Origin of the sequence: Neisseria sp. HMSC078H04, from assembly GCF_001838135.1 — a bacterium.
In the GTDB taxonomy this organism is placed as follows: domain Bacteria; phylum Pseudomonadota; class Gammaproteobacteria; order Burkholderiales; family Neisseriaceae; genus Neisseria.
In genome coordinates, this window is record NZ_KV835849.1 from 348339 (window position 1) to 397650 (window position 49312).

The 49312-nt window shown below is 47.9% G+C and carries 40 protein-coding genes and 1 other RNA gene; 14 read left to right on the forward strand and 27 right to left on the reverse strand.

The window, feature by feature from the left end; all coding sequences use genetic code 11:
* Nucleotides 1-48: 48 nt before the first annotated feature.
* The 3 genes from tpx to trpS all read right to left on the reverse strand — a co-directional run bounded on the left by tpx (nt 49) and on the right by trpS (nt 2219).
* Complete coding sequence (gene tpx / locus HMPREF2560_RS07410; protein WP_070608316.1) at nt 49-543, reverse strand: thiol peroxidase; 495 nt, start codon at nt 541-543, stop codon at nt 49-51.
* A 42-nt stretch (nt 544-585) separates the two neighbouring features.
* Entirely contained in the window at nt 586-1125 is a 540-nt protein-coding gene (locus tag HMPREF2560_RS07415) for a hypothetical protein (RefSeq protein WP_070608317.1), read from the reverse strand.
* A gap of 83 nt (nt 1126-1208) precedes the next feature.
* A complete protein-coding gene (trpS, locus tag HMPREF2560_RS07420) occupies nt 1209-2219 on the reverse strand; it encodes a tryptophan--tRNA ligase (RefSeq protein WP_070608318.1) in 1011 nt (336 codons plus the stop codon).
* A 257-nt stretch (nt 2220-2476) separates the two neighbouring features.
* On the opposite strand from trpS, the gene clpB reads away from it, so the two are divergent.
* Nucleotides 2477-5050, forward strand: a complete 2574-nt coding sequence (gene clpB, locus HMPREF2560_RS07425; protein WP_070608319.1) for an ATP-dependent chaperone ClpB — start codon at nt 2477-2479, stop codon at nt 5048-5050.
* A gap of 229 nt (nt 5051-5279) precedes the next feature.
* Nucleotides 5280-7268: a site-specific recombinase gene (locus tag HMPREF2560_RS07430; protein WP_070608320.1), complete on the forward strand. Its 1989-nt coding sequence runs from the start codon at nt 5280-5282 to the stop codon at nt 7266-7268.
* A gap of 65 nt (nt 7269-7333) precedes the next feature.
* On the opposite strand, the gene clpP is transcribed toward HMPREF2560_RS07430, so the two are convergent.
* The 10 genes from clpP to HMPREF2560_RS07480 all read right to left on the reverse strand — a co-directional run bounded on the left by clpP (nt 7334) and on the right by HMPREF2560_RS07480 (nt 19627).
* On the reverse strand, nt 7334-7954 hold the full coding sequence (clpP, locus tag HMPREF2560_RS07435) for an ATP-dependent Clp endopeptidase proteolytic subunit ClpP (RefSeq protein WP_003683589.1): 621 nt from the start codon (nt 7952-7954) through the stop codon (nt 7334-7336).
* 90 nt (nt 7955-8044) lie between these two features.
* Complete coding sequence (gene tig, locus HMPREF2560_RS07440; RefSeq protein ID WP_070608321.1) at nt 8045-9355, reverse strand: trigger factor; 1311 nt, start codon at nt 9353-9355, stop codon at nt 8045-8047.
* 191 nt (nt 9356-9546) lie between these two features.
* Complete coding sequence (locus HMPREF2560_RS07445) at nt 9547-11991, reverse strand: DNA translocase FtsK (RefSeq protein WP_070608322.1); 2445 nt, start codon at nt 11989-11991, stop codon at nt 9547-9549.
* Between the two features lie 188 nt (nt 11992-12179).
* Nucleotides 12180-12728 (reverse strand): hypothetical protein, encoded by a 549-nt coding sequence (locus HMPREF2560_RS07450; protein WP_070608323.1) that lies wholly within the window; start codon nt 12726-12728, stop codon nt 12180-12182.
* Between the two features lie 36 nt (nt 12729-12764).
* Nucleotides 12765-13118 carry a nucleolar protein gene (locus HMPREF2560_RS07455; protein ID WP_070608324.1) on the reverse strand — a complete coding sequence of 118 codons (354 nt, stop codon included), beginning with the start codon at nt 13116-13118 and terminating at the stop codon, nt 12765-12767.
* 47 nt (nt 13119-13165) lie between these two features.
* Nucleotides 13166-15085: an ATP-binding cassette domain-containing protein gene (locus tag HMPREF2560_RS07460; protein ID WP_070608325.1), complete on the reverse strand. Its 1920-nt coding sequence runs from the start codon at nt 15083-15085 to the stop codon at nt 13166-13168.
* Nucleotides 15086-15254: 169 nt separating this feature from the next.
* On the reverse strand, nt 15255-16022 hold the full coding sequence (locus HMPREF2560_RS07465; RefSeq protein ID WP_004520600.1) for an amino acid ABC transporter ATP-binding protein: 768 nt from the start codon (nt 16020-16022) through the stop codon (nt 15255-15257).
* Between the two features lie 9 nt (nt 16023-16031).
* The gene (locus tag HMPREF2560_RS07470) at nt 16032-16748 is read right to left on the reverse strand and encodes an amino acid ABC transporter permease (protein WP_083306189.1); all 717 of its coding nucleotides are present in this window, start codon (nt 16746-16748) and stop codon (nt 16032-16034) included.
* Nucleotides 16738-17562, reverse strand: a complete 825-nt coding sequence (locus HMPREF2560_RS07475; RefSeq protein WP_036490794.1) for an amino acid ABC transporter substrate-binding protein — start codon at nt 17560-17562, stop codon at nt 16738-16740. Before HMPREF2560_RS07475 ends, HMPREF2560_RS07470 begins: the two co-directional genes overlap by 11 nt.
* Before the next feature lie 154 nt (nt 17563-17716).
* Entirely contained in the window at nt 17717-19627 is a 1911-nt protein-coding gene (locus HMPREF2560_RS07480) for an alpha-amylase family protein (RefSeq protein ID WP_070734817.1), read from the reverse strand.
* A gap of 667 nt (nt 19628-20294) precedes the next feature.
* Here HMPREF2560_RS07480 and HMPREF2560_RS07485 point away from each other — a divergent pair.
* Genes HMPREF2560_RS07485 through HMPREF2560_RS07495 form a run of 3 tightly spaced genes read left to right on the forward strand, consistent with a single transcriptional unit; the run spans nt 20295 to nt 23220 of the window.
* Nucleotides 20295-21074: a (Fe-S)-binding protein gene (locus HMPREF2560_RS07485; protein ID WP_049323225.1), complete on the forward strand. Its 780-nt coding sequence runs from the start codon at nt 20295-20297 to the stop codon at nt 21072-21074.
* Nucleotides 21071-21772, forward strand: a complete 702-nt coding sequence (locus HMPREF2560_RS07490) for a LutC/YkgG family protein (protein ID WP_003679224.1) — start codon at nt 21071-21073, stop codon at nt 21770-21772. Before HMPREF2560_RS07485 ends, HMPREF2560_RS07490 begins: the two co-directional genes overlap by 4 nt.
* Nucleotides 21769-23220, forward strand: a complete 1452-nt coding sequence (locus HMPREF2560_RS07495) for a LutB/LldF family L-lactate oxidation iron-sulfur protein (RefSeq protein WP_070608326.1) — start codon at nt 21769-21771, stop codon at nt 23218-23220. Before HMPREF2560_RS07490 ends, HMPREF2560_RS07495 begins: the two co-directional genes overlap by 4 nt.
* A gap of 188 nt (nt 23221-23408) precedes the next feature.
* On the opposite strand, the gene HMPREF2560_RS07500 is transcribed toward HMPREF2560_RS07495, so the two are convergent.
* Nucleotides 23409-27242 (reverse strand): DUF3683 domain-containing protein, encoded by a 3834-nt coding sequence (locus HMPREF2560_RS07500; RefSeq protein WP_070608327.1) that lies wholly within the window; start codon nt 27240-27242, stop codon nt 23409-23411.
* Between the two features lie 260 nt (nt 27243-27502).
* Here HMPREF2560_RS07500 and ffs point away from each other — a divergent pair.
* Nucleotides 27503-27599, forward strand: an RNA gene (gene ffs / locus HMPREF2560_RS07505) — signal recognition particle sRNA small type.
* A 117-nt stretch (nt 27600-27716) separates the two neighbouring features.
* Here ffs and HMPREF2560_RS07510 read toward each other — a convergent pair.
* From HMPREF2560_RS07510 to HMPREF2560_RS07525, 4 genes are all read right to left on the reverse strand, one after another.
* The gene (locus HMPREF2560_RS07510) at nt 27717-28934 is read right to left on the reverse strand and encodes a uracil-xanthine permease family protein (RefSeq protein ID WP_070608328.1); all 1218 of its coding nucleotides are present in this window, start codon (nt 28932-28934) and stop codon (nt 27717-27719) included.
* A gap of 167 nt (nt 28935-29101) precedes the next feature.
* The gene (locus HMPREF2560_RS07515) at nt 29102-29413 is read right to left on the reverse strand and encodes a hypothetical protein (RefSeq protein WP_070608329.1); all 312 of its coding nucleotides are present in this window, start codon (nt 29411-29413) and stop codon (nt 29102-29104) included.
* A 63-nt stretch (nt 29414-29476) separates the two neighbouring features.
* Nucleotides 29477-30088, reverse strand: a complete 612-nt coding sequence (locus tag HMPREF2560_RS07520; RefSeq protein ID WP_070608330.1) for a hypothetical protein — start codon at nt 30086-30088, stop codon at nt 29477-29479.
* A complete protein-coding gene (locus HMPREF2560_RS07525; protein WP_070608331.1) occupies nt 30088-31350 on the reverse strand; it encodes a multifunctional CCA addition/repair protein in 1263 nt (420 codons plus the stop codon). The genes HMPREF2560_RS07520 and HMPREF2560_RS07525 overlap by 1 nt, the downstream gene beginning before the upstream one ends.
* Nucleotides 31351-31542: 192 nt before the next feature.
* On the opposite strand from HMPREF2560_RS07525, the gene ung reads away from it, so the two are divergent.
* Nucleotides 31543-32202, forward strand: a complete 660-nt coding sequence (gene ung, locus HMPREF2560_RS07530; protein WP_070608332.1) for a uracil-DNA glycosylase — start codon at nt 31543-31545, stop codon at nt 32200-32202.
* A gap of 54 nt (nt 32203-32256) precedes the next feature.
* Here the strand turns inward: ung and HMPREF2560_RS07535 are convergent, their stop codons facing one another.
* The 5 genes from HMPREF2560_RS07535 to HMPREF2560_RS07555 form a co-directional block, all read right to left on the reverse strand.
* A complete protein-coding gene (locus tag HMPREF2560_RS07535; RefSeq protein WP_049336114.1) occupies nt 32257-33330 on the reverse strand; it encodes a sulfate/molybdate ABC transporter ATP-binding protein in 1074 nt (357 codons plus the stop codon).
* On the reverse strand, nt 33327-34187 hold the full coding sequence (gene cysW / locus HMPREF2560_RS07540) for a sulfate ABC transporter permease subunit CysW (RefSeq protein ID WP_049336112.1): 861 nt from the start codon (nt 34185-34187) through the stop codon (nt 33327-33329). The genes HMPREF2560_RS07535 and cysW overlap by 4 nt, the downstream gene beginning before the upstream one ends.
* An 84-nt stretch (nt 34188-34271) precedes the next feature.
* Complete coding sequence (cysT, locus tag HMPREF2560_RS07545) at nt 34272-35108, reverse strand: sulfate ABC transporter permease subunit CysT (RefSeq protein ID WP_070608333.1); 837 nt, start codon at nt 35106-35108, stop codon at nt 34272-34274.
* A gap of 160 nt (nt 35109-35268) precedes the next feature.
* Nucleotides 35269-35718: a DUF4124 domain-containing protein gene (locus HMPREF2560_RS07550; protein WP_070608334.1), complete on the reverse strand. Its 450-nt coding sequence runs from the start codon at nt 35716-35718 to the stop codon at nt 35269-35271.
* A 12-nt stretch (nt 35719-35730) separates the two neighbouring features.
* Nucleotides 35731-35925: a hypothetical protein gene (locus tag HMPREF2560_RS07555; protein WP_070608365.1), complete on the reverse strand. Its 195-nt coding sequence runs from the start codon at nt 35923-35925 to the stop codon at nt 35731-35733.
* 185 nt (nt 35926-36110) lie between these two features.
* Between HMPREF2560_RS07555 and HMPREF2560_RS07560 the strand changes: the two genes are divergently transcribed.
* From HMPREF2560_RS07560 to HMPREF2560_RS11190, 4 genes are all read left to right on the forward strand, one after another.
* Nucleotides 36111-37751 carry an ABC-F family ATPase gene (locus HMPREF2560_RS07560; protein ID WP_070608335.1) on the forward strand — a complete coding sequence of 547 codons (1641 nt, stop codon included), beginning with the start codon at nt 36111-36113 and terminating at the stop codon, nt 37749-37751.
* A complete protein-coding gene (locus tag HMPREF2560_RS07565) occupies nt 37748-38008 on the forward strand; it encodes a hypothetical protein (protein ID WP_070591312.1) in 261 nt (86 codons plus the stop codon). The genes HMPREF2560_RS07560 and HMPREF2560_RS07565 overlap by 4 nt, the downstream gene beginning before the upstream one ends.
* A 304-nt stretch (nt 38009-38312) precedes the next feature.
* Nucleotides 38313-39893, forward strand: coding sequence for a glycosyl hydrolase family 28-related protein (locus HMPREF2560_RS11185; protein WP_210400419.1), 1581 nt, complete (start codon nt 38313-38315; stop codon nt 39891-39893).
* Nucleotides 39862-40977 carry a calcium-binding protein gene (locus HMPREF2560_RS11190; protein ID WP_210400420.1) on the forward strand — a complete coding sequence of 372 codons (1116 nt, stop codon included), beginning with the start codon at nt 39862-39864 and terminating at the stop codon, nt 40975-40977. Before HMPREF2560_RS11185 ends, HMPREF2560_RS11190 begins: the two co-directional genes overlap by 32 nt.
* Nucleotides 40978-41084: 107 nt before the next feature.
* Here HMPREF2560_RS11190 and HMPREF2560_RS07575 read toward each other — a convergent pair whose 3' ends face one another.
* The gene (locus tag HMPREF2560_RS07575) at nt 41085-42302 is read right to left on the reverse strand and encodes a D-alanyl-D-alanine carboxypeptidase family protein (RefSeq protein ID WP_070608337.1); all 1218 of its coding nucleotides are present in this window, start codon (nt 42300-42302) and stop codon (nt 41085-41087) included.
* A gap of 205 nt (nt 42303-42507) precedes the next feature.
* On the opposite strand from HMPREF2560_RS07575, the gene ilvA reads away from it, so the two are divergent.
* The gene (gene ilvA / locus HMPREF2560_RS07580; protein ID WP_070608338.1) at nt 42508-44031 is read left to right on the forward strand and encodes a threonine ammonia-lyase, biosynthetic; all 1524 of its coding nucleotides are present in this window, start codon (nt 42508-42510) and stop codon (nt 44029-44031) included.
* 59 nt (nt 44032-44090) lie between these two features.
* Here the strand turns inward: ilvA and trmB are convergent, their stop codons facing one another.
* The 3 genes from trmB to HMPREF2560_RS07595 all read right to left on the reverse strand — a co-directional run bounded on the left by trmB (nt 44091) and on the right by HMPREF2560_RS07595 (nt 47358).
* Nucleotides 44091-44807, reverse strand: a complete 717-nt coding sequence (gene trmB, locus HMPREF2560_RS07585; RefSeq protein WP_070608339.1) for a tRNA (guanosine(46)-N7)-methyltransferase TrmB — start codon at nt 44805-44807, stop codon at nt 44091-44093.
* A gap of 137 nt (nt 44808-44944) precedes the next feature.
* Nucleotides 44945-45601 (reverse strand): response regulator, encoded by a 657-nt coding sequence (locus HMPREF2560_RS07590; RefSeq protein WP_003680203.1) that lies wholly within the window; start codon nt 45599-45601, stop codon nt 44945-44947.
* Nucleotides 45598-47358 carry a histidine kinase gene (locus HMPREF2560_RS07595; RefSeq protein ID WP_070873801.1) on the reverse strand — a complete coding sequence of 587 codons (1761 nt, stop codon included), beginning with the start codon at nt 47356-47358 and terminating at the stop codon, nt 45598-45600. Before HMPREF2560_RS07595 ends, HMPREF2560_RS07590 begins: the two co-directional genes overlap by 4 nt.
* 259 nt (nt 47359-47617) lie before the next feature.
* On the opposite strand from HMPREF2560_RS07595, the gene mobA reads away from it, so the two are divergent.
* The gene (mobA, locus tag HMPREF2560_RS07600; RefSeq protein WP_063068994.1) at nt 47618-48199 is read left to right on the forward strand and encodes a molybdenum cofactor guanylyltransferase MobA; all 582 of its coding nucleotides are present in this window, start codon (nt 47618-47620) and stop codon (nt 48197-48199) included.
* Between the two features lie 382 nt (nt 48200-48581).
* The gene (locus tag HMPREF2560_RS07605) at nt 48582-49160 is read left to right on the forward strand and encodes an NAD(P)H-dependent oxidoreductase (protein WP_070734819.1); all 579 of its coding nucleotides are present in this window, start codon (nt 48582-48584) and stop codon (nt 49158-49160) included.
* Nucleotides 49161-49312 lie beyond the last annotated feature (152 nt).

Sequence of the window (49312 nt, forward strand, 5' to 3'; positions counted from 1 at the left end):
CTAAAGGCCGTCTGAAAAGTTTCAGACGGCCTGATTTTATTGAGTCAATTACAAAACAGCCAAAGCAGCTTCGTAGTCAGGCTCGTTTGCAATTTCAGATACCAGCTCAGCGTGGAGAACTTGGTTTTGCTCATTCAAAACCACCACTGCACGGGCAGTTAGGCCGCGTAATGGGCTTTCTGTCAGTGTAACACCGTAATCGTTAGAAAAGCTGCTGCGGAATGTAGAAAGTGTCACTACATTTTCCAAACCTTCTGCACCGCAGAAACGGGCTTGTGCAAACGGTAAATCGGCAGAAATGCACAAAACAACGGTATTATTCAAAGAAGAGGCACGTTTGTTGAAAGTGCGGACGGACTGGGCGCATATGTCGGTGTCGATGCTGGGGAAAATATTCAGCACTTTGCGTTTGCCTGCAAAGTCAGCCAATGATTTCTCAGATAGGTCTGCTGCTACCAATGTGAAATCAGGTGCAACTTGGCCGATGGCAGGCAAATTGCCGTTTGTAGAAATAGGGGAGCCTTGGAAAGTAACTTGAGCCATGATTCAGTCCTTGTGTCAGGGGGAAATAGGATGGTCTGGGGTTTAGTAATGACGGCGACGGAAATAGAACATGCCTTCGCTATCAATTTCTAAAATATAGCGGCCGTTTTGTACAGCGGCATAACCGCTTTTTCCTTCAGTATAAGGTTGCAAAGCAGCGTGTGAAATCAGATAGTCGGTCAGTTTGCCGCCATCTTGGGCAATATTGTCCACCATTTTTGCAAAGGCAGTGTGGCAAACTCCGTTGGCTGACCAGCCGGCTGAAACGCCTTTTTCATTTTTTTCCATGCATTGGCCGCTGATGACTTCTAAGTCGGTAGGGTGCTTACCAATCAGATTGATAACACCGCCCTCTATGCCGTTAATCGGATAGGTGCGTTGCTTCTTACCTTCTTTCGTTTCGCCGTCTTGAGCTGTACCTAAATCCAAACCGGCTATGGCTTGTTCATCGATATATTTAACTTTGAAGGTAGGCTTGGGCGCTTTGCCTGAAGCAGCATCATTGGCGGCAGTATCTTCAGATTTACCGCCGCAGGCAGCCAATGAAAGGCTGAGCAAGATAAGGGGGAAGGTTTTTTTCATATGAGAAACCCTAGAAAACGATTATATTTCAAATGATAAACGATATTATGGCCGTCTGAAATATTCAGACGGCCTTACTATTATTATTTCAACGGACGAATACCTACTGCATCGCGTACTTTATCCAACAATTCGCGTGCTTCTTTACGCGCTTTTTGTGCACCGGCCTGCAAAATGTCTTCAATTTGAGATGGTTTGGCTGTCAATTCATTGTAACGCTCGCGGGGTTCTGCGAGTTCGGCATTGATTTTTGCACCCAAGAGTTTCTTAGCCTCACCCCAAGCAAGGCCTTCGGCCAGCATTTGCGTGAACTCAGCAGTTTCAGACGGCGTGGAGAAGGCTTTGTAGATTTCAAACAGAGGGCTTTCATCAGGCTGTTTCGGCTCGCCGGGTTCTTTCATATTGGTGATGATTTTGTTAACCGATTTTTGGGTTTTCTTGTCGTTTTCCCAAAGCGGAATGGTGTTGCCGTAGGACTTGGACATTTTGCGTCCGTCCAAGCCGACCAAGAGTTCGACGTTTTCGTCGATTTTCACTTCTGGCAGGATGAAGAGCTCTTGGAAGCGGTGGTTGAAGCGGCCGGCAATATCGCGTGCCATTTCAACGTGTTGGATTTGGTCGCGACCGACTGGTACTTCATGGGCATTGAACATAAGAATGTCGGCAGTCATGAGGATAGGGTAGCTGTACAGGCCCATTTCCACGCCATGATCCAGATCTTCCTGACCGTTTTCGGTATTTGCCTGTACTGCGGCTTTATAAGCGTGGGCGCGGTTCATCAGGCCTTTTGCGGTGATACAGGTCAGAATCCAGTTCAACTCCATTACTTCGGGAATATCGCTTTGACGGTAGAAAGTGGTCTGTTCAGGGTTGAGTCCGCAGGCGAGCCATGTGGCGGCAACAGCTTGAGTGGATTGATGAATCATTTCTGGCTCATGACATTTGATGATGCCGTGATAGTCGGCCAAAAAGAGGAATGATTCGGTATTGGAATCTTGTGCTGCGCGGATAGCCGGGCGGATGGCACCGACATAGTTGCCCAAGTGTGGAATACCTGTTGTGGTAACGCCTGTTAAAACTCGTTTTTTGCTCATGAAAGTATCCTTCGGCACAAAGGCCGTCTGAAAATAAATATGGTGCCGATTATACCTGATTATTCTTGATTTTTCAGACGGCCTTTTGAGTAAAGGGTAACTGGATAATAAAGTTATACACATAAAATTATAAAAATAAAACTTTATAAAACAATAAGGTAATAAAAATTTTTGGTTAATGGAGTAAATAGCTATTGAGTTATCCACATTTGCGCTTATATAGGCTCTAACAGAATATATTTGAAGAGGAACTTAAAATGAGATTTGATAAATTGACTGCCAAATTTCAGCAAGCTCTGCAAGAAGGTCAAAGTTTGGCTTTGGCTGCGGACAGCAGCTACCTTGAGGCCGGCTTTATCTTAAAAGCGTTGCTTGACGATCAAAATAGTGGTGCTGCTGCGTTACTGGCTCATGCAGGTGTGAATGTGCCTCAAGTAAAACAACGTTTGCAGCAACATTTGAGCAGCTTGCCAAAAGTATCCGGACAAGGTGGTGATATTATGCCTAGCCGTGAGCTGCAAGCTGTATTGAACTTGATGGACAAGGCTGCAACCAAACGCGGCGATGCCTATATCGCCAGCGAACTTTTCTTGCTGGCTTTGGTTCAGCAGAATGATGCGACCGGTAAAATTTTGAAAGAGGCCGGTGCGACCGAACAAAATATCAATGCCGCGATCGATGCGGTACGAGGAGGACAAAACGTGAACGATGCGAATGCCGAAGACCAACGCGATGCTTTGAAAAAATACACACTCGACCTGACTCAACGCGCCCGTGACGGTAAGCTCGACCCTGTTATCGGTCGTGATGATGAAATTCGTCGTGCGATTCAAGTATTGCAACGCCGTACTAAAAACAACCCTGTGCTGATTGGTGAGCCGGGTGTGGGTAAAACCGCTATTGTTGAAGGCTTGGCGCAACGTATTGTCAACGGCGAAGTACCTGAATCCCTGCGTAACAAACGCCTTTTGGTTCTGGACTTGGCGGCTTTGATTGCCGGCGCGAAATACCGCGGCGAATTTGAAGAACGCTTGAAAGGCGTTTTGAACGACTTGGCTAAAGATGATGGCAACACTTTGATTTTCATCGATGAAATCCATACTTTGGTTGGTGCAGGCAAAACCGACGGCGCAATGGATGCGGGTAATATGTTGAAACCGGCTTTGGCACGCGGCGAACTGCACTGCATCGGCGCGACCACCTTGGACGAATACCGCCAGTACATCGAAAAAGACGCAGCACTCGAACGCCGCTTCCAAAAAGTATTGGTTGGAGAGCCAAGTGTAGAAGACACCATCGCCATTTTACGCGGTTTGCAGGAGCGTTATGAAATTCACCACGGCATCGACATCACCGACCCCGCCATCGTTGCTGCCGCAGAATTGAGCGATCGCTACATTACCGACCGCTTCCTGCCCGACAAAGCGATTGATTTGATTGACGAAGCCGCCAGTCGTATCAAAATGGAGCTGGACAGCAAACCCGAGCAGATGGATAAACTCGACCGCCGCATCATTCAGCTCAAAATGGAAAAAATGCACGTTGCCAAAGAGAGCGACGATGCCAGCAAAAAACGTTTGGAACTGATAGATGAGGAAATCGACGGCCTGCAAAAAGAATACGCCGATTTGGACGAAATCTGGAAAGCAGAAAAAGCCGCCTCTTCCAGCACCGCCGACATCAAAAAACAGATGGACGACATCAAGGTCAAAATCGAGCAGGCCAAACGTCAAGGCGATTTTGCCCGTGCGTCCGAACTCGAATACGGTGAGTTGCCGAAATTGGGCGCACAGTTGCAAGCTGCGGAAAGTAATCCCGACGGCAAAAAACAAAACAAACTCTTCCGTACCGAAGTTGGTGCGGACGAAGTGGCCGAAATCGTATCGCGTATGACCGGCATCCCTGTGTCCAAAATGATGGAAGGCGAACGCGACAAGCTGTTGAAGATGGAAGAAGTATTGCACCGCCGTGTGGTCGGCCAAGATGAAGCCGTGCGTGCCGTGTCTGACGCTATCCGCCGCAGCCGTTCCGGTTTGGCCGATCCGAATAAACCTTATGGCAGCTTCTTGTTCTTAGGCCCGACCGGTGTGGGTAAAACCGAGTTGTGCAAAGCTTTGGCAGGCTTCCTGTTTGACAGCGAAGATCATCTGATTCGTATCGATATGTCCGAATACATGGAAAAACATGCTGTTGCCCGCTTAATCGGTGCGCCTCCCGGCTATGTTGGCTACGAAGAGGGCGGTTACCTGACTGAACAAGTCCGCCGCAAACCGTACAGCGTGATTCTTTTGGATGAAGTGGAAAAAGCCCATCCTGACGTATTCAACATCTTGCTGCAAGTATTGGATGACGGTCGCTTGACCGACGGACAAGGCCGTACCGTAGACTTTAAAAATACTGTTATCGTCATGACTTCCAACATCGGTAGCCAACATATCCAACAAATGGGTACTCAAGACTATGAAGCGGTGAAAGAAGTTGTGATGGAGGATGTGAAAGAACATTTCCGTCCTGAAATGATTAACCGTATTGACGAAGTCGTCGTGTTCCACGGTTTGGATCAGGCCAATATCCGCAGCATTGCGAAAATCCAGCTTAAAGGTTTGGAAAAACGTTTGGAAGCGCAACATCTGCATCTGAAAGTCGATGATGCTGCCTTGGATCTGATTGCTGAAGCCGGTTTTGATCCTGTGTATGGTGCCCGTCCGCTCAAACGCGCCATCCAGTCAGAAATCGAAAATACGCTGGCAAAAGCATTACTTGAAGGAAAATATGCACCTGATAGCACAATCCATGTTAAAGAAGAGGGTGGTAAGCTCTTGTTTGCATAAGTTTAAAACAATGTAGTATGTTGTTGTAAAAGGCCGTCTGAAAGAATTCAGACGGCCTTTCTTAGTTATTGATTCACATCATATATTTGTTATGTAATTTGATTATTCATTGAATTTTAGAGAATATTAATTGAAAATCTTGTGCCGTGGATTGATAAAGAATGCGATATAATCCGACCTGTTTGCTGAAGTTCTTGCTAAATATCTCATCTTATGTAATAATACTACAATGCAAAAACTGACTAATCAAAATCTTCACATTATTTTGTCGGAGCGCTTAAATGATACCGACTTTGTTCTTATTCTCAATGCATTAATCAAATTTTTGCGCCGAGGAGGCAAAAAACAGGCTTCCGAACGTTTTGATTTGATTTTATCTACTTTAAAACAAGACGATGCTCTATGTCGTCAATTCAGCCTGCGCTTCTATGCCTGGCTGTCCAAAGTTCACATCTATCCTGCGCTGATTAAGCTGGGTATTTTCTCGCGCCATAGTTTTACTCGGGAGATGGGCATACGGATTTATGAACGTTTCAGCCCGTCTTATAAAGATTTTTCCAATCTGCGCGAAGTATTTTTATATCTTTTTCATTCGAAAAACGATGATAAATGGTTGCAAACCCTGAGTTTGCGCCAATGGTTGAGCATGTATGAATTGTTGCAGAGCAAAGCTGATCCTGCTTTGCTTCAGACGGCCAGCCGACAGTTGGCAGATGCCCGTTTGCGAGCGGTGGAAATGCTGTCTATTTGGATTGCTTCCGAAGCGATTGAGCCGGATTTAATACGGATTGCTCCCCGTTTGTTGGAAGCGGATTCGGCATTTGTCGCTTTGCAACGTGAAATTGCAAAATTGGTAGAACACTATCGCCATAGCGAAGAAACTTATGACACGGCGCATTTGGAGGTTATGTTTGACCAGTGTGAAAATCAAATTGACTATTTGCGCCGTCGTGGTACCGGAGCAGGGTCTGGTTCGTCAGTAAAAGTTGCCCATTTGCTCGAACGCTTGCAACAAACCATAGACCGCCTGAAACTGTTGACCAATATTCAAATCGAAACCGGCAGCCGTACCCGCTTAACCATCAACCTGATGAATGCGATGATTTACGCGGCGGTAGAGCAATACAGCACCAGCCACTTGCGTAAAAGCAGTATCCGAATGCTGGCGCGCAGTATTACGGAAAACAAAAGCCATCATGGTGAGCATTACATTACGCGCAACCGTAGCGAATATTTCAAAATGTTTTATTCCGCAGCGGGCGGTGGCGTAATTATTGCTTTGATGGCATTGAATAAAATCCATATTGCGTCTTTGGGGTTCGGCGAATTTACTACTTCATTTTTGGCCGGGCTCAATTATGGTTTGGGCTTTATGCTGATTCATATGCTGCATTGCACTGTTGCAACCAAACAGCCTGCTATGACGGCGGCGAGCTTTGCCGAACAGGTGGACTCGAATGAAGGCAGCAAAGCGGTGGACAATAAATTGGCTAAACTGCTGATTGACGTATGCCGTTCGCAAAGTGTTGCCGTGTTTGGCAATGTATCGATTGCGGTATTGTTGGCGGCAGGGATTGCTTTTGACTATGCCCATACGCATGGTCAGCCCTTGCTAAATGAGGCCGTTACAGCCTACCAGCTTAAATCTATTGAGATTTTTACCCAGCCGACCTTATGGTATGCCGCTATTGCCGGTGTATGGCTGTTTTGCTCGGGGATTATTGCCGGCTTCTTTGACAACCGTTCTGATTATCTGAACCTGCGTCAGCGCCTGCCGTTTAATCCGTTGTTACGAAAAATCATGCGTCCACAGCCGCGCCGCCGGTTGGCTGCTTATATTCATAAGCATTATGGTTCGCTTATGGGTAATTTTATTTTCGGTATGCTTTTAGGCATGACAGGCTATTTCGGCCATCTTTTCGGCTTGCCGCTGGATATTCGCCATGTGGCGTTCTCTTCGGCAAATTTGGGTTATGCTGCGATTAGTGGCTATACAGATATATTCACTTTTATGCTTGGCTTGGCAAGTGTATTGGCAATCGGCATGGTAAATTTAGTGGTCAGCTTTTCTTTGGCTTTGGCTGTTGCACTCCGTTCTCGCGGTACGCGTTTGGGCAGTATGCGTAATCTGCTGAAGAGCTTCTGGAGTCAAGTGAAAGCTAATCCTTTGATTTTGTTGTATCCGGTTCAAGTGAATAACAAAGAAAACACGAAGTAAGATTGAAGAAAGGCCGTCTGAATATATACTTTTCAGACGGCCTTTTAATTTAAAAACTATAAAGATTAGGCTTGCAGAGAGGCACGGTTTTCCAAAACTTGGTCAATCAAACCATATTCTTTAGCTTCATCGGCAGACATATAATTATCGCGGTCGGTATCGCGTTCCAAGTCGGCCAAATCGCGATCACAATGTTTGGCGAGTAAGCGGTTCAGTTTCTCTTTGATTTTCAGCAGCTCTTTAGCGTGAATTTCAATATCGGAAGCTTGGCCCGCCAAGCCGCCGCTGATAAGCGGTTGGTGAATCATGATACGGCTGTTTGGCAGGGCAAAGCGTTTGCCTTTTTCGCCTGCGGACAACAGGAATGCGCCCATACTTGCCGCTTGACCCAAGCATAAGGTAGAAACATGAGGCTTGATGAAGTTCATGGTGTCGTAAATCGACATACCGGCAGTAACCGAACCGCCCGGAGAGTTGATATAGAAGAAGATATCTTTATCAGGGTTTTCGCTTTCCAAGAACAGTAATTGCGCAACAACCAGATTGGCAGATTCGTCTGTCACCGGGCCGATCAAGAAAACGATGCGCTCTTTCAAAAGGCGTGAGTAGATGTCGAATGCGCGCTCGCCGCGACCGCTTTGTTCGATAACGGTAGGGACAAGGTAATTATTGAAATCGAAGGACATTTTTGTCTCCTATTAATGATGGAAAAGCACCAAAGCCATTTAAAGCGCTTCGGTGCTTTTGATCGTCTGTTTCAGACGGCCTTGGAGCAATTAAGCTTGTGCGCCCATTACTTCGTCAAAAGACAGCGCTTTTTCAGTTACTTTAGCTTTGCTCAGAACGAAATCAACAACGTTGCTTTCTACTGCCAATGAAGTCGGGCCTTGCAGGCGGGAAGGCTCTGCGTAGTACCAGTCGATAACTTCTTGAGGATCTTCGTAGCTTTCAGCGAAGTTGGCAACAACGGCTTTGATTTGGTCTTCAGTTGGCTCAAGTTTGTTTTCTTCAACCAATTTAGCCAGAATCAGACCCAAAGAAACGCGGCGTTCTGCTTGTTCTTTGAACATATCCAAAGGCAGATCCAAGTTTGCAGCGTCAGCCATACCTTGGTTAACGAAGTTTTGTTTCATTTCGTTTGCCAAGCGGGCGGCTTCTTCGTTGACCAAAGCAACAGGAACTTGCAAATCGGCTGCTTTGAGCAGGGCGTTCATTACAGATTCTTTGGTTTGTTCACCGATGCGGCGCTCAACTTCGCGACCAACGTTTTTCTTCACTTCTTCGCGCATTTTGGCAACGTCGCCGTCTTCAATACCCAGAGCTTTAGCGAAGTCAGCGTCAACTTCAGGCAAAGTAGCTTCAGAAACGTTGTTCAGAGTGATGGTGAATACGGCAGATTTACCGGCAACATCTTTACCGTGGTAGTCTTCAGGGAAGTTTACGGTAACATCTTTGCTTTCACCGGCTTTCATGCCGACAACACCAGCTTCGAATTCAGGCAGCATTTGACCTGCGCCCAATACGAAAGCGTAGTTTTTAGATGCGCCACCAGCAAAAGGCTGGCCGTCGATTTTGCCTTCAAAGTCAATGATGACGCGATCGCCGTTTTGGGCTTCGCGGTCAACATGGTTGAAGCGGGTGCGTTGTTTACGCAGGATTTCTACAGTTTGGTCAACTTCGGCATCGCCAACAGTCGCAGTAACTTTTTCTACTTCTTGGGCAGACAGGTCACCAATAGTTACTTCAGGGAAAACTTCAAAAATAGCGGCAACTTTGAAAGACTCTTGATCGTCTTGTTCTTCAACGCCTTCAAAGCGTGGGTAACCGGCAACTTTCAATTCTTGGGCAACGGCAACATCGTAGAATTCGCGTTGTACCAATTCGTTGATAACGTCGTTTTGTGCGCTTGCACCGTACATTTGGGCAATCATTTTGAACGGTGCTTTACCCGGACGGAAGCCGTCAATTTTGGCGCGGCGTTGGGTTTGTTTCAGTTTTTTCTCAGTTTCTGCGTTGATTTTGGACCAAGGCAGAGACAATACTACTTTGCGTTCCAGATTTTCTAAAGTTTCAACAGTTACGCTCATCGTAAGCCCTTAAATTTGTTGTGTTAAACGGTTATCCTTCTGCTTAATCCCCCGAAGGATTTCGGGAATATGCATAAGGTCAAAATTTAGCTGCTTAGTATAACACAATGTTTCACGAATAACATAAAAAGGCCGTCTGAAAAGTAGGAAATTCTTTTCAGATGGCCTTTGCGTTTCGATATTGTTGTTTTTTACAGCTGGTCTTTTTGAGCCAGAATCCGTCGGCTGCCGTTGATGTCTGCCGGAGAGAGAACACCGGCATTTTCAAGCGCATCTATTAAATTGGCGGCACGGTTGTAGCCGATGCGCAGTTGGCGTTGGAGGGCGGAAATGGAAGTCTTGCGACTCTCCAATACGAAGGCAACGGCTTGATCAAATAACTCATCGCTGTTTGCGTTCGGATTGACAATATTGGTGGTCTCGATGGCCGCTTCGCCACTGAGCAGACCTTCAACATAATTGGTCGGAGCCTGTTCTTTGACGAAATTGACGACCTGATGCACTTCATCATCGGAAACAAACGCACCTTGCAGGCGTGTCGGTTCTGCGCTGCCCGGTTGCAGGAATAATGAGTCGCCATATTTGAGCAATTCGTCTGCACCCATTTGGTCAAGAATAGTGCGGCTGTCGATTTTGCTTTGTACGGTAAAGGCCATACGTGTCGGAATGTTAGCTTTAATCAGGCCGGTAACCACATCAACGCTTGGGCGTTGGGTGGCGACAATCATGTGAATGCCTGCCGCACGCGCTTTTTGGGCAAGGCGTGCGATTTGCTGCTCAACGGATTTACGTTCGGTCATCATCAAGTCTGCTAATTCGTCAATGACGACCACAATCAACGGCAGTTTTTCCAGAGGCTCAGGATCGTCAGGATTTAAGCTGAACGGATTGAGTAATGGCTTACCTGCTGCTTTGGCTTGTTCGACTTTTTGGTTGAAGCCGTCCAAATTACGCACGCCGGCATGGGAAAGCAGACGATAACGTTTTTCCATTTCGGCAACACACCAGTTCAACGCTTGTCCGGCCTCGCGCATATCGGTCACAACCGGGCAGAGCAGGTGCGGAATGCCGTCGTAAATACTCAATTCCAGCATTTTCGGGTCAATCATAATGAAGCGGACTTCGTCAGGAGTGGCTTTGAAGAGCATGGACATAATCATGCCGTTCACACCGACGGATTTACCTGAGCCGGTCATACCTGCGACTAAAAGATGCGGCATTTTTGCCAAGTCGCCGACAACGGGCGTACCTGCAATATCTTTACCCAAAGCAACAGTCAGTTTGGACTTGGCATCGGTAAATACGGATGAAGAGAGGATTTCGCTCAACATCACGTCTTGGCGTTTCTCATTGGGCAATTCAATGCCCATAGTGTTTTTACCGGCAATGGTTTCGACGATGCGTACCGCTTGCAGAGACATCGAGCGCGCCAAATCTTTGGACAAGGCGACAATTTGGCTGCCTTTGACACCTTGTGCCGGTTCGATTTCGTAGCGGGTAATCACGGGACCGGAAGTGGCGGAAACAACTTGTACGCCGATGCCAAATTCAGCCAGCTTGGCTTCGATCAATTCTGCGGTCTGTTGCAATTCATCCGGATTGACGGCAACCGGTTCTTCAGACGGCATACGCAACAGGTTCATGTTGGGTTTGTGATATTCGCCGTTGTTTTTAGGTTCTGTATCGTCAAACAGGGAAGTTTGGATTTTAGGGGGTGGCGCAACGGACACGGCAACAGTTTTACGGTTGCTGCTGCTGCCTGCCAACGGAGCAACCGGAGTAGCGGTAATGGTTTTGGCTTCTTTAACCATGCGGCGCGTATTTTGGGTTTCCAAAGCTTCGGTGCAGACATCTTCTTTTTTATTTTGGAATTGAGACAGTTTTTTCATCAGGCTGCCAAACAGGCCGCCCATATGGCTGCCGGATTTGGCCATGACTTCCAACCATGACACCTGAGCCAACAGGGAAATGGACAACAGCAACATCACGAGCATAATCAACAGACTGCCCGACTTACCCAACAGCCAAGCCAAGCCTGAACCGGCCAACAAGCCGACCAAGCCGCCGGCGCCAACGGGAAGGGATTCGCTCAATGCGTTGTCAAACAGGAAATGTTCGATAATCGGGCTGCACACCAGCAGGAGAAACAATGCCAAAGCAGCTACGCCGTGATTGTAGGGCTTATGGTTTTCCTGCTTTTTCATGGGGCGGAAATTTTTGTAGAGGAAAACGCAAGAGGCAGCTATCCACCACCAAAACGATAAGCCGAACAGATAATATCCGACATCGGAAAGATAGGAGCCAAAGAGGCCGCCGAGGTTGGCAACATCATTGCTTTTGGGAACGCTGCGCGACCATGCAGGGTCGTCCATGCTGAAGCTGGCCAGGGAAATGGCCAGATAAATGGTGATAACCAAGCCAAACAGCCATAAAGCATCATTAATCAAGTTGACGACATGCTCGGGACGCGCTTTTTTTTCTTCGTTTTTTTGCAGCTCTTTGGCGGCTTTCAGGCGTTGGGAGACTTTATTGTCGGCTTGAGTTTGTGCTTTGGTGGATTTGCGTGTGGTCGGTTTGGCTGCCGGTTTGGTTGAGACGCGTTTTTTTGTTTGGGTTTTAGAAGATTTTGCAGTCATGAGATAAAGGCCGTCTGAAAAGACTGGAGGTAATGTGCGTAAAGGGCAAATTATACCGTATTTACTAGACGCGAGAAATTGAAACGGGCGTAATCATTATAGGATTCAGGCCGTCTGCTTGGCGTAACGAAAATTTTGGATTTCGTTTCCACCTGTTCAGACGGCCTGATGTTTTGATTGATTTGGACTTACATTCTGCCCAGTTCGCGCTGGAGAGCTTGAATGTTTTTCTCCCTATCCAAAACCGCGCCTTGCAACGTACTGATGGCCTGTTGATTGACGCTGCCGCCTTTGGCTGTCCGCGCTTGGCTTAGTTGCTTTTTGGCATCGGCCAAAGCCGCGCGTTCATTGGATAACTCGGTTTCCAAAATAGAACGGCGGCTGTTGACACCGGAGGATTTGGGAACCGGAGGAGGAGCTGTTTCAGAAGCGGTGCGGACAGGGGCAGGTTTGGGCGTTACTTTGTGGTTGGATTTTGCCGCTGTGTTTTTGCTTTTTGCCGGAGCTGTTTGTGATGTCGGCGCGTTGAGTGTAGGCGCATCGCTGACCGGGGCGTCGTATCGGCTGCTGCTGTATTTGCCGACAATCGGCAAATCGTTGACGGCTTGGCAGTTGCCGCTTGGGCGCGAGGTATAGACAATTGAGCCGTTGACTTCACAGGTATAGATTTTTGCGGCGTCGGCTTGGCTGTTGAAAACAGCAAGCAGCAGGGATAGGGTAAGCAGATATTTTTTCATGATTCAGGTAGGGCTGATTCGTTGCAGTTGAGCATTTTATTCTTGTTCAGACGGCATAGGCTGCTGTTTTTTAGCTTTTGCACCGTTTTTGTTTTTACTCGGTTTGTCGGCTTTTTTCTCTTGTTTATCGGATTTTCCCGCGCGTGCCTTTTTCTTAGACTTTGCACTTGAGCGTTCATCAGAGGCATTGAGGCTGCGGATGTTGAGGTGGTAACCACTGCCTTGATGGCCGCTGATTTTAGGCAATTCGGCCTGTGCGCAGGAGGATTTGGGTTCGGAAGTATAGCTGCCGTTGCCGCAGGAATAAACTGCGGCGGCTGCATGAAGAGAAATGCCCAAGACAAAAGAGGATACGAGGAAGTATCCGGCTTGTTTGATAGTTGAGGTCATGTTTTTCCGTATTGTGTTTTATTTCAGACGGCCTGATGGCTCTATTTTTATTGGGAAAACTCGGCTTCGACATCAACTTGGATTTGCTCAAGCTCTTCCTGCCATTGCAGCCAGTTTTCTTCCAGTTGCGTTAATTTTACTTTAGTTTCTGTTAATTGTGCGAGTGTCTCTTGCAATTTGGGTTTATTTTCTTCTGAATAAGCAGATTCTTGTGCCAAAAATGCTTCACAGGCCGTCTGAATATCAGTCAATCGTGCGATTTCTTTTTCGGCTTTGTCGATTTTCTGCTGAATCGGTTTGCTGCGTTTGGCTTTTTCCTGACGGATTTGTGCTTCTATGCGCTTTGTATCCTTACGGCTTTGGCTTTGTGCAGAAGCGGCGGGGGCTGCTGCGGCGTTTTCTTGTGCCAATCGCCATTGACGGTAGTCGTTCAAATCGCCGTCGAAGTTATTCAGACGGCCTTTATCAATCAATAGGAAGCTATCGGTAGTCGCTTCAAGCAGGCTGCGGTCATGCGAAACGACAATCAATGCGCCTTGGAAACTTTGCAGGGCAAGTGTCAGGGCGTGGCGCATATCCAAGTCTAGGTGGTTGGTCGGTTCGTCAAGCAGCAGCAGATTAGGCTTTTGCCAGATAATCATGGCAAGGGCAAGCCGCGCTTTTTCTCCGCCGGAGAACGGCTCGGTCTTTTGAACCGCCATATCGCCGACAAAGTTGAAACCACCTAAAAAGTTGCGGATTTCCTGTTCGCGGACTTCGGGCGAAAGCTGCTGGATATGCCAAACCGGACTTTGGTCGGCGCGTAAGGTATCCAGTTGGTGCTGGGCAAAATAGCCGATATTGAGCTTTTCAGAGCGGACGATGCTGCCGGAAAGTAAATCGATTTTTCCTGCCAAGGCTTTGATAAATGTGGATTTACCGCTACCGTTAACGCCCAACAGGCCGTAGCGTGCGCCGCTTTCCAAAGACAGGGTAATGTCGTGCAAAACGGTATTGTCGCCATAACCTAAGTCGGCATGGTCGAGTTTCAATAATGGATTGGGCAGGTGGGTCGGATTGGCAAACTCAAAGGAAAACTCGCTATCCAAATGCGCAGGAGCGATGCGTTCGAGCTTGGCTAATGCCTTCATGCGGCTCTGAGCTTGTACGGCCTTTGTGGCTTTGGCTTTGAAACGGTCGATAAAGGATTGCAGATGTTTGATTTGTGCCTGCTGTTTGACGTAAGCGGCTTGTTGTTGCGCCAGACGTTGGGCGCGTTCGGCTTGATAGAAATCGTAATTGCCGCCGTATTGGGTCAGTTTTTGTTGCGACAGCTCGATGGTTTGCGTTGTAGTGGCATTCAAGAAGTCGCGGTCATGGGATATGATGATTTGCGTACAGGGCAGGGAGGCGAGATGGTTTTCCAGCCACAACACGGTTTCTAAATCCAAGTGGTTGGTCGGTTCATCCAAGAGCAGCAAATCGGCACGACAAATCAAAGCTTGGGCAAGGTTGAGGCGCATACGCCAGCCGCCGGAAAAAGATTTGACGGGATGGGTATGTTCTTCTTGTGCAAAACCCAAGCCGCTCAACAATTTCGCCGCGCGTGCCGGAGCGGTATAGGCATCGATTTCTTCGAGTTTGGCGTGATATTCGGCCTGCTTCATGCCATCGTTTTGCGCTTCTGCTTGGGCCAAGGCCGTCTGAAAAGCCTGCAATTCGGCATCGCCTTGCAAAACGTAGTCTAAAGCGGAAATATCTAAATCGGGCGTTTCTTGAGAGACGGAAGCCAGGCGCCATGTTTTGGGAATCAGGATTTCGCCGCCATCTTGTGTGATTTCACCTTTTATCAGCGCAAACAGGCTGGATTTTCCCGTACCGTTTTTACCGATTAAACCAACGCGTTGGCCGGGGTTGATTACGGCATCGGCTTTATCGAGCAGGACTTTCAAACCGCGTTGCAGGGTGAGTTTTTTGATTTCTATCATGATGGCAGGCAAGGGGGTGTAAAACGAAAGGCGTTATTTTACCTGAAAAGATATATAAAAGGCCGTCTGAACAAGTATGAAAACGAAATCAACGATTTCTATTTCACTTATTCAGACGGCCTTTATGAAATGACAGTCGGAAATGCTTTCAAATTGTCTGCTGTTTCAATTAAATTTGAAGATCGGCATTGTCCGCACGGATTTGGCGCAGGAATTTTTGTGTCCGCTCATGTTTGGGATGATTGAACAAATCTTGCGGGCTGCCTTGTTCGACAATAACGCCGCCGTCCATCACGACAACGGTAGTTGCCACTTCTAAGGCGAATTTGATTTCATGCGTAACGACAACCATGGTCCAGCCTTCTTGTGCCAATTCCTTCATGGTATCCAAAACATCTTGCACTAATTCAGGGTCAAGCGCGGAAGTCGGTTCGTCAAACAGCATCAGTTCAGGCTGAATCGCCAATGCTCGGGCAATGCCGACGCGTTGCTGTTGACCGCCGGAAAGCTGGTAGGGGTAGAGGTCAATCTTATCGCCCAAACCGACTTTTTTAAGCAATTTGACAGCCTCTTCACGCGCTTTGGCGACAGGCTTGCCTTGTACGGCAACCGGCCCTTCCATAACGTTTTCCAACGCAGTTTTATGCGGAAAAAGGTTGTATTGTTGGAACACCATGCCGGACTTGCGGCGCAGTGCCAAAATATCGTGTTTGCTTGGTTTTTTGGAAAAATCGATGCTTAACGGCTGCGCATTGTCAAACTCGATTTGACCTTGTTCTGGCATTTCCAAAGCGTTTAAACAGCGTAAAAACGTGGTTTTGCCTGAGCCGGAAGGTCCTAGGATAACGACCACTTGTCCTTTGCCGACATCCAAATCGATGCCGCGCAAAATGGTATTTTCGCCAAAGGTCTTATGGATATTGCGGATTTTAATCATGACAACTCCTTATTTGGCGACATAACGGTCAAAACGTTTTTCCAAACGCGTCTGAATCAAAAACAGCACTTTGCAGAAACACCAATAAACTAATGCGGCTTCGATATAAACGGGCAAAAAGTCATAAGTACGGTTTGCTGTCTCTTGGGCAACACGGAAAAGCTCGGTTACCGTTACCACTGCGGCAAGCGAGGTGTTTTTGAACAGGCCGATAAACTCGTTGCTCAAAGGCGGTACGGCAACGCGGAATGCCTGCGGTGCGACAATGCGACGGAAAGTCTGCATATAGGTCATACCGATGGAGAAACCTGCTTCCCATTGGCCTTTAGGTACGGACAAAATTGCCGCGCGTATGGTTTCGGAAGCGTATGCACCGACATTGAGCGAAAAGCCGATGATGGCGGCAGGAATCGGGTCGATATAGATGCCGACGGAAGGCAAACCATAGAATACGATGACCAACTGCACCAAAAGCGGCGTACCGCGAATGACGGAAATATAAAATTCCACCAGCTTCAGCAAGCATTTTTGGAAAATGCCGCCGGAAGGCATGATTCTCACCAAAGCAACGGCTACGGCAATAATCATGCCGATAACGAAAGAAGCGATCGCCAAAGGCAAAGACACTGCGAAGCCGGCTTTAACCATGGGCCAAAACGCGCTGATGAGCATATCAGCGCGTGTTTCCGTCATAAACGGCAGAGAGGCAAGGAAATTATTTAACACTGATGTCTTTTCCGAAGAATTGTTCGCCCAGTTTTTTCAGCGTGCCGTCGGCTTTCAGTTCAGTCATGGCTGTGCTGAATTTAGCCAATGCTTCATCATTGCCTTTATTGACAATCAAGCCGGAGCCGACTTTTTCGTCAGCCGGGGCAGACCAAACGATTTTTACACCGGCATTCGGATTTTTCTTCAGATAGTCCAATACCGCCAATTCGTCGTTCAGGGTTGCATCGGCACGTTTTTGTTCAATCAGGGTCAGAGATTGTGCCAAACCATCTACCGGTACGAGTTCAGCTCCTGCTGCTTTGGCTTTTTCGCCATAGTTACTGGTCAGGGATTGTGCGGTTTTGACGCCTTTGATGTCGTCGATGGATTTGATGTTGCTGTCTTTACGGGCAACCAATACGGCACCGCTCCAGCTGTAAGGTTCGGATTTGTCAAAAGTTGCTTGACGCTCAGGGCTGGTCAGGCCGACTTGGTTGGCAACCACGTCGAAACGGCCGGCTTTCAAACCTGCCATCATAGAGTCCCATTGTGTTTCTTTAAATTCGACTTTTACGCCTAGTTTGTCGGCGACTGCACGGGTTACTTCGACATCGTAGCCGGTCAATTTGCCGTCTTTATCGTGGTAGGTGAAGGGTGCATAAGTACCTTCCGTACCGACAGTGATGGTACCTTTGTTGTTGATACGCTCAATCAGTGAGCCGGAGGCCGCGCCGGATTGGGCCGGTGCGGAAGAAGCTGAGTTGCTGCCTTCGCCGCCGCAAGCAGCCAAAACTACTGCAGCGATGGTGCCGAGTACGAATTTTTTCAACATGGATTTTTACTCCTGATTTTCAGTGTGTCATCTGGTATTAAAGCATGCATTCTAAGCGAAACTGCCCAAAATACAAAATACATCTTATTTCTTAAAAGGCCGTCTGAACGCTGATTTGTTCAGGCGGCCTTCAATGATGTATAAAAAATTCAGCTTATGCAATTTCAAGCCACATGACTTGATAGGGTTGCAGTACCAAATCCTGATTCAGAGAAACGGTTTGGCCGCTGATTAAATCATGTGCTTTAAACGGCATGGCCTGCAGCGTATGCGCACTGATGGTTTGCGGATGTTCGCTGAAGTTGCCGAATGCCAAAAGCGCGTTGTTGCGCATATAGCCGATGATGTGTTTGTTGTTGGTGTTGAAGGTGACCAATCTGCCGCCATTAAAGCGCGGATTGCTTTGGCGGATGGCAATCATATGGCGCAAACCTTGGAAGATTTGACCGGCAGTGGTCGAGCTGTCATGGCGTTGCTTGTACAACTCCTCATTATAACGAGGACGGTGTGCCCAGCGGCTGTCGTCGCTCTTATTGCTGTCTTGCGACCAGTCGTCATCATTGAGCGTACCCACTTCATCGCCCAAGTAAATCAGCGGCAGACCGCCGGTACTCAGAGCGATGCTGTACAAAAGTTTGATGCGGTCAACGGCGTACGGGTCATTTTGAGCCAAACCAACCAATGCTGCGGCTGTACCGCTGACACGGCAGTCGCCAGTGCTTGGGTTGTATTGGAAGGGGACGCCGCGCGCGAAGCTGCCGTCAAAATGGTTGACGAAGAAGCGGTTGAGGAATTGTCGGTGGTCGTAGCCGTGGATGCCGAACTGCCATGCGTCCTCATCGGCAAATGTCCAGCCGATGTCGTCATGGCTGCGGACGTAGTTAACCCATGCAGTGTGGTCGGGCAGGTTGTGGCGGTAGGTCAGTGCTTGATGGAGCAGGTTGACTTCGCGCGTGGCAAGCGTGTTCCACAACAATGCCATTTGCAATGGGTTGTAGCCGATTTGGCATTCATCTTGGCTGATGTATTGGACAACTTGGTCGGGGTGGACAATGGCTTCGGATTTGAAGAACACGGCCGGGGCGGCAATACGCATGACGGAGTTAAGCGCACGAATCAGAGCGTGTGCCTGAGGCAGGTTTTCGCAGCTTGTGCCCATTTGTTTCCAAATAAAGGCAACGGCGTCCATGCGCAGAATATCAACGCCCAAGTTGGCAAGGAACATCATTTCTCCTGCCATAGCGCGGAACACCCAAGGATTGCTGTAATTTAAGTCCCATTGGAAGGAATTGAACGTCGTCCATACCCAGCGTCCGTCTTCCAGTTGGGAAAAGCCGCCCGGGTGTTGGTCGGGGAAGATTTCGCGCAGGGTGCGGTCGTATTGGTCGGGCGTCCAACGGTCAGGAAAAATGTAGTAGAAATTGTCGTAGAGCGGATCACCGGCGGCGCAGCGTTTTGCCCATTCGTGTTCATTGGAAGTGTGGTTGAAGATGAAATCGACAACGGCGGAAATGCCTGCTTCGTGCAGTGCGGCAATGACATCGCGCAAGTCGTCTATTGTGCCCAAAGCTGGATTGACATCGCGGTAGCTGCTGACTGCATAGCCGCCGTCGCTTTTGCCTTCGGGACATTTAAACAGGGGCATCAGGTGCAGATAGGTCAGACCCAATTCTTGGAAATAAGGGATTTGGGCTTTCAAACCTTGCAGATCGCCTGCGAACAAATCGACGTAGCACACGCCGCCAACCTGTTTGTTGGACAAAATCCAGTCAGGATCGTTTTCGCGCGTGATATCAATATCTTTTAAAGATGCGTTGCGTTGGGAATAGCTTTGCCATGCTTGGGCAATCAGTTGTTCCAGCATGGGGAGGACGGCTTCGTTGTTGTTGTAAACGTTGTCCAGCTCGTGCATCAGTTTGGGAAAGTGTTCTTCAAGCCGTCTGTCAAACTGTTTCCAGTCTTCAGATGCCTCAATGCTTGCACGCTGTTCGGGGGTATAAATCGATAGGGTGCGTTCTTTAAGGTGATGCAAGGTCAAATCAACCTGTTGAGTCTGGGTCAACATAATGCCTACTCCGAAGTTAAGGTGAAATTGTTTTGAAGCTTGGTTTCACTTCTTTTGCAAATCCATGCCGATTGTGGGCGGCTAAGACTGTAATTTTGCGTCAAGAAACTGTCTCAATGATACTGGAAGTGCTTGAGTGTGCATAGGGTTTTCAAGGTTAAGGAAGAGGTTTTTTCAAGTGTTTGATTTTGATTAAAAGTAGGGTTGAGCGGATGGCAAGAAGCCTTTTGAGGAGGTTATCTTTCAGACGGCCTGAGTCTTGTGAGAAAAACTTTTATTTTTATTATCTTAGATATCTTTTTATTCCAATATGGCCGTCTGAAACATATTTACAGCATAGCGGATTGCTTGTTTCGTCTAAAAACGTGTCATAGCGATTAAATTCATGACTTCTGATGTAAATCAAAATTCTATAAAGAGGTAGTTGTTGTGTTTTAAATAGAGGGGGGATGTACGAGTTTCATTTATTAAAAAATGAATCCATTATTTTTCTTATTGATAGTGGTTATTATGTAGATTATCAAGTTAATAAGGGAAAGGTGTCTGTCTGGTTTGTCATGCTTTTTTAATATTATTTTTTAAAATTAGACTTGACCCATTACAAGCAATTACTTAAAGTACCCATCTTATTTTTACACAAGAAAACGGGCTGTCCCGTTCCAAAAAAATGAGCGCAATCAAACCACCACAAATCACCGTATTCGACAGCAAGCCAACCGATGCTTATTTCTTCGGTACTTGCGTTCTCGACCTTTTCATGCCGGAAGCAGGCATGGATGCCATCACTTTAATCGAACAACAGGGCATCCGTATCCATTATCCGATGGAGCAAAGCTGCTGCGGTCAACCGGCCTATTCGTCAGGTCATCCTAAAGAAGCCTTTGATGTTGCCAAAGCGCAACTGGATTTATTCCCTGAAAATTGGCCTATTGTCGTGCCTTCTGGTTCTTGCGGCGGTATGATGAAACACCACTGGCCGACTTTGTTCAAAGGCACCGAGTACGAACAAAAAGCCATTGATTGCGCCAATCGTATCATTGAATTTACCCACTTCCTGCTGGCGATTGGTTACAAACCTGAAGATAAAGGCGAGCCGGTTAAAGTGGCTGTCCATACTTCCTGCGCGGCACGTCGTGAGATGAATGTCCATTTGTCAGGCTGGCAGCTGATTGACGGCATGGAAAATGTTGAACGTATCGTTCACGACCATGAAAGCGAATGCTGCGGTTTTGGCGGTACATTCTCTGTGAAACAGGCTGATATTTCCGGCGCGATGGTAACCGACAAAGTTGCAGCACTGAAAGAAACAGGAGCAACTGAAATCATCAGCGCGGACTGCGGCTGCATGATGAATATCGGTGGCAAAATTGCCAAAGACGAACCCAATATGCCACGTCCGAAACATATTGCATCTTTCCTGTTGGAACGTACCGGAGGTAAAGCATGAGCGCGCGCGAAAATATTTTAGCGAAATTGAAAAAAGCCGATGCCTTGCCGATGGAAGAACCGCCGGTTTTCGATTATTACCGTGAAATGGGTGTTTCTTGGGCAAACGATGTCGAACGCTTGAAACATTGGGCAGCTGCCATGCGTGCCGTCAAAACTGAAATCTATTGGGTTACCAAATCCAACTGGCCGCAAGTATTCCGTCAAGCAGCCGAAGGCAAAGGCTTGAAAAACATTCTGCTCCCATTGGAAACAGAACATGGTCAGCTGGCCCGTGCAGCTTTGGCCGATACCAATATTGAACCTCGTGGTTTTGAGCGAAAAATTGACGACTGGAAAAACGAATTCTTTACCGATATTGAGGCTGGTTTTAGCGGCTCTAAATGCGGTATTGCCCGTACCGGTACGATTATGCTGGAGTCCAGCCCTGTCGAGCCGCGCAGCCTGAGTTTGGTTCCGCCTGTGCATTTCTGCTTGTTTGACACCAGCAAAATGTACAACGAATTCCATAATGCTGTTGAAGGCGAAAAATTGGTAGAAAAAGGCATGCCTACCAACGTTATTTTGATTTCCGGCCCGTCTAAGACTGCTGATATTCAATTGACTTTGGCCTATGGTGCACACGGCCCGCGCGATTTGGTGGTTTTGGCCGTTCTGCCTGATCACATTTCCCCTGCCGATTTGGAGGAAAAAGCATGAGTTCCCAAACCATTAAATTCCATATGAAGCCGGAAACATTCAAGCAAAACGCCGCGATTTCTTTGCAAGACAAGCCTCTGCGTAAAAGCTTGCGCACAGCGATGGATATGCTGATGACCAAGCGCAAAGCCGTTTTGACAGATGAAGAAGAGCTGCAAAGCCTGCGTGACTTGTGTGAGCATGTCCGTCAACGTTCGTTGTCCAAATTGCCTGCATTATTGGAACAGTTGGAAGAAAACCTGACCAAGTTGGGCGTTAAAGTCCACTGGGCGGAAACACCTGCCGAAGCCTGCCAAATCATTCACAACATCATTACCGATAAAAACGGTAAGCTGATGGTGAAAGGCAAATCTATGGTCAGCGAAGAGATTGAGCTGAACCATTATCTGCAAGATCAAGGCATTAAAGCGATTGAGAGCGACTTGGGCGAGTTTATCGTTCAAATGGCCGGTGAGAAACCAACCCATATCGTGATGCCTGCCATTCACAAGACCAAAGAGCAGGTTAGCGAGCTTTTCCATCAAAACCTCGGCACTCCATTAACAGATGATGTAGACCAGCTGACCGGATTTGCGCGTAAAGCATTGCGCGATATTTACAGTACTGCCGATGTCGGTTTGAGCGGTGTGAACTTTGCCGTTGCGGAAACAGGCACTTTGTGTCTGGTCGAAAACGAAGGCAACGGCCGCTTGAGTACCACTGTACCGCCTGTGCATATTGCCGTTACCGGTATTGAAAAAGTGGTTGCGAAGCTGTCGGATGTTCCGCCTTTGTACAGCCTGTTGCCACGCTCCGCCATTGGTCAGAACATTACCACTTATTTCAATATGATTACCGGTCCTCGCCGTAGCGAAGAGCTGGACGGTCCTCAAGAAATGCACTTGGTACTGCTTGATAACGGCCGTAGCCAAGCTTATGCAGAAGATCAAATGCGCCGTACCTTGCAATGTATCCGTTGCGGTGCGTGTATGAACCATTGTCCGGTTTATACCCGTATCGGTGGTGCGGCTTACGGTACGACTTATCCCGGTCCGATTGGTGAGATTATCTCTCCACATTTGTTGGGCTTGGATGCGACACGCGATCTGCCGACTGCGTGTACCATGTGTGGCGCCTGTGTTGAAGTTTGTCCAGTACGCATTCCGATTACCGAACAAATGCAACGTCTGCGTGTTGAAGCGCAACGTTCGCCAACAGAAACCGTTCCACATCCTATCCGTGGTCAAGGTGCATCGCATACTTTCGGCGAACAAATGGCATGGCGTACGTTTGACGGTATTTTCAGCGGCAGTAAAGCTTACCGTGCATTCGGTTGGACAGCCTCTAAATTCCGTGCATTGACACCAAGGAAACAGCTGGGCTGGACGGATAACCGTGTTCCGATGAAACCGGCTAAGAAAACGCTGCATCAAATGATGGCAGAGAAACTTCAGAAAGAAAAAGCATAAGGCTTGATAAATAAAACCTGAGGAATAAAAGGCTTCAGGTTTTATTTTTTATTAAATGGTGCTGGTGTGGCATCGCTATTTGTAAAGGCGTTTGATTTGATTATTTTATCTTGATTCTTTTGAATAAAAAGGCCGTCTGAAAGATTTTCAGACGGCCTTTATTACAGCCAAAAGTTTTGCCTAAGTCCTTAGAGCAATACTTTTTCTACACCACCGTTATTGGCTTTTTTCACAAACTCATCCAGCCAGTTTTCGCCGAGGATGTGTTTCGCCATTTCGATGACGATGTAGTCTGCAGGCATATTGTTGTCATCGGAGTAGCGGCTCAAGCCTTGCAGGCAGGCTGGGCAGGAGGTAAGCATTTTGACAGGTTCGCCTTGCGGCAGCTCTTTGAGGTTTTTCTCAATTTCCTCTTGTTTGCGGAACTTGACCTGAGTGGCAATGTCTGGCCGTTTGACGGCAAACATACCGGACTCGCCGCAGCAGCGGTCGCTTAAGACGACTTTCTGTCCCATCAGGCTGCTGGCCATTTGGGTGGCATTCATGGTTTTGATCGGGGTATGGCAAGGGTCGTGGTAGAGGTATTGCTGGCCTTTTACGCCGTTTAGTTGCACCCCTTTTTCAAGCAGATATTCGTGGATGTCGATGATACGGCAGCCTGGGAAGATTTCCTCAAAACGGTATTTTTCCAGTTGGTCATAGCAGGTACCGCAACTGACGACGACGGTTTTAATGTCGAGGTAGTTGAGGGTGTTTGCCATACGGTGGAAAGCCACGCGGTTGTTGGTGCTCATTTCTTCGGCTTTAGCCTTATTGCCTCCAGCGTCTTGCGGATAGCCGCAACACATATAGCCGGGCGGCAGGACGGTTTGTACACCGACATGCCAGAGCATGGCTTGAACGGCAAGTCCGATTTGGCTGAACAGACGCTCAGAGCCGCAACCTGGGAAGTAGAACACGGCTTCGGCATCTTCCGGAGAAGCCGGATTGCGGATGATAGGAATACTCTTGTCGTCTTCTATACCCAGCATGGAGCGTGGAGTTTTAGCAGGCACGCTTTTGGGTAAAGGACGGTTGATGAAGTGGATAACCTGTTCTTTGATTGAGGCAGTACCGACCGTAGCTTTGGGTTCGGCTTTTTGCTTTTGGGTACCGATTGGAAGAAGTTTGCCGATTTTGTAGGCAAAGTTTTGCGCAGGGAAGCCGGTCTGTATCATGGCGGCGCGAAGGGCTTTGATGGTTTTTGGGCCTGTGGCGTTCAAAAATGCCATGCCCATTGAAGCCGCAGGCGCAAAGCGTTTGTGGCCGGAATCGGCAAGGTAGTTGCGGACGGCTACGGTAACGTCGCCGAAGTCGATGTTGACAGGGCAGGGCTTAACGCAGCGGTGGCACACGGTACAGTGGTCGCCGATGTCCATCAGTTCTTCAAAATGTTTGACGGAAACGCCGCGACGGGTTTGTTCTTCGTATAAGAAGGCTTCGGTCAAGAGCCCCACGCCGAGGATTTTGTTGCGTGGGCTGTACAACAAGTTGGCACGCGGGACGTGAGTAGAGCAAACAGGTTTGCATTTGCCGCAGCGCAGGCAGTCTTTGACGGAATCGGCGATGGTGCCGAGGTCTGATTTTTCCATAATCAGCGATTCCGCCCCCAAAAGCTCGAAGGACGGCGTATAGGCGTTGCGCAGGTCCGAGCCTTTCATCAGTTTGTGACGGTTGAAGGTGTGTTTCGGATCGACTTGGTTTTTGTAGTTCCAAAACGGTTGTAAATCTTCATCGGTCAAAAATTCGAGTTTGGTAATGCCGATGCCGTGTTCGCCGGAAATTACGCCGCCGAGCGAACGGGCGATTTTCATAATGCGTTCGACCGAACGATAGGCCGTCTGAAGCATTTCGGCATCGTCTGAGTTAACCGGAATATTGGTGTGAACGTTACCGTCGCCGGCGTGCATATGCAGGGCGACAAAGACGCGGCTGCGTACGGTTTTGGCGTGGATTTTGCCCAAGCCTTCGATGATTTTGGTGTCGGTTTTGCCGCTGAAGATTTCAGAAAGTGGCTTCATTACGTCTGCTTTGACAGACACGCGCAGGCGGAAATCGCGGAAGGCAATAAAGCAGCTTTCATTGTCTTTGGCTTCGGGCGCGGCGTGGACGGCTGCGCCATAGCGGACTTTATAGTCGGCAAGTGGTGCGTCTAAGTTAGCAAGCAACCATTCCCAACGCGCTTTGACAGCGGAAACGTGGGCCAGGGCGTGTTTGCCGCGTTCGCCCAACAGTTCGGCGGTTGGCAGGTCTGTTCCCATTTTGTCGATGGGGAGTTTGCCGGACAGATATTGCTCCAAGGCGGCACAGAGTTTGAGCTTGTTTTGGATGGAAAGCTCAATGTTGATGCGTTCGATGCCGTCTGAATACTCACCGAGTCTTTCGAGTGGGATTACCACGTCTTCATTGATTTTAAAGGCGTTGGTGTGTTTGGCGATGGCGGCGGTGCGGCTGCGGTCGAGCCAGAAGGTTTTGCGTGCTTCGGGCGACACGGCGATAAAGCCTTCGCCGTCGCGTGCGCGGGCGAGTTCGCAGATATGTTCGGCGGCTGCCTGTACGGCGGCTTCGTCGTCGGAAACCACGTCTGCCAGCAAGACCATTTTAGGTCGGCCTTTGCCTGCCGCTTTGGTGGCATAACCGACGGCGCGGACGTAACGCCAGTCTAAATGCTCCAAACCGGCCAATCGTACGCTTTCATGGTCAAGCAGGAAATCGCGGATTTCGACAATAGACGGCGTTGCGGTGGCGACCGTGCCGAAAAACTCCATACACACGGTGCGCGTGTATTTCGGCATTTTATGCAATACGAAGGCAACGCTGGTGATGATGCCGTCCGTACCTTCTTTTTGCACGCCGGGCAGGCCGCTCAAGAATTTGTCGGTAACGTCTTTGCCCAAACCGACTTTGCGGAATTTGTGGCCGGGGATTTCCAAACGTTTGGTATTGACAATATTGCGGCCGTCTGAATCCAGCGTATGTACGTTAAACACGGCGGTTTCTTCATCGTGGATTTTGCCAAAATTGTGATGCACACGTTCGATACGCAACCATTCGCCTTGAGGGTTAACCATGTTCCAGTAGGCGAGGTTGTCCAAGGCAGTACCCCACAGCACGGCTTTTTTACCGCCTGCGTTCATCGCCACATTACCGCCCACGCAAGACGCATCGGCGGAAGTTGGATCGACGGCGAACACCAAACCTGCCTGATGCGCGGTTTCTTCCACTCGTCGGGTCACCACGCCTGCGCCGCAATTGATAATTGGATGTCTGCCATCCAAGCCTGCCAGCTCAACGTATTCGACGCCGCGATGCTTGTCGAGTTTTTCGGTATTGATGACTGCGCTGTTTGCGTCCAAAGGTACTGCGCCGCCGGTATAACCCGTACCGCCGCCGCGCGGGATAATAACCAAGTCTAACTCGATTAAGGCGCGCACCAAAGGCGCAATTTCTGCCTCGGTATCAGGATTGACGACGACAAATGGATACTCCACGCGCCAGTCGGTCGCATCGGTAACGTGTGTTACGCGTGCCAAGCCGTCAAACATGATGTTGTGCGGCTTGGTAATTTTGCTTAAGCGTTCCAAAATTTGATGGCGTTTTTGGCTGGTTTCATCAAAATTGCTATCAAAACACTCCACTGCTTTTTCTGCTGCGGCAACCAAGACATCCACTTGCTGATTGTCGTCGCGGCGCTTGCGGATTTCATTTAAGCGGTGGCGCATTTCGCGAACCAGCGCGACGCGGCGTTTTGGGTGCTCCAGCAAGTCATCGACCAGATACGGATTGCGCACGACCACCCAAATATCGCCCAATACTTCAAACAACATTCGTGCCGAACGTCCTGTTTTGCGTTGATCGCGCAGGTCTTGCAGGATTTGCCACGCTTCGTTGCCCAACAGACGGATAACGATTTCGCGGTCGGTATAAGAAGTATAGTTATAGGGAATTTCTCGAATACGCTGAGGGGCAGTAGTCGTGGTCATGGTCGTGTTCCGTTGATGGATGTAATGTTTTTATATTAAAGGCCGTCTGAAAAATGCGATTTCTTCTTGATGGCGTAAAGTGTTAATGTAGTGTAATTTTCGATATTTTTCAACGGAAAAGACAATAAACATTTCAATGGGAATGATTTGCAACTAGGTAATATTGTTTACAATCTTGTCGTGTAAATGGTTTTCAGACGGCCTGACAGATTTTATCGCTTGAGTTTTTCTGTAAAACCGCTATAATGCGTTTCTTCTATGGCGGGTCTCCCCGCATGGTAATTCGGAACACCGGGTCAGGGGCGGAAGCCAGCAGCCCACTCTGATGAGCCAGTGCCGGGGGTTCGGCTCGCCACCTTATTCAAAAATGCCGGAGATGATAAAGTCTCTGGCATTTTTCATTGTATAAAGCGTAATAAAAAGGCCGTCTGAAATCTCATTTTCAGACGGCCTTTGAGTTTATGAACCAGCTATTTATGCTTCTTCTGATTTTGTATTGGGCAAAACGCAGTTCAGGATAATGGCCAATACGGCGCACAAACCTACACCGGCGAAGCTCAAAGTACCTACTTTGATAATCATGCCGCCGATACCGGTCGTCAATACGGAGCTGACGATAACCAGATTTTTCGGTTGCATCAAATCGACTTTCGCATCAATCAATGTTTTGATGCCCAAAGAGGCGATTGTACCGAACAGCAGCAACATAATGCCGCCCATAACCGGCATGGGAATCGAAGCCAAAAACGCGTTGAACTTACCGAAAAACGCCATGAAAATCGCAAAAATTGCCGCCCAAGTCATGATAACGGGGTTGCTGTTTTTGGTAATCATCACCGCGCCGGTTACCTCGCCGTAAGTGGTCACAGGAGGGCCGCCGATTAAACCGGCTACGCACACGCCCAAGCCGTCTCCGGCGAGGGTTTTGTCCAAGCCCGGGTCTTTGGTGTAGTTTTTGCCGGTTACATTACCGATGGCCATAATGCCGCCGATGTGTTCGATGGCCGGGGCGATGGCGACGGGCAACATAAACAAGGCAGCCTGCCAGTTGACTTGAGGCGTTTCAAAATGAGGGACGGCAAACCAAGGAGCGTTGATGATGGCGCTGGTATCGACCAAGCCCATGATCAAAGCCAACACATAGCCGGAAGCCACGCCGATCAAAATCGGAATCAGCTTCATCATTTTGCTACCGAAGACAGAAACAATGACGGTTACCGCAAAGGTAAAGCCGGAGAGAATCAGCGAGTTGATATAGTCGATGACCTGTTTTCCATCTGCCTGACCCATGGCCATGCTACTGGCTGCAGCGGCCACGGACAAACCGATTACCATAATCACTGGACCGATAACCACGGGCGGCAACAGCTTGTGTACCGCATCCAGACCGCGCCATCTGATCAACGCAGCAAAGACAAAGTACATGAAACCTGCCGCAAACAGACCGAACATGGTAGAAGGCAGGCCCCATTCGCCGATGGAGTAGATAATCGGTGCAATAAAGGCAAAAGAAGAGCCGAGGAAAATCGGCACTTTACGTTTGGTAACCAATTGGAACAACAAGGTGCCCAAGCCTGCGCCCAATAATGCCAAAGCCGGGTTCAGTCCCGTCAGAAGCGGCACAAGCACCATGGCACCGAATGCGACAAACAAAATCTGCGCACCTGCTACCGCCGTTTTAAGCTGGTTCATAAAAGCTCCGAAGAAAATTCAAACGGCGCAGATTATACTGATTTATCCTAGTCGTGAACATTTATTTACAAAAGGCCGTCTGAACAAATGTAACGATGACACCTGTTCAGACGGCCTTGTTCGATAGCGAGTGGTTAGTAACTTATCAAAATCGATTAGGAAAATTTTCAGCCGCGTGTTTCGCGCCAAACCAAATAATCGCGCAGGGGCGGCATGGGCGGATTGATACAGTGCGGGCAGATACCGGTTGTGTCTTCATCGTCGCTGTCGATATGGTAGTCGTTTGGATCGAAGCGCACCTGCTGCATCACAGCTTGCACCAATGCTTGTTCCTGTATGACATCAAATTCAAATTTTTCCAAAATCTCATTCAATAGGCAGATTTCGCCGTCGCTGAAAGATTCGCTGTGTTTGACAATGAGGCGTTGATAATCTTCATTGCTGATTTTTTCGTGAAGTAAATCGGTCTGGATAGTCATGATTTTTATTGTTGAAATAAGGTGGTTAAGTTGCGGATTATAGCAGATATCGTGGTGGCTGTTTTAAAGGCCGTGTTCTGGTTCGGAAAGTGCCTCTGTTTTGGCTTTTTTTGGCATTAGGCTATTTAATTTTGAGTTAATTGCTTGGTAATCGTCGCTATAAAAAAATTCTCCGATATATATGGTTTCCCCATGATAAACAAATGACCATGCACCTTGTTTACTATTTGGTTGTCGTAAGGGGCTGGAGATGGTGGATGTATTCCTTCTCTGGCTCAAATAGTTACGCAGTGTTATTTTAGTGTTTTTAGTATTTGCATGGTTCTCATGTGGCTGCCATTGCGCTATTTCTACGAGTGAAAATTTTTTACCTTTTCCCAATCCAAACAGCGCGAACTGGTGTGAAAGTATTCCATTTTGAACATGAATATGTTCTTGTCCAAAAAGTTGCCACAGTAAGTCATAAATACATTGGAAAGAAAGCAGACCCAAAAATATGAGGAGTATGATATTAAATGCTGATTCAAAGTTTAAATTTGGAATGTTTGCTAATATCAATAGTACGATTACAAGGTCTCTGCAAGTTAATAGAAGTTTGAGTCGGTTACGTATAATTTTTGCTGACAAGGTAATTTTGCTAGGTGTTTGTTCAATTTTATAACGCGAAGATGTCATCAATATCCTCCTATTTTTTCAGCCTGATACGCTTTTTGCAGCGGTGTAATTTGTGCTAAGCGGGCATGATCGATTTGTTCGGCGATAAGGTGCGCTTTTCCTTGCGCGCGACACTCGGTGGCAATTTTGCCTGCATCTACTTGATTGGCGGCTTCAAGTAAGGCCAGCCAGTGTTCACGCTGCGGATAGGGGGTGTCTTCAAGGTTCAGACGGCCTTGTTTGTCGGCCACGCAGACGTTTAAGGCCGTCTGAAAACGTTCGGGGCGGCGGAATGCGTCGGTTTTTTTCAAAACATTCAAAATGGTTTTGCTTTTGAACTGCCTGACTTGATGGAGCATGATGTGCCAACGGCAGACGAGTTCGGCAAGCTCGGCGCAGTGTTTGGGCGCGCGCAGGCGTTGATTGACTTCGCGGACGGGTTCGACGCCGTTAAGGTCGTGTCCGTAGTGTTTCGGCAGTATATCGGCCGGTGTTTTTGCCTTGCCCAAGTCGTGCAATAAGGCAGCATAGCGTTCGGCGAGGGACAGGTTCATCTCGGCGGCTCGTTGTACAACCATCAGCGTATGAATACCGCTGTCGATTTCGGGATGATAGTCGGCGCGTTGCGGTACGCCGAAAAGGGCATCGACTTCGGGCAGTAAAACTTTGAGTGCGCCGCATTCGCGCAAAACTTCAATCATTTTGCGCGGGTTTTTTTCCATCAAGCCTTTGGCCAATTCCTGCCAGACGCGTTCGGCGACTAAAGCGTCCGCTTCGCCGTTTTCTACCATTTGCCGCATCAGCGACATGGTTTCATCGGCAATTTGAAAACCATAACGCGCGGCAAAACGGGCGATACGCAAAATCCGCACGGGATCTTCGGCAAAGGCGGGCGAAACGTGGCGCAGGATGCCGGCCGCCAAATCTTGTTGTCCGCCAAAGGGGTCGATGATCGTGCCGTCTGAATCCTGAGCCATGGCATTGATGGTCAGGTCGCGACGCATCAGGTCTTGTTCCAGCGTAACGTCTTTATCGGCATGAAAACTGAATCCGGCATAGCCTTTGGCGGTTTTGCGCTCGGTACGGGCGAGGGCGTATTCTTCGTGGCTGTCCGGATGGAGAAAGACGGGAAAATCTTTGCCGACCGGCTGATAGCCTTGAGCCAACATGGTTTGCGCATCTGCACCGACGACTACCCAGTCGCGGTCTTTGACGGGCAGGCCTAAAAGATGGTCGCGGACGGCGCCGCCGACAAGATAGGTTTTTATGGTTGGTGTATTCATATAAAAATCGAACGATATAAAAAGGCCGTCTGAAAAGCCGTATCGGGTTTTCAGACGGCCTGATTCAGAATGCTATTATGACGCTTTAGGCTTGTTGCTGTCGATAATCTTCAGTCCGGTGGTGGCAACAAACCATATCGTTATGCGGCATATCCTTTATAATAAGCCCATTCAAATACGGAGCGGTAAATAATGCAGACTTGGCACGAGGCGATTGGTGCGGAAAAAGAAAAGGCGTATTTTCAAACGATTTTGGAGAAGGTGCGCCACGAAAGGCAGGCTGGGATAACCGTTTATCCTCCTGAGCGCGATGTATTCAATGCCTTTCGGACGACAGAGTTTGGAAGTGTAAAGGTTGTGATTTTGGGGCAAGATCCGTATCACGGCGCGGGTCAGGCGCATGGTTTGGCGTTTTCCGTACAGCCTGAAATTGCGGTGCCGCCGTCACTGGTCAATATTTATAAAGAGTTGGCGACGGATATTGAGGGCTTTCAGATTCCGCAACACGGCTATTTGCAGCATTGGGCGGAACAGGGCGTATTGCTGTTGAACACGGTATTGACTGTCCGTGCCGGCTCGGCGCATTCCCATGCGACCCTCGGCTGGGAGGCATTTACCGATGAAGTCATCCGACAATTGGATAAGGAACGCGAGCATTTAGTCTTTATGCTGTGGGGCAGCCATGCGCAGAAGAAAGGCGCGTTTATCGACCGCAATCGCCATTTGGTGCTGACCGCGCCGCACCCTTCGCCTTTATCGGCATATCGCGGCTTTTTTGGCTGCAAACATTTTTCGCAGGCAAACGCTTATTTGCAGGCACATGGTTTAGAGCCGATTGATTGGCAGGTTTAAATAAGATGAAAGGCCGTCTGAAAGCAGATTTTCAGACGGCCTTATGCTTTAGTCTCAAATCGAATATTCAATCAGCTCGTTTTGAGAAAAGACATAAACCTGTTTCGGAATCAGCCTCAATTCTTTGCCTTCGGCGATTTGGTAACGCGCGGCATCGCTGCCTGCCAGCGTGATATGCACGTCTTGTTTGTCGTGTTTTACCACAATATGCGTCAATGCGCCGACGGCGTGGATTTTTTCGATTTTGGCGCGGATCATCGGGGTTTCGTTTTCGGCGGCAAGCTGCCATTCGTGCGGACGGATGTAGCCGATAGCGGTTTGTTCCTGCCATTTGTAGTGCGTGTCCAATTTCCACGCGAAGCCGTTGTAATGCCAGATGCCTTTTTCGATTCTGCCTTCGAAGGCGTCGGTTTCGCCGAGAAATTCGGTAACGAAGGCGTTTTCAGGTTTGCGGTAAATGGCTTCGGCACTGCCGGTTTGCTCGATTTTGCCGTGGTTCATGACGACGATTTCGTCGGAAACTTCAAGGGCTTCTTCTTGGTCGTGCGTCACCAGAATGCTGGTTACGCCTAGGTTGTGATGGATGTCGCGCAGCCAGGTGCGCAATTCTTTGCGCACTTTGGCATCCAGCGCGCCGAAGGGTTCGTCCAAGAGCAGAAGTTTGGGTTCGACGGCGAGGGCGCGGGCGAGGGCGATGCGTTGGCGTTGGCCGCCGGAGAGCTGGTGCGGATAGGATTTGGCGAGTTGGGAAAGCTGCACGAGTTTGAGCAATTCTTCGACTTTGGCGCGGATTTGTTCTTTGGACGGGCGTTCGGACTTGGGCAATACGGTCAAACCGAAGGCGACGTTGTCAAACACGTTCATGTGGCGGAAAAGGGCGTAGTGTTGGAACACGAAGCCGACTTTGCGCTCGCGCACATGCTTGGCGGTTACGTCTTGGCCGTCAAAGAGAATTTGGCCGCCATCGGCGTTTTCCAGTCCGGCGATAATGCGCAGGAGCGTGGTTTTGCCGCAGCCGGATGGGCCGAGCAGGGAAACGAGTTTGCCGGTGGGGACGTTGAGGTTGATGTTTTTCAGCGCGTGGAACGCTCCGAAGTGTTTGTTTAGATTTTGAATAGTAATGCTCATGCTGCGTTCCTTTCAGCGGCGGCGAGTTTTTTGTCTTGTAATTTTGTGATGATGTTTTGCACCAGCAATGTGGCCAAGGCTAAAAGTGCCAATACGCCGGAGAGGGCGAATGCGCCGGTGAAGTTGTATTCGTTGTAGAAGATTTCAACCAAAAGCGGGATGGTGTTGGTTTCGCCGCGGATGTGTCCCGATACCACGCTGACCGCGCCGAATTCGCCCATCGCGCGGGCGTTGGTGAGGATGATGCCGTAGAGCAGCGCCCATTTGATGTTGGGTAGGGTAACGCGCCAAAACATCTGCCAGCCGCTTGCGCCGAGTATTAGCGCGGCCTGTTCTTCGCTGTCGCCCTGCGCCTGCATTAAAGGAATGATTTCGCGCGCGACAAAGGGGAAGGTAACGAACAGCGTCGCCAAAATAATGCCGGGGATGGCGAAGATAATCTGTATGCCTTGCGCTTCAAGCCAGCCGCCCAATGCCGTATGCGTGCCGAACAATAAGACGAACATCAAACCGGCCACCACGGGCGATACGGAAAACGGCAAATCGAGCAGGGTGGTCAGCAACTGCTTGCCGCGAAAGTCGAAACGGGTCAACAGCCACGCCATCGCCACACCCAATACGGCATTGATAGGAACAACAATCAGAGCGGTAATCAGGGTTAATTTGATGGCAGACCATGCTTCGGGATCGGTCAAGGATTGCAGGTATAAATCCCAACCGCCTTTTAAGGCCTCGTAGAATACGGCAACCAAAGGCACGACCAGCATCAGCAGCAGAAAGCCCAAGGCGGTAGCAGTCAGCAATACGCGCAGCCAACGCGGTTCGCTCAGGTTTGGATTGGTAGAATGGGTTTTCATGTTAGTGAAGTCTCTATTTATTCTTGTATCCGTTTAGGCCGTCTAAAAAATGTTTGCTTGATGTTTCAGACGGCCTGTTGTTTGTTAAACCTTCGCTCCGGCACGGCGGCTCAAAGTCCATTGCATAATGTTTAAAATCAGCAGGATGACAAACGAAATCATCAGCATAAACAGAGCAACGGCAGACGCGCCCTGAGCATCGTATTGCTCCAGTTTGCCGGTAATAATCAAGGGCAGGATTTCAGACACCATCGGAATATTGCCCGCGATGAAAATGACCGAGCCGTATTCGCCGGTAGAGCGGGCAAACATCATGCCTGCACCGGTCAACAAGGCCGGTGTGATTTCAGGCAAGAGAACACGGCGGAACGTAGTCCAACGGCTTGCGCCCAAAGTTGCCGCTGCTTCTTCATACTCGCCCGACAATTCTTCCAATACCGGTTGTACGGCGCGGACGATAAAGGGCAGGCTGACGACAATCAGCGCAATCCAAATACCGATGGGCGTAAAGGCGATTTTGATACCCAAAGGCTCGAAAAAACGGCCTATCCAGCCATTGGGCGCATACAGGGTTGCCAACGCAATGCCTGTTACCGCTGTCGGCAGCGCAAACGGCAAATCGACCAAAGCGTTTACCAACCCTTTGCCCGGAAATTCATAGCGCACCAATACCCAGGCGACCAACGTGCCGAACACGATATTGGTTAACATCGCATAAAACGACATCCGCAAGCTCAGCCAGACGGCCGCCAAGACATTGGGTTCGGTAATCGTGTTCCAAAATCCGCTCCAGCCGATTTCCGCCGATTTGGCCGCCATCATCGCAAACGGCAAAACTACCAAAAGCGACAGGCACAAAACCGTCAAACCCAGGCTGAGCTTGAAACCCGGCAATACAGAAGGCGTTTTGAGTAACAACATAATGGCAACCGTCAGAATTTAATACACGCTTACTTTAACAAGGCCGTCTGAAAACTGGAAAGAATGCTTTGTTTGGTATAAAGACGATTTTGTTATATTGAAAAGCTGAAAAGGCCGTCTGAAAACCAAATTTCAGACGGCCTTGCTGGTGTGGTAAGGATCAATAGGCAACAGGATCTTGATATGCAGGCTGGCGTTGCGCCGCGTCATAGTTTTCCTGAGCAGAGCGGACGGCTTTTTCCAAACCGTTGATCCGTTCGAGATAGCGGGCATAGTTGCGTTCATTGCCATAACGCACTTTTTTGCCTTCTTCCAAATTTTTCTTGGCGGTATCTAAAGCACGCTTGGCCGTGCCGACATCAGGCGGATTGACCGGGGCGACAGCTTCTTCCGCCTGCTCGGCTTTGCTTGGGGAAGTCGGCGTTGCCGGTGTTGAAACAGGCGCAGAAGTATATACGGACGGTTTGCCGATATTGCTGGCTTTGCAGTTTTTACCGCCGGCTTGGGTATAGACTTTGCGGCCGGCAGAATCGGTACATTCAAAAATAGGCGCGGCGGAAACCGCAGTTGTCAAAGCGAGCAGTAATGTGCTGATCCAGATTTTGTTCATTTTTATTTTTCCTTAAAACCATTTCCACCAAACAAACAAAGCCGCAATCATGATGATGTTGGCGAAGAAGATGGGTTTCCACTGTCTGGGCGCGCGCCGCAATTCGGCGCCCGAGCGCGTGCGGCGGATATAGAAAAACGGGCTGAGCAGCATGGAAGCGGCGCATACCAAAATAATCACGGCGTAATAGATTTTGTGCGTTTCCATATCGTTTCTCCGTTTCAGACGGCCTGAAAGGCTGCCTACAACGCATTTTTGCGTGAAGCGTTGCCTGTTTTTATCTTGCATCGGTATTGGGCACATTTGCCATGGCCTCAATCCTGAGGTCTTTGCAAAAATATGCTACAATCGCGTCCGATTATAACATTCTATTTATAAAGGTTTTACGAATAATGATTTCTACCAACGGCATCACCATGCAGTTCGGCGCAAAGCCGCTGTTTGAAAACGTATCCGTCAAATTCGGTGAAGGCAACCGTTACGGCTTGATCGGCGCCAACGGCTCAGGCAAGTCCACCTTCATGAAAATTCTCGGCGGCGATTTGGAACAGACTGCCGGCGAAGTAGCGATTGAAAACGGCGTGCGTTTGGGTAAATTGCGTCAAGACCAGTTTGCCTACGAAGACATGCGCGTGCTGGACGTAGTGATGATGGGGCATACCGAAATGTGGGCGGCGATGACCGAGCGTGATGCGATTTATGCCAACCCCGAAGCTACCGAAGACGACTACATGAAAGCCGCCGAACTGGAAGCTAAGTTTGCTGAATACGACGGCTACACTGCCGAAGCACGTGCTGCCGAATTGTTGAGCGGCGTGGGCATTTCCGAAGATTTGCACAATGCGACCATGGCAGAAGTCGCCCCGGGCTTCAAGCTGCGCGTATTGCTGGCGCAAGCCCTGTTCTCCAAGCCAGATGTATTGCTTTTGGACGAACCGACCAATAACTTGGACATTAATACCATCCGCTGGTTGGAAGGCGTGTTGAACCAATACGACTCCACCATGATCATCATTTCGCACGACCGTCACTTTTTGAACGAAGTCTGCACACACATGGCGGATTTGGACTACAACACCATCACCATCTATCCGGGCAACTACGACGACTACATGCTCGCTTCCGCCCAATCGCGCGAACGCGCCCTGAAAGACAACGCCAAAGCCAAAGAGAAACTGCAAGAACTGCAAGAGTTCGTTGCACGCTTCTCTGCGAACAAATCCAAAGCCCGTCAGGCAACCAGCCGTCTGAAACAGGCCGACAAAATCAAATCGGAGATGGTCGAAGTTAAACCTTCTACCCGTCAAAACCCGTATATCCGTTTTGAAGCTGATGAAAAAGCCAAATTGCACCGTCAGGCAGTGGAAGTTGAAAAACTGACCAAACGTTTTGAAACCCAGTTGTTTAAAAACCTGAACTTCATCCTTGAAGCAGGCCAACGCCTCGCCATCATCGGCCCGAACGGCGCAGGTAAATCTACCTTGCTGAAACTCTTGGCAGGCGCATACAACCCCGAATATTCAGATGGCCTGTTGCCGGACGAAGGCACCATCAAATGGGCGGAAAAAGCCAGTGTCGGCTACTATCCGCAAGACCATGAAAACGACTTCGACGTCGATATGGACCTGAGCGAATGGATGCGCCAATGGGGTCAGGAAGGCGATGACGAACAAGTCATCCGCGGCACTTTGGGCCGCTTGCTCTTCGGCAGCAACGATGTCGTGAAAAAAGTGAAGGTTCTCTCCGGTGGCGAAAAAGGCCGTATGCTTTACGGCAAACTGTTGCTGTTGAAACCCAATGTTTTAGTCATGGACGAACCGACCAACCACATGGACATGGAAAGCATCGAATCCTTGAACATGGCGCTGGAAAAATACAACGGCACGCTGATTTTCGTCTCGCATGACCGTCAGTTTGTATCTTCATTGGCTACCCAAATCATTGAATTGGATGGCAAAGGTGGATATGAACACTACTTGGGCGATTACGAAAGCTATCTGGAGAAAAAGGCGTTTTGTAAGGAAACAATATGAATGCAAATCTTAAAAAACTATTACAGAATCTGTTTGCGCTAATCGTATTGCCAGTGCTGGGCTGGTACATTACGCTTGGAGATACTGTAAATGTTGTCGATACCGAACACGCTTCTCGTAAAGGCCGAGCAGTTGCTTGGTTATTTAACGAGTTCGGTGCAACCGGTGTTTGGGGCTTCTTGGGCATAATTTGGATTGTCTGCCTGTTTTTAGCCATTCGTTCATACCAAGCATGGCAGAAAGATAAGTCGCAGTAAATTAAGGTTCTAGATAGTATGTACTTGCTAGAAGAAAATATCCATATAAATCATTTGATTGAATGATACATCTGAATATAAACAGGCAATTGAAAGCTATCTGGAGAAAAAGTATGGCTTAAATCTTTACCAACAATCTAATAAGGCATTGAGATGCCGTCTGAAAATTTCTATATTTTCAGACGGCATTTTCTTTTCAAAATTAAACAATAGTATATTGAACTTTTATGCCAAAATTATGACTAATAAAAGCTTTTTCAAAAGAATAATTCAATATTACGACATTTTTGAAGGAATATATTAAATGGTAAATATTAAAACAGCAGTACCTGATGCCTCTCAATATGGTGCCAAACTTGGCTATACGACTTATGAGGCAGAACAAAGTGAACTGAAAAACGGCGTTGTTAAAAATGCCTCTTCTTCAGAGGCAGAACGCGCAACTGCCCGTGAAGCAAGCGGTCAGGCATATGTTGATTTGACGACCAATGCGTCCGTTTCATTTATTGCGCAAGCAGAAGCCAATGCTGCAACCATCCGTTATACCGTTCCTGACGGTGAAAGCGGTAAAGTAGAAGTCAAAGTCAATAATACAGTGATCGGTACTTTGGATTTATCTTCCAAATCCAACTGGCAATATTTGGATAACTACAAATATCATCCGGATGGCGATATTAAAGTTCATGATACACCCGCGCCAGATAGGCTTGCCCGCTTCCAATTTGACGAAGTCAGCCAATTATTTAAAGATGCCCATATCAATAAAGGAGATACAGTTACCATCACTAATCTCGACAGCACACCCGTAGGCATTGACTTGGTTGATTTGGAAAAGGCACCGGACGCCATTAGACAGCCTGAAAACAGTGTTAGCATTACTGATGTCAATTTTGGTGCAATTGCCAATGACGGCTCGGATGATTACCAGGCATTTGTGAAGGCAGTAGAAGCTGCAAAAAATACAGAACATAAAACTGTTTATATCCCCGAAGGCCAATTTGATTTTTCACGACCGATTTCTCTTTATGTTCCTGATGGTATTAAGATTACCGGTGCAGGGCAATGGCACACTAAGTTACATTTTTTAAATACAGAAGCTGCTAAATACGATGATAAGGGTTATGTGAGTGGTGGCGGTGGTATTACTTTTGAACCCGGTAGTAACAATATAGATTTGGGCAATCTCTCCATGGATTCAAATCTAAACTCAAGATATGATGAGAAAGCCAATTACAAAGGTATATCCGGTACTTTAGGTACTGGCTCTTCTATTCACGATATCAAAATCGAACATTTTGAAGCTGGCGTATGGATTGGAGATTATTCTCAAAACAAACCTTTAAATTACACTGATGGTTTGACTATTTCTAATGCCACTATTCGCAATAACTTGGCAGATGGTGTTAACTTTGCCCAAGGTACCAGCAATTCCACCGTTATCAATTCCAATATCCGTGGCAATGGTGATGATAACTTAGCGACATGGTCAAGCCATCATGAGAATACCAATGCCCATGTTGCTGAAAATAACCGCTTTTTGAATAATACCGTTGAATTAGGCTGGCGTGCAGCAGGTATTGGTATCTTTGGCGGTAAAGGTCATGAAGTAGCCAATAACCTTATCAAAGATAATGCTAATTGGAGTGGCGTACGAGTTAATACTGTATTTAGTGGCCATAATTTTGATCTTAACGATCCAGGCATTAACATTCATAATAATTTATTTGTTAGTAATGGTACTAATACCGATGCTTATGGTCGTATTAAAGGTGCTATTGATTTAGAAGAGGGCCGAGACTATGAAGATAAGATTCATAATATGCCACTAAGAGGAGAGCTAAATAATATTAGAATTGAAGGAAACACGATTATTGATAATTTGTAATATTAGAATTGAAGGAAACACGATTATTGATAATTTGTCGAAACGAGACATTACAACAATTCGTAATACCATACCTGATGATCTTAATACATCAATAAATGATATTACAGTTTTTATTAATGCAAATGATACAGTTAGTGGAAATAATACAGTAGCGAGTGATGCAGACCATGTTACAACATCTGTTTATGAAGAAAAACGCTATGTTATTGATAAATCATATATTCATGGTAATACTCCTGGATATGAAACTGTAACTGTAACCAATATTAAAGGTACACAAGCGGATGATCATATCGATGGTACGAGTGGTATTGACAGAATTGATGGTAAAAATGGTAATGACACTATCTATGCCTGGGGAGGTGATGACATCATTACTATTACAGGAAATGGCAACAATTCTATCAGTGGCGGCGATGGTAATGACCGTATCAGAGGCGGTTTGGGCCATGATATGATTAATGGCGATTCAGGTAATGACATCATTTCCGGTTATGATGGAGACGATCGTCTCAATGGCAGTATGGGTAATGACTCTGTCTATGGGGGAAATGGTTATGATACCCTATGGGGAGAAAGTGGCGATGACTATTTGAATGGCGGTGATGGCGACGACGTTTTGTTCGGCGGACAAGGAACCGATTACTTGGTAGGCGGCAAGGGTGCCGATACTTATGTTTTCAGCCTTGGAGAAGGTAAGGATACGATTACCGATAATGTGAGCGAAGATAATGCACTGCAATTTGGCCAAAATATTTCTGTTAATGACCTGCATATTGATGCCATCACTGATGTTCGAGGCAATATCGATTGGAAAATTACCATTAAGGGATCAGAAGGGGATAGCATAACCATCAATGACCAATTCGTTTCCGGTAAAACTGATGCTGTGATTGATACCTTCCGTTTCGATGAAGGTACATTGAGCCTGCAAGAGTTGATGGGGAGATTGTCAGGCAACGGCAATATCAATAATTTGTCAGCCGTCAATACGCATACTGAGCGCATGAGCTACTCGTCTGTCGATACGGCTGATGTTCACGATGACACAGCATCTACCGCCAACGCTGGAATCATCTAATTGATTGTGTGTTAGATTGAATAAAAAAGGCCGTCTGAAATCTGGCAAACAGGTTTCAGACGGCCTTTTTGTGGCTTATCTTGTTATGGGTAATCGTTTAGAAGGATTTAACTGAATAAACCTTTAAACCACAACACAATCGCGTCCCACATACGGCGCAACCAGCTGCCTTCTTCCACGCCGGTCAGGGCAACGACGTCTTTTTCGGCAATGACTTTGCCGTCTTTCATGACTTTCAGTTTACCCAATACTTGGCCTTTTTCAATTGGGGCGAGGACAGGCTGAAGTGTTTCTAAGATTGGTTTGACGTTTTTGCCGGTATCGTGGGGGATGGTAATGTAAACATCGTCCAAAAAACCGATGTCTACGGCTTTGGTGCTGCCTTTGTAAACTTTGACTTGGGAAATTACTTCTCCGCCGTTATAAAGTTTGGGCGTATCAAATGCCTGTAACGCCCAGTTGAGCAGTTTGCTGCTTTCACTGGCGCGCGCTTCGGTGGATTCGGCACCGGCAAGAATGGAAACAATACGGCGGTTGTTGCGTTTGCTGGAAGCGGCAAGATGATAACCTGCGCCTTCAGAATAGCCGGTTTTCAAACCGTCGATACTGCTGTCGCGATAGAGTAGGAGATTGCGGTTGGGCTGCTCGATATTATTGTATTTGAAAGATTTGTTTGCAAATAAAGGATAATATTTCGGATAGTCATTAATGAGCGCGGCAGCCAAGATGGCAAGGTCGCCAACGGTTGAAACATGGCCGTTAGAAGAAACACCAGTCGGGTTGTTGAAGTGGGTGTGCTTCATGCCCAAGCGTTTGGCTTCTTCATTCATTTTTTTGACGAATTCGTCGATAGAGCCGTTGCCAATGGCTTCGGCAAGGGTAATGGCGGCATCGTTGGCCGATTGGATGGTTGTACCCTTAATCAAGGAGCTGACGCTGACAGGAACTTTCGGATCAAGGAACATGCGCGAACCTTCGACTTTCCATGCGGCATTGGAAACAGTCAGCATTTGGCTTGCTTCAAGTGTACCGTTTTCCAGTGCTTTAAAGGCAAGGTAGGCGGTCATCATTTGCGTCAACGCGGCTGGCTCGATAGGTGTATCGGCATTGTTGGATGCCAAGGTTTGCTTGCTGTGCAGGTCGGTAACGATATAGGCCGTCGCCGCAATTTCCGGCGGCGTTGTCGGGCTGTTGATACTGTGTAGCAGCGGCTGCGTTTGAGCCTCGCTTTGTACGGCAGGTGCAGATGCAACCGGGTCGGCAGCGAGGGCAGGAGTATTCAGGAGGGCAGCAAAAATTAAGCTAAGTAGCGTTTTTTTCATCATTATTTGTGGATTTGAATATGAGTGGATACTGTTATGAAGCAAACAGTTTGGCATATTAAATAGATATTAAGCGGACATTATACCGTCTCATTTAGGCTTTGCTAAGATTTTTCTTGCCTTCAGACGGCCTCAGGGGTATGGTTTTAACTTTTTCCTCCGGTCGATTTGACCGAATTGCAATTTATTTCCGAACACTAAAAATACCATGAACCATTCCCTTCCTCTTTCTGATTATCTAACCCGTATTTTGACCGCTTCCGTTTATGATGTAGCCGTAGAAACGCCTTTGGATTTGGCACGCAGTCTGTCAGGCCGTCTGAACAATCAGGTTTTGCTCAAACGTGAAGATTTGCAGCCGGTGTTTTCGTTCAAAATCCGCGGTGCGTACAACAAAATGGCGAAGCTGCCGAAAGAAGCCTTGGATTGCGGCGTGATTGCAGCAAGCGCGGGCAACCATGCGCAGGGTGTGGCTTTATCGGCGCAATATTTGGGTTGCCGCGCCGTCATCGTGATGCCGGAAACTACGCCGAAAATCAAAATTGATGCAGTAAAGAGCCGTGGCGGTGAAGTGGTATTGAAAGGCGTTTCTTACAACGACGCCTATGATTATGCGATGGAGTTGGCAGAAAAGGAAAAACTGACCTATATCGCGCCATTTGATGATCCTGATGTGATTGCAGGTCAGGGCACTGTCGGCATGGAAATCCTCCGCCAGCACCGCAATATCAATGCGATTTTTGTGCCGATTGGCGGCGGCGGTTTGGCAGCAGGCGTAGCGGCGTTCATCAAACAGGTTTGCCCTCAAATTAAAGTCATTGGCGTGCAAACCGATGATTCTTGCTGTATGAAGCAATCGGTTGAGGCTGGGGAAATCGTACATTTGAAAGATGTCGGTCTGTTTTCAGACGGCACAGCGGTTAAAGTAGTGGGCGAGGAAACTTTCCGCCTGTGTAAAGAGCTGTTGGACGAGATTATTACGGTCAATACGGATATGTTGTGCGGCGCGATTAAAGATATTTTTGACGATACGCGCAGCATTACCGAGCCTGCGGGTGCATTGGCCCTTGCCGGCTTGAAGGCTTATGTTGCTAAAAACAATATTCAAGGTCAAAACCTAGTTGCCGTCACCAGTGGCGCCAACATGAACTTCCACCGCCTGCGCCATGTTTCAGAACGCAGTGAGCTGGGCGAGGGCAACGAAGGTATTTTCGCCGTTACCATTCCTGAAGAAAAAGGAAGCTTTCTCAAGTTTATCAATGTCTTGGGTAGTCGGAACATTACCGAGTTCAACTACCGCTACGGCAACGACAACAATGCTCATATTTTTGTCGGCCTGCAAACTGCCGGTGCGCAAGACTTGGCCGTCATCAGCAAACAACTGGCTGACGCAGGTTTGCCCAATGTCGACCTGACCAATGACGAAATCGCCAAAATCCATATCCGTTACATGGTCGGCGGACGGACGGAAAAAGTATCCAGCGAACGCTTGGTCAGCTTTGAATTCCCTGAGCGCCCCGGCGCATTGTCCCGTTTCTTGAACCATATGCGCGCCGAATGGAATATTACCTTGTTCCATTATCGCAATCATGGTGCGGACTACGGCCGTATTTTAGTCGGTATCGATGTACCTGAAAGCGACAATGAAGCCTTTACCGATTTCTTGGAGAGCTTGGGTTATGTTTATAAAGAAGAAACCGATAATCCGGCTTATAAACTTTTCTTGGCTTAATCAGTAAGATAAAAGGCCGTCTGAAATTTTTCAGACGGCCTTGTGTTTTATATTTTGCTTTATTTTTTGCGGAACACCAAGTCCCAAACGCCATGACCCAATCGTTTGCCTCGGGCTTCAAATTTGGTTTCAGGACGATAATCAGGCGTAGGAGCGTAATCGGCAGCCGTGTTTTGCAAAGCGTCGAAACTGCTCAAAACCTCCAGCATTTGCACGGCGTATTCTTCCCAGTCGGTCGCCATATGGACATAGCCGCCGCTTTTGAGTTTGGGCAGCAGCTTTTCAACAAACGGCACTTGTACCAAGCGGCGTTTATTGTGGCGTTTTTTGTGCCAAGGGTCAGGGAAGAAAATATGAATGCCGTCTAAAGAACCGTCTTCCAGCATCTTTTCTACTACTTCCACTGCATCATGACGCATCACGCGGATATTGGAAATGTGTTCTTCCTCAATCAGCTTCAAGATATTGCCGACGCCCGGGCCGTGAACATCAATCGCTAAAAAGTCGGTATCGGGCAGACGTTTGGCGATTTCCACTGTCGCGACGCCCATACCGAAACCGATTTCCAAAACTTTAGGATTATCCCGGCCAAAAGTGCGGTTCAAGTCCAAAGGAGCTTCTTGGAAGTCCACACCAAATTGCGGCCACATCGTATCGATGGCGCGCTGTTGGGCCGCGGTCATATGGCCTTGACGCAAGACGAAACTGCGGATGCTGCGTTTGTGTTCTTCAGGAACGGTATTTTCGGGTGTATTTTCTGGAATGTTTTCGGACATGTTGTTTTAAATCAGTGGGAAATCAAATAAAAAGGCCGTCTGAAAGAATCAGACAACCCTGCATATAAATCGGCGTGATTATAGCGAATAAACGCTTTTCCTGAAACCTTTTAAAAAGAAGGTTTCAGACGGCCTGATTAAGACAATACCGGTTGCGGTACTTTGTGTTGCACCGCATAAACCGCTGCTTGGACGCGGCTGCTTAGGTTCAACTTTCGCAACAGGTTTTGCACATGCACTTTGACGGTTGACTCTGCCAGATTCAAATGGCGGGCAATGATTTTGTTGCTGTGTCCGGCGGCAAGATAGCCCAAAATTTCCATTTCGCGCGGGGTCAGTTGCTCCAGCAGATGGTCGGAGCGGGAAGGAGATGGAGAAATCAGCGATTGCACCAAGCGGCTGGTCATTTCCGGAGAGAAGACATTGTCGCCATCGACGGCTTTGCGAATGCTTTCCAACAGGAAGTCGGCATTGATGTTTTTCAGCAAAAAGCCTTTTGCGCCCATACGCATACATTCGGTCAAGTCATCGCTGTCTTCGGAAACGGTCAGCATGATGACGGTCAGCTGCGGATTGATACTTAAAATTTGAGCCAATGCTTCGCGACCGTTCATGACCGGCATATCCAAGTCCAGCAAGACCACATCAGGCTTGAGCTGCTCAACCATTTTTACGCCGGCCAGGCCGTCTGAAGCTTCGCCGACGACTTCAAAATCAGGCTGGCGCGAAAGCAAGGCCTTGATGCCGCTGCGAAATAGGGTGTGGTCGTCAATAAGGGTAATTTTAATCGTCATGATGCTGTTCTCATTTGTTGCGGCAAAGTCAGCATAACCGCCGTACCTTGCCCAATCTGCGATGTAATGGCCAATTCTGCGTTAATCCGTTGGGCCCGTTCCTGCATAATGCCCAAGCCGACATGTTCGCCTGAAGGCCGGTTTGATAGGTGTTCTTTATTAAAGCCTGCGCCGTCGTCCCGAATCATCATGACAAAATCGCCGTGGTTAGCAATTTCGACGCTGACATGTTGCGCACGCGCGTGCTTCCGGATATTGGACAGGCTTTCCTGCAAGATGAAGATGATTTGCAAATGCTCATCATAATTCAAAGCCTGCCCGTCGTCCTGCCATTTTAAATCAACTGGAATACCGGTTTGTCGTTCAAAACGCGCCAGCAGCGATTCTACCGCTTCAGGGAAATCTTTATTACTGATTTTGGTGCGGAAATTCATCAGAAGCTCGCGGACGTCTTCATAGCATTCCTGTACGCCGTCTTTAATGAAGCTGATGTTTTCTTCAGCCTGCTCGCGTTGGTTTGAAGCAAACGCGCTTTCCAACATTTGCACCTGCAAATTCAAAAAGGTTAAAGCTTGCGCGATGCTGTCATGCAAACCTTGTGCAATCAAGTTACGCTCCTGCAAGACTGCAAGCAGGCGGCGCTCTTGTTCCATGCGGTTGTTGGCGATGGAAATCCCCAGCTGCCCGCTTAAAGTCTGCAACAATTTTTCATCTTGCTCATTGGGCATATGGCCGTCTGAAAAATACAGGGCCAATACACCGAGCTGTTCGTCTTGGTAAACGATTGGGAATTCTACACGATTTCCCTCTTCGGTTTCACCGACACTTGCCGCCAAGTCAGAGCGTTTGCGTTCTTCATCGGAAAGATATACCGTACCGCCCAAAGCGGAAAACGCAGGCAGAATCTGAGCCAAAAATTCTTCTGCGGCCTGTTGAGGCGTAAAGGTTTGGTGCAGGTTGCGCGTAGTCTGGTAGAGCAGGGTCAAGTCACGGTTTTGCCGGGCCAAGTCTTGGGTTTGTTGGGCAACCTGTCCTTCTAAATCCGTATAAAGTGTTTTCAGACGGCGGCTCATTTGGTTAAAGCCCTTGCTGACTTGGGCGAATTCACGAATTTGGTCTATATCGATTTGTACCCCGAAACGACCTTCGCTGATGGTTTCTACCCCGTCGCGCAATTTTTCCAGCGGCCGGATGATCCACGAATAATGCCAAACAATCATCAAGCCGGCAGCCACTAAAATCATCAACATCATCGCCATTTGAAAACGGCGCAGCCACAAAGTATTTTGCTCGTTGGCATTTTCCATCGCCTGTAAAAACAGCTCGATATTGCCGGCAAAACGGTATAAGCCGATTTGGGTCGGCCGCTCGTAATGTTGCAAAGAAGGCTTGATGTTGGATTCCCAATCAATTAACAGCATCGATTGGATCAAATCGTAAGCCAGCGGCATTTGTGACGGAATCAGCGGATGAATGGCATCGCTTTGCGTTACATTGGCCAGCGTACGTTCAAATTCTTTGATTTGGTTGTCAATTTGCGCATTGGGCGTACGGACGCTTGCCATATAAGCCAAGCGATACACCTGCATTTTCAAGCTGCCTGCATCTTCAATCGTTTTAGCCGCGCTTTCCAAACGCCAAGAAAGCAGCAGGGTAAAGGCAATCGATAAAAAAGCAGAGCCGACCCATAACACAGTCAGTAGTTTTAAACGCGAGGACAGGCTCAGGCCGTCTGAAGATCCGGAGAATAAACGCATAAAGCACGCAGGAAGACTAATCCGATAATCTTATAAAAATATCATTCTTTCGGCCTATAAACAACCTGTCTAAAATAATTGTGTGGTTATGATAAGAAAAAACAGGGGTTTAATGTAAAATCATGTTATGATAAAATTCATCTCAAGTGAATTAAATCATAAAAATAAGGTTTCAGACGGCCTGAAACCTTGAAACTTATCCAATAAACGCAACATCTTGAACCACACTCCATACTCTGCTTCGCAAAGGACTACCAAAATGAAAATTTTCGCACTGATATTGGCCGGCGGGCAGGGAAGCCGGATGGGAGGTGTCGATAAGGGGTTGGTACAATGGCACAATAAAGCCTTGATAGACCACGTTATCGAAAAAATCCGCCCGCAAGTCAGCCATATCGCCATCAGTGCCAACCGCAACCTTGAATCTTACGCCCAACGCAGCGCGCACGTTTTCTCGGATGCGCGCCAATGGCAGCATTACGGTCCTTTAGCCGCCTTATGTACTGCCGCCAACGATTTACAAATTGCCACTGCCGATTGGCTGCTTATCGTCTCCTGCGATATGCCCCGCCTGCCTGAAAACTTGGTTTCCCAGTTTGAGACCATCGCCAAACGCACGCCGTTGTGCAATGCATTTTACGTTGAAACCCCGTCCAGGCCGCATTACAGCGTGATGTTTATCCGTCCGCAAATCCTGCAAAGCACCGTGCCATACCTTTATTCAGGAATGCGCAGCATCCGCGGCTGGTTGCAACAACAGCGCGCGCGGGTTGTCCATTTCCCTCATGAGCAGGATTTTATCAGCTACAACACGGAAAACGATTTGGCCCAGCCTTTGTAGTTGGGTCAGTAAGGGGACTAATATTCAGATAGGAATATGCCATTTGATGATGGTTAAAATCTTTCAATAGGTAATAACTATCTTGTAATCAGTTCCCTTATAAATTATTCAATCCGTGTATTCAGAAAAATGATACGTTTCTCGTTGAAATAAATTTTGGCTTTTCTCTATTGGCTGTTTCTTTTAGGTCATTTAGTCTGCCTAAGTCCAAATTATCTATGAACAAATCCTCGTAAAACAGTTGACCGGAAAAATTCACGGGATATTCTGATTTTATGTTGCATAGCTTAAGATGTGCAGACAGCCATACTTTCAAAATACAGGCCAAAGCGGCATAATAGCAGCCCCTCTTTTTTAGAATTGCCTGGTTTAGGAGAGTGAAATGAATATTTTATTACTAGATGGCGGTAAAAATTTCGGACATTCGCATGGTAAGTTAAACCACACACTTCACAAAAAAGCGAAAGAAGTTTTGACCGCACTTGGACACAATGTTCAAGAAACCGTGATTGATGCTGGTTACGATGTTGAAGCAGAAATCGAAAAATTCTTGTGGATGGATGCCGTGATTTGGCAGATGCCAGGTTGGTGGATGCATGAACCTTGGACAGTGAAAAAATACATAGACGAAGTATTCACCACTGGACACGGCAAGCTTTATCAAAGTGATGGTCGTCATCGTGTCAATCCAACCGAAGGCTACGGCACAGGCGGTTTGTTACAAGGCAAAAAACACATGCTTTCACTTACTTGGAATGCGCCGATTGAAGCGTTTACTCGTGAAGGCGATTTCTTCGAAGGTAAAGGTGTGAATGTATTGTATATGCACTTCCACAAACTCAATGAATTCATCGGATTGACCTGTCTGCCAACATTCTTATGTAACGATGTGATTAAAAATCCACAAGTAGAAAAATACTTAGCTGACTACCAAGCACATTTAGAAAAAGTATTCGGTTAATTGCAAAATATTAGTTTAGAAGGTGAGCATTTTGGCTCACCTTTTTTATTTCAAACAGTTATCAAACTTCCTGGCGAGTAGGGCGGAAGATGATTTCATTTATATCCACTTCTTCAGGCCGAGACCTTTGCAAAAAAGTCCTTCCCCCAACA

Coding starts and splice junctions, on each gene's coding strand:
- HMPREF2560_RS07510 (WP_070608328.1), bottom strand. CDS start 28,934: ATGAACCAGCTTAAAACGGCGGTAGCAGGTGCGCAGATTTTGTTTGTC.
- trpS (WP_070608318.1), bottom strand. CDS start 2,219: ATGAGCAAAAAACGAGTTTTAACAGGCGTTACCACAACAGGTATTCCA.
- ung (WP_070608332.1), top strand. CDS start 31,543: ATGCAGACTTGGCACGAGGCGATTGGTGCGGAAAAAGAAAAGGCGTAT.
- HMPREF2560_RS07590 (WP_003680203.1), bottom strand. CDS start 45,601: ATGACGATTAAAATTACCCTTATTGACGACCACACCCTATTTCGCAGC.
- mobA (WP_063068994.1), top strand. CDS start 47,618: ATGAAAATTTTCGCACTGATATTGGCCGGCGGGCAGGGAAGCCGGATG.
- HMPREF2560_RS07475 (WP_036490794.1), bottom strand. CDS start 17,562: ATGTTGAAAAAATTCGTACTCGGCACCATCGCTGCAGTAGTTTTGGCT.
- HMPREF2560_RS07450 (WP_070608323.1), bottom strand. CDS start 12,728: ATGAAAAAATATCTGCTTACCCTATCCCTGCTGCTTGCTGTTTTCAAC.
- cysW (WP_049336112.1), bottom strand. CDS start 34,187: ATGAAAACCCATTCTACCAATCCAAACCTGAGCGAACCGCGTTGGCTG.
- HMPREF2560_RS07415 (WP_070608317.1), bottom strand. CDS start 1,125: ATGAAAAAAACCTTCCCCCTTATCTTGCTCAGCCTTTCATTGGCTGCC.
- HMPREF2560_RS11185 (WP_210400419.1), top strand. CDS start 38,313: ATGGTAAATATTAAAACAGCAGTACCTGATGCCTCTCAATATGGTGCC.
- tpx (WP_070608316.1), bottom strand. CDS start 543: ATGGCTCAAGTTACTTTCCAAGGCTCCCCTATTTCTACAAACGGCAAT.
- tig (WP_070608321.1), bottom strand. CDS start 9,355: ATGAGCGTAACTGTTGAAACTTTAGAAAATCTGGAACGCAAAGTAGTA.
- HMPREF2560_RS07555 (WP_070608365.1), bottom strand. CDS start 35,925: ATGGAAACGCACAAAATCTATTACGCCGTGATTATTTTGGTATGCGCC.
- HMPREF2560_RS07605 (WP_070734819.1), top strand. CDS start 48,582: ATGAATATTTTATTACTAGATGGCGGTAAAAATTTCGGACATTCGCAT.
- trmB (WP_070608339.1), bottom strand. CDS start 44,807: ATGTCCGAAAACATTCCAGAAAATACACCCGAAAATACCGTTCCTGAA.
- HMPREF2560_RS07520 (WP_070608330.1), bottom strand. CDS start 30,088: ATGACATCTTCGCGTTATAAAATTGAACAAACACCTAGCAAAATTACC.
- HMPREF2560_RS07575 (WP_070608337.1), bottom strand. CDS start 42,302: ATGATGAAAAAAACGCTACTTAGCTTAATTTTTGCTGCCCTCCTGAAT.
- HMPREF2560_RS07595 (WP_070873801.1), bottom strand. CDS start 47,358: ATGCGTTTATTCTCCGGATCTTCAGACGGCCTGAGCCTGTCCTCGCGT.
- HMPREF2560_RS07500 (WP_070608327.1), bottom strand. CDS start 27,242: ATGACCACGACTACTGCCCCTCAGCGTATTCGAGAAATTCCCTATAAC.
- ilvA (WP_070608338.1), top strand. CDS start 42,508: ATGAACCATTCCCTTCCTCTTTCTGATTATCTAACCCGTATTTTGACC.
- HMPREF2560_RS07445 (WP_070608322.1), bottom strand. CDS start 11,991: ATGACTGCAAAATCTTCTAAAACCCAAACAAAAAAACGCGTCTCAACC.
- HMPREF2560_RS07480 (WP_070734817.1), bottom strand. CDS start 19,627: ATGTTGACCCAGACTCAACAGGTTGATTTGACCTTGCATCACCTTAAA.
- HMPREF2560_RS07560 (WP_070608335.1), top strand. CDS start 36,111: ATGATTTCTACCAACGGCATCACCATGCAGTTCGGCGCAAAGCCGCTG.
- HMPREF2560_RS07550 (WP_070608334.1), bottom strand. CDS start 35,718: ATGAACAAAATCTGGATCAGCACATTACTGCTCGCTTTGACAACTGCG.
- HMPREF2560_RS07485 (WP_049323225.1), top strand. CDS start 20,295: ATGAGCGCAATCAAACCACCACAAATCACCGTATTCGACAGCAAGCCA.
- HMPREF2560_RS07565 (WP_070591312.1), top strand. CDS start 37,748: ATGAATGCAAATCTTAAAAAACTATTACAGAATCTGTTTGCGCTAATC.
- HMPREF2560_RS07455 (WP_070608324.1), bottom strand. CDS start 13,118: ATGACCTCAACTATCAAACAAGCCGGATACTTCCTCGTATCCTCTTTT.
- cysT (WP_070608333.1), bottom strand. CDS start 35,108: ATGTTGTTACTCAAAACGCCTTCTGTATTGCCGGGTTTCAAGCTCAGC.
- HMPREF2560_RS07535 (WP_049336114.1), bottom strand. CDS start 33,330: ATGAGCATTACTATTCAAAATCTAAACAAACACTTCGGAGCGTTCCAC.
- HMPREF2560_RS07430 (WP_070608320.1), top strand. CDS start 5,280: ATGCAAAAACTGACTAATCAAAATCTTCACATTATTTTGTCGGAGCGC.
- HMPREF2560_RS07495 (WP_070608326.1), top strand. CDS start 21,769: ATGAGTTCCCAAACCATTAAATTCCATATGAAGCCGGAAACATTCAAG.
- HMPREF2560_RS07525 (WP_070608331.1), bottom strand. CDS start 31,350: ATGAATACACCAACCATAAAAACCTATCTTGTCGGCGGCGCCGTCCGC.
- HMPREF2560_RS07490 (WP_003679224.1), top strand. CDS start 21,071: ATGAGCGCGCGCGAAAATATTTTAGCGAAATTGAAAAAAGCCGATGCC.
- clpP (WP_003683589.1), bottom strand. CDS start 7,954: ATGTCCTTCGATTTCAATAATTACCTTGTCCCTACCGTTATCGAACAA.
- HMPREF2560_RS07465 (WP_004520600.1), bottom strand. CDS start 16,022: ATGATTAAAATCCGCAATATCCATAAGACCTTTGGCGAAAATACCATT.
- HMPREF2560_RS07460 (WP_070608325.1), bottom strand. CDS start 15,085: ATGATAGAAATCAAAAAACTCACCCTGCAACGCGGTTTGAAAGTCCTG.
- HMPREF2560_RS07515 (WP_070608329.1), bottom strand. CDS start 29,413: ATGACTATCCAGACCGATTTACTTCACGAAAAAATCAGCAATGAAGAT.
- clpB (WP_070608319.1), top strand. CDS start 2,477: ATGAGATTTGATAAATTGACTGCCAAATTTCAGCAAGCTCTGCAAGAA.